54 protein-coding genes (2 of these 54 cut by a window edge) are annotated in these 55,555 nt (G+C 70.6%); 35 read left to right on the top strand and 19 right to left on the bottom strand.

Translation table 11 applies throughout. The features are described from left to right. Positions 1–204 carry the end of a YcnI family copper-binding membrane protein gene (locus tag IG98_RS0110620; RefSeq protein WP_030909218.1) on the top strand. Its footprint begins 540 nt before the window's first position, so 204 of the gene's 744 nt are visible here — the last part of the coding sequence; the start codon falls outside the window, past its left edge; it ends in the stop codon at positions 202–204. 183 nt (positions 205–387) lie between these two features. On the opposite strand, the gene IG98_RS0110615 is transcribed toward IG98_RS0110620, so the two are convergent. The 3 genes from IG98_RS0110615 to IG98_RS0110605 are packed head-to-tail and all read right to left on the bottom strand — an operon-like array spanning position 388 to position 3,513. Continuing rightward, a complete protein-coding gene (locus IG98_RS0110615; protein WP_084195251.1) occupies positions 388–1,365 on the bottom strand; it encodes an ABC transporter permease in 978 nt (325 codons plus the stop codon). Beyond that, positions 1,352–2,380 carry an ABC transporter ATP-binding protein gene (locus IG98_RS0110610; protein WP_084195250.1) on the bottom strand — a complete coding sequence of 343 codons (1,029 nt, stop codon included), beginning with the start codon at positions 2,378–2,380 and terminating at the stop codon, positions 1,352–1,354. The genes IG98_RS0110615 and IG98_RS0110610 overlap by 14 nt, the downstream gene beginning before the upstream one ends. Further along, the gene (locus tag IG98_RS0110605) at positions 2,377–3,513 is read right to left on the bottom strand and encodes a LolA family protein (RefSeq protein WP_169750100.1); all 1,137 of its coding nucleotides are present in this window, start codon (positions 3,511–3,513) and stop codon (positions 2,377–2,379) included. Before IG98_RS0110605 ends, IG98_RS0110610 begins: the two co-directional genes overlap by 4 nt. 193 nt (positions 3,514–3,706) lie before the next feature. Between IG98_RS0110605 and IG98_RS0110600 the strand changes: the two genes are divergently transcribed. From IG98_RS0110600 to IG98_RS0110585, 4 genes are all read left to right on the top strand, one after another. Next, positions 3,707–4,381 carry a response regulator transcription factor gene (locus IG98_RS0110600; RefSeq protein WP_030909203.1) on the top strand — a complete coding sequence of 225 codons (675 nt, stop codon included), beginning with the start codon at positions 3,707–3,709 and terminating at the stop codon, positions 4,379–4,381. Next, the gene (locus IG98_RS0110595; RefSeq protein ID WP_245651486.1) at positions 4,371–5,831 is read left to right on the top strand and encodes a sensor histidine kinase; all 1,461 of its coding nucleotides are present in this window, start codon (positions 4,371–4,373) and stop codon (positions 5,829–5,831) included. Before IG98_RS0110600 ends, IG98_RS0110595 begins: the two co-directional genes overlap by 11 nt. 59 nt (positions 5,832–5,890) lie before the next feature. Beyond that, a complete protein-coding gene (locus tag IG98_RS0110590) occupies positions 5,891–6,529 on the top strand; it encodes a TetR/AcrR family transcriptional regulator (RefSeq protein ID WP_030909197.1) in 639 nt (212 codons plus the stop codon). A gap of 133 nt (positions 6,530–6,662) precedes the next feature. After that, positions 6,663–8,081, top strand: coding sequence for a pyridoxal phosphate-dependent decarboxylase family protein (locus IG98_RS0110585; RefSeq protein ID WP_030909194.1), 1,419 nt, complete (start codon positions 6,663–6,665; stop codon positions 8,079–8,081). Between the two features lie 10 nt (positions 8,082–8,091). Here the strand turns inward: IG98_RS0110585 and folP are convergent, their stop codons facing one another. Together folP and IG98_RS0110575 are read right to left on the bottom strand one after the other, a co-directional pair. Further along, positions 8,092–8,925 (bottom strand): dihydropteroate synthase, encoded by an 834-nt coding sequence (folP, locus tag IG98_RS0110580; protein ID WP_030909192.1) that lies wholly within the window; start codon positions 8,923–8,925, stop codon positions 8,092–8,094. Positions 8,926–9,012: 87 nt separating this feature from the next. Next, the gene (locus IG98_RS0110575) at positions 9,013–9,882 is read right to left on the bottom strand and encodes a LysR family transcriptional regulator (protein ID WP_030909189.1); all 870 of its coding nucleotides are present in this window, start codon (positions 9,880–9,882) and stop codon (positions 9,013–9,015) included. Between the two features lie 726 nt (positions 9,883–10,608). Here IG98_RS0110575 and IG98_RS0110570 point away from each other — a divergent pair. Continuing rightward, positions 10,609–12,294, top strand: a complete 1,686-nt coding sequence (locus tag IG98_RS0110570) for an LCP family protein (protein WP_245651485.1) — start codon at positions 10,609–10,611, stop codon at positions 12,292–12,294. 103 nt (positions 12,295–12,397) lie between these two features. On the opposite strand, the gene IG98_RS0110565 is transcribed toward IG98_RS0110570, so the two are convergent. After that, positions 12,398–14,452, bottom strand: a complete 2,055-nt coding sequence (locus IG98_RS0110565) for a spermine/spermidine synthase domain-containing protein (RefSeq protein WP_030909182.1) — start codon at positions 14,450–14,452, stop codon at positions 12,398–12,400. Between the two features lie 170 nt (positions 14,453–14,622). Between IG98_RS0110565 and IG98_RS0110560 the strand changes: the two genes are divergently transcribed. After that, positions 14,623–15,981, top strand: a complete 1,359-nt coding sequence (locus tag IG98_RS0110560; protein WP_030909179.1) for a S8 family peptidase — start codon at positions 14,623–14,625, stop codon at positions 15,979–15,981. A 228-nt stretch (positions 15,982–16,209) separates the two neighbouring features. Continuing rightward, on the top strand, positions 16,210–16,701 hold the full coding sequence (locus IG98_RS0110555) for a nitroreductase family deazaflavin-dependent oxidoreductase (RefSeq protein WP_211263930.1): 492 nt from the start codon (positions 16,210–16,212) through the stop codon (positions 16,699–16,701). 49 nt (positions 16,702–16,750) lie between these two features. Here the strand turns inward: IG98_RS0110555 and IG98_RS54240 are convergent, their stop codons facing one another. Next, positions 16,751–17,206, bottom strand: coding sequence for an SDR family oxidoreductase (locus IG98_RS54240; RefSeq protein WP_281178458.1), 456 nt, complete (start codon positions 17,204–17,206; stop codon positions 16,751–16,753). A gap of 274 nt (positions 17,207–17,480) precedes the next feature. Here IG98_RS54240 and IG98_RS0110545 point away from each other — a divergent pair, with 274 nt between their 5' ends. The 3 genes from IG98_RS0110545 to IG98_RS0110535 all read left to right on the top strand — a co-directional run bounded on the left by IG98_RS0110545 (position 17,481) and on the right by IG98_RS0110535 (position 20,801). Next, a complete protein-coding gene (locus IG98_RS0110545) occupies positions 17,481–17,762 on the top strand; it encodes a hypothetical protein (protein WP_211263929.1) in 282 nt (93 codons plus the stop codon). A 202-nt stretch (positions 17,763–17,964) separates the two neighbouring features. Further along, entirely contained in the window at positions 17,965–20,463 is a 2,499-nt protein-coding gene (locus IG98_RS0110540; protein WP_051751953.1) for an excinuclease ABC subunit UvrA, read from the top strand. A 104-nt stretch (positions 20,464–20,567) separates the two neighbouring features. Then, on the top strand, positions 20,568–20,801 hold the full coding sequence (locus tag IG98_RS0110535; protein ID WP_030909164.1) for a hypothetical protein: 234 nt from the start codon (positions 20,568–20,570) through the stop codon (positions 20,799–20,801). A gap of 31 nt (positions 20,802–20,832) precedes the next feature. Here IG98_RS0110535 and IG98_RS44715 read toward each other — a convergent pair whose 3' ends face one another. After that, positions 20,833–21,366, bottom strand: a complete 534-nt coding sequence (locus tag IG98_RS44715; RefSeq protein ID WP_051751952.1) for an MFS transporter — start codon at positions 21,364–21,366, stop codon at positions 20,833–20,835. Here IG98_RS44715 and IG98_RS0110525 point away from each other — a divergent pair. After that, positions 21,365–21,670, top strand: coding sequence for a MarR family transcriptional regulator (locus IG98_RS0110525; RefSeq protein WP_051751951.1), 306 nt, complete (start codon positions 21,365–21,367; stop codon positions 21,668–21,670). The two genes, IG98_RS44715 and IG98_RS0110525, sit on opposite strands and share 2 nt — an antisense overlap. 57 nt (positions 21,671–21,727) lie before the next feature. Here the strand turns inward: IG98_RS0110525 and IG98_RS0110520 are convergent, their stop codons facing one another. Both IG98_RS0110520 and IG98_RS0110515 read right to left on the bottom strand, forming a co-directional pair. Continuing rightward, the gene (locus tag IG98_RS0110520) at positions 21,728–22,471 is read right to left on the bottom strand and encodes an ABC transporter permease (protein WP_245651484.1); all 744 of its coding nucleotides are present in this window, start codon (positions 22,469–22,471) and stop codon (positions 21,728–21,730) included. Then, positions 22,468–23,349, bottom strand: a complete 882-nt coding sequence (locus IG98_RS0110515; protein WP_084195248.1) for an ABC transporter ATP-binding protein — start codon at positions 23,347–23,349, stop codon at positions 22,468–22,470. Before IG98_RS0110515 ends, IG98_RS0110520 begins: the two co-directional genes overlap by 4 nt. 76 nt (positions 23,350–23,425) lie before the next feature. Here IG98_RS0110515 and IG98_RS0110510 point away from each other — a divergent pair, with 76 nt between their 5' ends. After that, complete coding sequence (locus IG98_RS0110510) at positions 23,426–24,076, top strand: TetR/AcrR family transcriptional regulator (protein ID WP_037969796.1); 651 nt, start codon at positions 23,426–23,428, stop codon at positions 24,074–24,076. A gap of 89 nt (positions 24,077–24,165) precedes the next feature. Further along, complete coding sequence (locus IG98_RS0110505; RefSeq protein WP_342666803.1) at positions 24,166–25,137, top strand: ion transporter; 972 nt, start codon at positions 24,166–24,168, stop codon at positions 25,135–25,137. An 11-nt stretch (positions 25,138–25,148) separates the two neighbouring features. On the opposite strand, the gene rpsD is transcribed toward IG98_RS0110505, so the two are convergent. Beyond that, a complete protein-coding gene (gene rpsD, locus IG98_RS0110500) occupies positions 25,149–25,763 on the bottom strand; it encodes a 30S ribosomal protein S4 (protein WP_030909143.1) in 615 nt (204 codons plus the stop codon). A gap of 88 nt (positions 25,764–25,851) precedes the next feature. Here rpsD and IG98_RS0110495 point away from each other — a divergent pair, with 88 nt between their 5' ends. Next, a complete protein-coding gene (locus IG98_RS0110495) occupies positions 25,852–26,577 on the top strand; it encodes a DUF2470 domain-containing protein (protein WP_030909140.1) in 726 nt (241 codons plus the stop codon). Between the two features lie 213 nt (positions 26,578–26,790). Here the strand turns inward: IG98_RS0110495 and IG98_RS0110490 are convergent, their stop codons facing one another. Continuing rightward, positions 26,791–27,369, bottom strand: a complete 579-nt coding sequence (locus tag IG98_RS0110490) for a ClpP family protease (protein WP_030909137.1) — start codon at positions 27,367–27,369, stop codon at positions 26,791–26,793. Between the two features lie 426 nt (positions 27,370–27,795). On the opposite strand from IG98_RS0110490, the gene IG98_RS0110485 reads away from it, so the two are divergent. After that, positions 27,796–27,990: a CsbD family protein gene (locus IG98_RS0110485; protein WP_030909134.1), complete on the top strand. Its 195-nt coding sequence runs from the start codon at positions 27,796–27,798 to the stop codon at positions 27,988–27,990. Positions 27,991–28,077: 87 nt separating this feature from the next. On the opposite strand, the gene IG98_RS0110480 is transcribed toward IG98_RS0110485, so the two are convergent. Beyond that, on the bottom strand, positions 28,078–28,383 hold the full coding sequence (locus tag IG98_RS0110480; protein WP_030909131.1) for a hypothetical protein: 306 nt from the start codon (positions 28,381–28,383) through the stop codon (positions 28,078–28,080). A gap of 97 nt (positions 28,384–28,480) precedes the next feature. Between IG98_RS0110480 and IG98_RS0110475 the strand changes: the two genes are divergently transcribed. The 11 genes from IG98_RS0110475 to egtD all read left to right on the top strand — a co-directional run bounded on the left by IG98_RS0110475 (position 28,481) and on the right by egtD (position 41,246). Beyond that, the gene (locus IG98_RS0110475) at positions 28,481–28,846 is read left to right on the top strand and encodes a hypothetical protein (RefSeq protein WP_030909128.1); all 366 of its coding nucleotides are present in this window, start codon (positions 28,481–28,483) and stop codon (positions 28,844–28,846) included. Positions 28,847–29,202: 356 nt separating this feature from the next. Then, positions 29,203–29,469, top strand: coding sequence for a hypothetical protein (locus IG98_RS0110470; protein ID WP_030909126.1), 267 nt, complete (start codon positions 29,203–29,205; stop codon positions 29,467–29,469). A gap of 287 nt (positions 29,470–29,756) precedes the next feature. Continuing rightward, positions 29,757–31,289 carry a S1 family peptidase gene (locus IG98_RS0110465; protein WP_030909123.1) on the top strand — a complete coding sequence of 511 codons (1,533 nt, stop codon included), beginning with the start codon at positions 29,757–29,759 and terminating at the stop codon, positions 31,287–31,289. Positions 31,290–31,469: 180 nt separating this feature from the next. Then, on the top strand, positions 31,470–32,687 hold the full coding sequence (locus IG98_RS0110460) for an ABC transporter substrate-binding protein (protein ID WP_084195247.1): 1,218 nt from the start codon (positions 31,470–31,472) through the stop codon (positions 32,685–32,687). A gap of 18 nt (positions 32,688–32,705) precedes the next feature. Further along, complete coding sequence (locus tag IG98_RS0110455; RefSeq protein ID WP_084195246.1) at positions 32,706–33,671, top strand: carbohydrate ABC transporter permease; 966 nt, start codon at positions 32,706–32,708, stop codon at positions 33,669–33,671. Beyond that, positions 33,668–34,516, top strand: a complete 849-nt coding sequence (locus tag IG98_RS0110450; protein WP_030909114.1) for a carbohydrate ABC transporter permease — start codon at positions 33,668–33,670, stop codon at positions 34,514–34,516. Before IG98_RS0110455 ends, IG98_RS0110450 begins: the two co-directional genes overlap by 4 nt. A 156-nt stretch (positions 34,517–34,672) precedes the next feature. Beyond that, positions 34,673–36,466, top strand: a complete 1,794-nt coding sequence (locus IG98_RS0110445) for a DUF2264 domain-containing protein (protein ID WP_030909110.1) — start codon at positions 34,673–34,675, stop codon at positions 36,464–36,466. A 293-nt stretch (positions 36,467–36,759) separates the two neighbouring features. Then, positions 36,760–38,019 (top strand): ergothioneine biosynthesis glutamate--cysteine ligase EgtA, encoded by a 1,260-nt coding sequence (gene egtA, locus IG98_RS0110440; RefSeq protein WP_030909108.1) that lies wholly within the window; start codon positions 36,760–36,762, stop codon positions 38,017–38,019. 70 nt (positions 38,020–38,089) lie between these two features. Next, the gene (gene egtB / locus IG98_RS0110435) at positions 38,090–39,427 is read left to right on the top strand and encodes an ergothioneine biosynthesis protein EgtB (protein WP_051751949.1); all 1,338 of its coding nucleotides are present in this window, start codon (positions 38,090–38,092) and stop codon (positions 39,425–39,427) included. Beyond that, a complete protein-coding gene (gene egtC / locus IG98_RS0110430) occupies positions 39,428–40,144 on the top strand; it encodes an ergothioneine biosynthesis protein EgtC (protein WP_030909102.1) in 717 nt (238 codons plus the stop codon). A gap of 121 nt (positions 40,145–40,265) precedes the next feature. After that, a complete protein-coding gene (gene egtD / locus IG98_RS0110425; protein WP_030909099.1) occupies positions 40,266–41,246 on the top strand; it encodes an L-histidine N(alpha)-methyltransferase in 981 nt (326 codons plus the stop codon). A 39-nt stretch (positions 41,247–41,285) separates the two neighbouring features. Here egtD and IG98_RS0110420 read toward each other — a convergent pair whose 3' ends face one another. Beyond that, complete coding sequence (locus IG98_RS0110420; protein WP_030909096.1) at positions 41,286–42,488, bottom strand: ROK family transcriptional regulator; 1,203 nt, start codon at positions 42,486–42,488, stop codon at positions 41,286–41,288. Positions 42,489–42,634: 146 nt separating this feature from the next. Here IG98_RS0110420 and zwf point away from each other — a divergent pair, with 146 nt between their 5' ends. From zwf to IG98_RS0110385, 7 genes are all read left to right on the top strand, one after another. Beyond that, positions 42,635–44,110 carry a glucose-6-phosphate dehydrogenase gene (gene zwf / locus IG98_RS0110415; protein ID WP_030909093.1) on the top strand — a complete coding sequence of 492 codons (1,476 nt, stop codon included), beginning with the start codon at positions 42,635–42,637 and terminating at the stop codon, positions 44,108–44,110. A gap of 50 nt (positions 44,111–44,160) precedes the next feature. Beyond that, the gene (gene edd / locus IG98_RS0110410; protein WP_030909091.1) at positions 44,161–46,029 is read left to right on the top strand and encodes a phosphogluconate dehydratase; all 1,869 of its coding nucleotides are present in this window, start codon (positions 44,161–44,163) and stop codon (positions 46,027–46,029) included. 40 nt (positions 46,030–46,069) lie between these two features. After that, a complete protein-coding gene (glk, locus tag IG98_RS0110405; RefSeq protein ID WP_030909088.1) occupies positions 46,070–47,026 on the top strand; it encodes a glucokinase in 957 nt (318 codons plus the stop codon). Beyond that, positions 47,023–47,640: a bifunctional 4-hydroxy-2-oxoglutarate aldolase/2-dehydro-3-deoxy-phosphogluconate aldolase gene (eda, locus tag IG98_RS0110400; RefSeq protein ID WP_030909085.1), complete on the top strand. Its 618-nt coding sequence runs from the start codon at positions 47,023–47,025 to the stop codon at positions 47,638–47,640. The genes glk and eda overlap by 4 nt, the downstream gene beginning before the upstream one ends. A 245-nt stretch (positions 47,641–47,885) precedes the next feature. Beyond that, on the top strand, positions 47,886–48,278 hold the full coding sequence (locus IG98_RS0110395; protein ID WP_030909081.1) for a hypothetical protein: 393 nt from the start codon (positions 47,886–47,888) through the stop codon (positions 48,276–48,278). A gap of 291 nt (positions 48,279–48,569) precedes the next feature. Then, entirely contained in the window at positions 48,570–49,259 is a 690-nt protein-coding gene (locus IG98_RS0110390) for an ATP-binding protein (RefSeq protein WP_211263928.1), read from the top strand. Beyond that, positions 49,256–49,582: a cupin domain-containing protein gene (locus tag IG98_RS0110385; RefSeq protein WP_030909075.1), complete on the top strand. Its 327-nt coding sequence runs from the start codon at positions 49,256–49,258 to the stop codon at positions 49,580–49,582. The genes IG98_RS0110390 and IG98_RS0110385 overlap by 4 nt, the downstream gene beginning before the upstream one ends. Before the next feature lie 186 nt (positions 49,583–49,768). On the opposite strand, the gene IG98_RS0110380 is transcribed toward IG98_RS0110385, so the two are convergent. Both IG98_RS0110380 and IG98_RS0110375 read right to left on the bottom strand, forming a co-directional pair. After that, a complete protein-coding gene (locus tag IG98_RS0110380) occupies positions 49,769–50,692 on the bottom strand; it encodes a carbohydrate kinase family protein (protein ID WP_037969792.1) in 924 nt (307 codons plus the stop codon). Positions 50,693–50,718: 26 nt separating this feature from the next. Continuing rightward, positions 50,719–51,477 carry a LacI family DNA-binding transcriptional regulator gene (locus IG98_RS0110375; RefSeq protein ID WP_051751948.1) on the bottom strand — a complete coding sequence of 253 codons (759 nt, stop codon included), beginning with the start codon at positions 51,475–51,477 and terminating at the stop codon, positions 50,719–50,721. A 295-nt stretch (positions 51,478–51,772) separates the two neighbouring features. On the opposite strand from IG98_RS0110375, the gene IG98_RS0110370 reads away from it, so the two are divergent. Further along, positions 51,773–53,065, top strand: coding sequence for an ABC transporter ATP-binding protein (locus tag IG98_RS0110370; RefSeq protein WP_030909067.1), 1,293 nt, complete (start codon positions 51,773–51,775; stop codon positions 53,063–53,065). A gap of 73 nt (positions 53,066–53,138) precedes the next feature. On the opposite strand, the gene IG98_RS54235 is transcribed toward IG98_RS0110370, so the two are convergent. From IG98_RS54235 to IG98_RS0110355, 3 genes are all read right to left on the bottom strand, one after another. Further along, on the bottom strand, positions 53,139–53,882 hold the full coding sequence (locus IG98_RS54235; RefSeq protein ID WP_030909064.1) for a hypothetical protein: 744 nt from the start codon (positions 53,880–53,882) through the stop codon (positions 53,139–53,141). A gap of 225 nt (positions 53,883–54,107) precedes the next feature. Then, positions 54,108–54,752, bottom strand: coding sequence for an ACT domain-containing protein (locus IG98_RS0110360; RefSeq protein ID WP_030909061.1), 645 nt, complete (start codon positions 54,750–54,752; stop codon positions 54,108–54,110). Between the two features lie 95 nt (positions 54,753–54,847). Beyond that, positions 54,848–55,555, bottom strand: the 3' portion of a protein-coding gene (locus tag IG98_RS0110355) for a right-handed parallel beta-helix repeat-containing protein (protein ID WP_030909058.1). 561 nt of this gene lie beyond the right edge of the window; only the last 708 of its 1,269 coding nucleotides appear in the window; its start codon lies off the right edge, out of view — the gene reads right to left on this strand; the stop codon is at positions 54,848–54,850.

The following is a 55,555-nucleotide window of genomic DNA, read 5'->3' as shown; positions in this document are numbered from 1 at the left end:
GAGGGTGACGGTCACGGCGCCGCCGCCTCCACGACGCCGTCGGCCGCGACCGCGCCGGCCGCGCCGTCGGTGGCCCCCGCCGCCTCCGCGGCCGAGGGCTCGGACGGAACCGCCCGCCTGCTCGGCGGGGCCGGCCTGCTGCTCGGGCTCGTCGGAACCGTGGTCGGCGCCCTCGGCCTGCGCCGGGGCGGCCGCGCCTCCTGATTCCGCGAGACGGCCCCGGAAAGGACCTTTCCGGGGCCGTCTCGCGTTCGGGCGCCGGAGCAGGCCCGAGGCGGAGCCGGCCTTCCCCGCCGGCTGACGCGCGGTGTGGCCGGCGGCGAGCCGGGCCCGGGGCGGTGACCGCGAGGCCGCCGCCCCTTCGAGCGCGCCCGCCGGAACCGGAGTTCAGGCGGTGATGTCCTTGCCGGTGAAGCGGGCCCAGGCGATGGAGCAGAAGACCGCGGCGTAGGCGGCGAAGACCAGCAGGCCCTGCCCCATGTCGCCGATGGCCACCGGGTCCCTTAGCACACCGTCGAAGCCGCTCCACCACTCGGTGAGCAGGTACGGCTGGAGCACGGACAGCTGCGGAACGGCTCGCAGGACCTGGGCCGCGATGACGATGACCACGGTCGAGGCGATGGCTCCGACGGACACCTCGGTCAGGGTCGACAGGGCCAGCGCGACGGCGCCCAGGGCCGCCATGCCGGCGGTGACGTACAACACGACGACGCCGATCCGCAGCACCCCGTCAAGGAAGGGGATCGTCCCTCCCGACAGCAGCGTGATCGGGCCCGCCGGGAACAGCAGCAGGCCGACCAGGAGCGCGGACAGCGCCACCGCGGTGACGGCGGCCAGGCAGAAGACGACCACGCATGCGTACTTGACCGCCAGCAGGCGGGTCCGGCCCGCCGGGGCCGCGAGCAGGTAGCGCAACGTGCCGATGCCCGCCTCCCCCGCGATCGAGTCCCCGGCGACGACCGCGACGCAGACCGGCAGCATCAACTGCACCAGTAGCGAAAGCGCGGCGAAGGTGAGGAACAGCCCGTTCCCGGTGATCCGCTCGAAGATCATCGGAGCGCCGGTCCCGTCCCCACCGGTCCCGGCGAACATCCGCAGCGCGATGCCGATCAGCACCGGGATCACGGTGAGCACCCCGAGCATGGCGAGGTTTCTGGGCCGCCGGAACGTCAGGCCGACCTCCGAGCCGAGCAGCCGCAGCCACGCCCTGGGGGCGCTCACCGCCCTCGGCGGGGGAATCGGGCGCCCACCGGCGGCCTGACCCGCCGTCATGGCCTGGTCCCTGCCCCGGGCCGGGTCGTGGTCAGGGACGGCACGTGTGGCCTTCTCGGTGGACACGGCTTCCTTTCCGCTAACCGTCGACATCGAATCCCTCCCCGGTCAGGCCCACGAACACGTCCTCAAGAGTGGGTCGCTGGACGGCCAGGCCGCGGACGGCGACGCCACCGGTGACCAGGGCGGCGCATACCCGCTCCGGCAGGCCGGCTCCCAGCGCCGCGCTGACGTCGCCGTCACCGAGACGGATCTCCGGCAGGCCGAGCCCGGCGAGCACCGCCGCCGCCTCCTCGACGTCGGGGGTCTCCACCCGGATCCTGACCGTCTCCGATGCCCGCAGGTCGGCGATGGGACCCTGCGCGACCAGCCGTCCGGTCCGCATGACCGCGACATGGGAGCACATCTGCTCCACCTCGGCCAGCAGGTGGGAGGAGACGAAGACGGTGGTCCCCTCGGCGGCGATCTCCTTGACCAGGCCGCGCACCTCGCGGGTGCCCTGCGGGTCCAGCCCGTTGGTCGGCTCGTCGAGGATCAGCAGTTCCCTGGGGCCGAGCAGGGTGGCGGCGATGGCCAGCCGCTGGCGCATACCGAGCGAGTAGGCCCGGTAGCGCTTGCCCGCCGCGGCGGCCAGGCCGACCCGTTCCAGCGCGAGCCCGATCCTGGTCGAGACGGTGCGCGGGTCGGCCGACGGGTCGGCGGCGTCGTAGCGACGCAGGTTCGCCTCGCCCGACAGGTAGGGGTAGAAGGCCGGCCCCTCGACCAGCGCTCCCACCCTCGACAGCACGCCGCCCACCCCGCCGGGCATCGGCGTGCCGAGCAGCCGCCACTCGCCCGCCGTCGGCGCCACCAGGCCGAGCAGCATGCGGATGGTGGTGGTCTTGCCCGAGCCGTTGGGGCCCAGGAAGCCGAACACCGACCCGCTGGGCACGGCGAGGTCGAGGGCGTCCACGGCCACCTGCCCGCTCCCGAACCGCTTGGTCAGCCCGCTGGTGACGATGGAGAGCTCCGCGCCGGGCACCTCTCGCCGGGAACCGCCCCCCGGACCCCCGACGCGGGATCCGGGGACGTCCGCCGCGAGCCCGGCGTCTGTCGGCGTCCGACTCATTTCCGACCGGCCGCCTCGGACAGTTTCTCCGGGGTGACGGCACCGACCAGCAGGCGGCCGTCGTCGGTCAGCAGCGCGGAGACCAGCTTGGTCTGGATGACCTTGCCGCTGCCCCAGGTCCCACTGATCGGCTTGGCCGACTTCAGCAGGGCGTCGCCGATCGCGCCGATGCCCGCTCCCGAGGATCCCTCGCCCTGTCCCTGGCCGGTGAGTTCCTGCTCGGAGACGGGGATCACCGCGACCGTGGTCCAGCCCTCGCCGACGGTGCCGACCTCGCTCTTGAGCTTCTCCGCGTCTTCGAAGCCCTCGCCCCGCTCCGGTCGCCGCTCCTTGAGGAGCTCGGCGAGCGACGTCTCCTCGACCTTGGCGCCCGTGGGCGGGGTGAAGGTGAAGTTCTCCGCGGCGGGCGGGGAGAAGGTGACCGAGGTGAAGCCGACCTCGAAGGCGGGCTCGGCCGCGCTCCGGGCGTAGACCTGGACCCGCAGGGGGACCAGGGTCTCCCCGTCCAGCGCCAGCTTGACCTCCTTGACCAGGGAGGAGGGGTCCTTGGGCGCGAACGCGAGCTGGTAGGCCGCGCGGTCGGCGACCTTCTCGGTGTTGCTCACGCTGACCACTGTGTCGGCACCGACCCGCCGCAGCAACTGCTGGGCGAGCTGCTGCGGCGTGGTCGCCGTGGGCAGCGCCTCGTGGGCGCGGGCCGCCTCCTCGCCCCGCTCCCCGCTCCCGGCCTTGACCCGGGTGGCCCTGTTCTCGTCGCTCTGCCACAGCCAGACCTGGTCGCCGTTGGTGATCAGGTCGGTCTCGCTCATCCGGCCGGGGAGGGCGAAGCGCACCTTGTCCGCCCCTCCGTACCAGACCTTGAGCTCGTGCGAGCCCGAGAGCAGGGCGACGGGCGAGGATCCGCCCATGCCCGGCACCTCCGGCAGTCCCGGCAGCCCGAGTGAGGCGGTCTGCATGACGGTGCCCGACATGGGTTTCAACCCGGCCCGGCCGGCCTGGGCCGCGCTCGCGAGCAGTTGCTCGGCGGTACGCTCGGGCAGGGCGGGGTCTCCCTGGACGGCGGCGATGACCGGCCCGGCTCCGATGGCTCCGGCGATCACCGCGATCGCGGCGGCCGGCACGGCCCACCTCACCGTGCGTCCACGTCTCGCTCGTATCGACATCTCATTCCTCCACGCTATGCCGTCGGTGCCTGTTGACAGCAGCCTGCGGGACGACTCCTGTGCCGAGGCTGAGACAGACTGAGAGGGCTCACAGGATTCTCAGCCGCCTCTCAGGCCGGGTGGTCGAGGATGGGGGCGTCCAAGGTGAGAGAAGGGGTGGATCATGCGGGTTCTCGTCGTGGAGGACGAGCGGCGGATGGCCGCGGCCCTGCGGCGGGGGTTGCAGGCCGAGGGGTTCGTGGTCGACCTCGCGCACGACGGGGAGGACGGCCTCCACCAGGCCAGGCACGGCGAGTACGACGTGGTGGTGCTGGACATCATGTTGCCCAGGATCTCCGGCTACAACGTCTGCAAGCAGCTGCGGGCGGAGGAGAACTGGGTGCCGATCCTGATGCTGTCGGCCAAGGACGGCGAGTACGACATGGCCGACGGGCTCGACCTCGGCGCCGACGACTACCTGACCAAGCCGTTCTCGTACGTGGTGCTGGTGGCCAGGCTGAGGGCGCTGCTACGGCGTGGCGCGCACCGGCGCCCGTCCGTGCTGAGGGCCGGGGACCTGGCACTGGATCCGGCGCGGCGGCGCGTCACCAGGGGCGAGACGCCGGTGGAGCTGACGCCCAGGGAGTTCGCGCTGCTGGAGTTCCTGATCCGTCACCACGACGAGGTGGTCTCCAAGACGGAGATCCTGGAGCACGTCTGGGACACCTTCGACACCGACCCCAACGTGGTCGAGGTCTACGTCGGCTACCTACGGCGCAAGATCGACGTGCCGTTCTCCAGGAACGCGCTGCAGACGGTGCGGGGAGCGGGATACCGGCTGGCCGGCGATGGCGGCTGACGTGACGGCCGACATGGCGGCTGATCCCGCGCCCCGGCCCCGCCAGGCTCCCCCGGCCGAACCGCCTCCGGCGACCGGCGCGACACCGGGGGGAAGGCGTCGCGCGGTCGGCCTGTGGCGGCGTCGGAGCCTGCGCTTCCGGCTGACCGCGGTCGCCTCGGCCGTGCTGGCGGTGGCACTCGTGGTCTCGGCGTACGTGATGATCGGCGTGCTCCGCAACGCGCTACTGGGCACCATCGACGACTCGATCTACCAGCGGGCCAGGGAGACGGTCTCGCTGGCCGACGCCGAGCGGCTGCCCAACGAGATGACCTCGCCGGACGGCACGCTCCTGCAGGTGATCGACGGCGCGGGGCGGATCACCCACACCACCGCCGGCACCGACAGGCTGGTGCCGCTGCTGAACGCCGCCGGCCGGGCCGAGGCGATCGGCGCGGCCGAGGCGCGTTTCCTGGACGGGAAGCCGTACGGCATCCCGCACGTGCTGCGAGTGCGGGTGCTCAGCGCCGACCGGGGAAGGACGGTGATCGCGGCGCGCCCCTTCAGCGAGGTGCAGACCAGCATCTCCACGGCCGGGCACGTACTGCTCGTCGGCACACCGCTGCTGCTGGTCCTGCTCGCCGGGGTCAGCTGGGTGATCATCGGCGGGACCCTGCGGCCGATCACGGCACTGCGCCGGGGCGCGGAGGAGATCACCGACACCGCTCGCTCCCATCGCCTGCCGGTGCCCGAGGCGCGCGACGAGGTGCACAGCCTCGCCACCACGCTGAACGCGATGCTGGCCCGGCTGGAAAAGGCGGACATCCGGCAGCGGGCCCTGGTCTCGGACGCGGCCCACGAGCTGCGCAGCCCGCTGGCGAGCATCCGGCTCCAGCTGGAGGTGGCACTCGGCCATCCCGGAGGGCAGGACTGGCAGGAGACGGCCGAGGGCGTGCTGGAGGACACCATGCGCCTGTCCCGGCTGGCCGAGGACCTGCTCGCGCTGGCCCGCCTGGACGAGCGCGGCGGCACACCGGCGCGCAGGGAGCCGGTGGAGCTGGACCAGCTGGTCCAGCAGACCGTCGAGCGGTACGGCCAGGCCGTCACCGTGCGGATCGGCGACGGCCCGACGGTGACGACGGGGGACGCGCTGGATCTGGGACGGGTGCTGGTCAACCTGGTCGACAACGCGCTGCGGCACACCCGCACCGTTGTGCTGGTCGAGTTGCGGGACGAGGGAGCCGACGCCGTGCTGACCGTCACCGACGACGGGCCCGGCATTCCCGAGTTCGACCGGGAGCGGGTGTTCGACCGGTTCACCCGGCTGGACAGCGCGCGCAGCCGCGACGAGGGCGGGGCCGGTCTCGGCCTGGCGATCGTGCGCGAGACGGTGCACGCCCACGGCGGCGCGGTCCACCTGGAGGACGCCTCACCGGGTCTGCGGGCGGTCGTACGACTTCCGCTATCTTGACCAAGGATTGTCAATCACCTCCTTGGTCAGGTGATCGATCAGGATCTAACGTCGCATTCATGACTTCCGGTGGCGGCAGCGGGCGAGAGCCGATCCTGCGGGTCGCGACCAGCCTGTTCGCCGCCCTGGGATACGACAGCACGACCACCAGCCAGATCGCCGAGGCCGCCGGGCTGAGCGTCGAGGCCCTCACCGAGGAGTTCGGCGGCAAGCGGGAGCTCTATCTGGAGATCATGGAGCGCACGTACCAGGCCGAGCGGGCGTCGCTGGAGAAGGCGCTGACCGGCGCCCCCACCACGACCCCCGAGCAGACGGCACTGCTGGTCCACCGGATCGTCGACCACTACCTCGACTTCTGCCTGGCCCATCCGGAGTTCCCCTCCCTGTGGATACACAGGGCGCTGTCGGACGCCAGCGACCTCACCGAGCTGGAACGGAGATACATCCGGCCACAGATCTCCTACGTCCACAGCGTGATCACCCCCAGCGTCGAGGCGAGGCACCTCGGCCCCGACGTCGACCTGGAGTACGTCTTCTGGTCGATGGTCTGGTCCGTGCACGGCTTCTGCCAGGGCGGGGTGCTCGACGAGAACGGCGACCGTCGGGGCCCCGAGGACCCCGCCGCGCTGCGGCGGTTCCGTATCCACCTGCACCGGATGATCCACCGTGCCGCCGCCCTGCCCGGCCCACCTCCCTGACGCCTTTTGGCCCGCCCAGGGGGCGGGAGCGCGGGGCCAGGATCCGTATGATCCTGGGATATCCCCTGCGGCCTCTGCGGGCCGCGTCCCTTCCGGCACGCGAGCCGTGCGAGCCGTCCCCCCGAGGAGACCGATGAGCCTGCCTGACAAGGGCCGCAGCACCGAGGAACTGCTCGCCGAGATCACCCGCCTCAAGCGGGACGACCTGCCGGTGCGCGGCGGCAAGGTGACCGCCTACGTCTACGACACCGGGCGCCCCGAGGTGCACGAGGCCGCCGCCAGGGCCTACTTCGAGATGCTCGAGGTCAACACCCTCGATCCGACGGCGTTCCCCAGCGTCGTGGAGATGGAGAAGCAGGTCGTCGGCGCGGTCGCCGAGCTGCTCGGCGGGGGTTGCGGCATCTTCACCAGCGGCGGCACCGAATCGATCATGCTGGCGGTGAAGGCGGCCCGGGACTCCGCGAAGACCGAGGGCCGCCCCCGGATGGCGGTCCCGGTGACCGCGCACCCGGCCTTCCACAAGGCCGCGCACTACCTGGGGCTCGTGCTGGACGCGGTGCCGGTGGACCCGGTGACCTTCCGGGCCTCCCCCGCGGCCGTCGAGGCCGCGATCAGCGAGGACACCGTCCTGGTGGTCGCCTCGGCTCCGTCCTACCCCCAGGGGGTGATCGACCCGATCTCCGAGATAGCCGCGATCGCCGCCGCGCGCGGCGTGCCGTGTCACGTGGACGCCTGCGTGGGCGGGTGGCTGCTGCCCTGGCTGCGCGAGGCCGGGGCGAGTGTTCCGCCCTTCGACCTGTCGGTCCCCGGGGTCACGTCGCTCTCGTGCGACCTGCACAAGTTCGGCTACTCCCCCAAGGGCGCGTCGGTCGTGCTGTTCGCCGATCCGGCGCTGCGGCGCCGGGCGTACTTCGCCTCGGCGTCGTGGCCCGGCTACACAGTGATCAACGCCACGGTGCAGAGCTCGAAGTCCGCCGGCCCGCTGGGCGGCGCGTGGGCCACCTTCCAGGCCCTGGGTAGGGAGGGCTACCTGGAACTCGGCCGCACCACCCTGGCGGCGGCCCGCACGCTCCGCGAGGGCATCGCGAAGATCCCGGGGCTGCGGGTGCTCGGCGACCCCGAGTCCGCACTGATCGCCTTCGGCTCGGACGAGGTGGACGTGTTCGTGCTGTCCGACGAGGCCAGGAAGCGGGGGTGGTTCCTGCAGCCGCAGCTGTCGTACGCGGGTATCCCGGCCAACATCCACATCACGGTGACCGGGGTGACCCTGCGGGGTGTCGAGGCGATGCTGGAGGTGATCGCGGAGGCGGCGGAGGCGGCCCGCGGGCGCGGCCCCGCGCGGTTGCCCGAGGGGCTGGTGGAACTGATCGCGGAACTGGACCTGGACACACTGGACGACGAGACCTTCGGCGAGCTGGCGGCCTCGGTCGGGGTGGATCTGGGCGGCTCCGGCCAGCCGGAGATGGCCGTGGTCAACGCCGTCCTGGACGCCCTTCCCGCCGACCGCCGGGAGGCGGTCCTGATCCGCTTCCTGTCGGTCATCTACTCCTAGCGCGGCGGCGTCATCGCCGGAGCCTGGCGACGGTCGCCAGGGCGGCGCGGGCGGACGCGGCGTCGTGGACCCGGAACACCCGGGCGCCCTGCCAGGCGGAGACCGCCAGCGTGGCCATGGTTCCCGCGTGGCGCTCGTCCACCGGGAGCCCGCCGAGGGTCTCACCGACGAAGTCCTTGTTGGAGACCGCGACGAGCACCGGCCAGCCGGTGGCGACCATCTCGTCCAGGCGGCGGCTGATCTCCAGGGAGTGCCAGGTGTTCTTGCCGAAGTCGTGCGCCGGGTCGATGAGGATCGACTCCCTGGACACTCCCGCGGCGACGGCGCGTTCGGCGAGGTCGACGGTGTAGCCGATGACGTCGGCGACCACGTCGGCGTAGGCGACGCGGTGCGGGCGGGTGCGGGGGGCGACCCGTCCCGCGTGCGCGCAGACCAGGCCGATGCCGTGCCTGGCCGCGACGGAGGCCAGGTTGGGGTCGACCCCGCCCCAGGTGTCGTTGAGCAGGTCGGCGCCCGCCTCCGCGACGACCTCGCCGACCTCCGCACGCCAGGTGTCGACGCTGATGACGAGCCGGGGGTGGCGCCGCCTGACCTCGGCGACCAGATCGGCCACCCTGCGGATCTCCTCCGCGGGGTCGACCTCGTCACCGGGACCCGCCTTGACGCCGCCGATGTCGACGATGTCCGCGCCGCCGGCGACGGCACCGTCCACCGCCTCCAGGGCCGCCGCGAAACCGTAGGTCCTTCCCCGGTCGAAGAAGGAGTCGGGGGTGCGGTTGACCACCGCCATGATCGCGAACTCACCGGGCCGGAACTCACGGCCTCGCAGGTGCAGAGTAGTCATCGAGACCGAGCCTATAGCCCGGTGTCGGAGAGGACGGCGCTCCCACCTGCGCCGCCTCTGGGGGAAACTGACGAGCCTCAGGGCTCCTTACGCGGCCGACCCACTTTCGGCCACGGACAGGAACTCCTGGGCGATGGCGGGCAGCCGCCGTCGCGCGTGAACGATGGCGATCACCCGGCGGACCGAGGGATCGAGGGTGCGGACCACGAGTCCGGCGCGGGCGGCCTGCTCGGCCATCCCCCGGTACCAGAGCATCGAGGCCGTACCCGAACGGACGGTGCTCAGCCAGTTGCCGCGCTCGTCGAGCTGCGTCGCCACCACGGGGGCCACACCGTGTTTGGCGAAGAGCGCGTCGAACTCCCTGCGCCGGGAGCTGCCGGGAACCGGCAGCACCAGACGCATGCCGTTGAGTCTCCTCACCGGCACCGGGTCGGGCAGGTCCACGCCGGGCGGGGAGATCAGCACGATCTCCTGGCGCTCCAGCGGGTGGCTGACCAGATCGGTGGGGACGGGCAGGTCCGTCAGGCCGAGGTCGGCCCGCTGGTCCCTGATGGCGCTCACCACGCCGTCCCGCCCGTCACAGCGGACAATCTGAATGCGTACCCCGGGATGTTCCGCGGTGTACGCGGGGAGAAGGCGTCCGGCCAGCCCCGGTTCGAGACTGGGTATCGAGGCGATGCGGAGCTCCGCCTCGGAGGTGTGGCCGTGCGTGGACAGTGCCTCGATCTCGCGAACGGCATCGAGTGCCTCCCTGGCCAGCTTGACCACCCGGCGCCCCTGTGCCGTGACGACCACGCCACGTCCGGAACGCGCGAACAATGTCATACCGAGCTCTCGTTCCAGATCCCTGATCGCACGGGAGAGCGCGGGTTGTGCGATGTACAGCGATCTGGCCGCGTCGGTCATGGTGCGATGCTCCGCCGTCGCGACCACATAGCGGAGCTGCTGCAGATTCATGCCTCGAAGCTAGGTCACGAGCCCCGGATCGGTCCGGCACATCGCGGAGATCACCTCGGCTGATTTCGGAATGTAATCGAACGCAGCGACATCCGTGACGGATGATAAATCAGTATGCTTACGCCCCAAATTCGGCAAAGGTCCCGGCGTGTAGCGCACACCGGGAGCCTGGGTTCGCGGGGAGACAGCTTGACAGCCGGTGGACGACACCCTCCGCCACGGGGACGAGCGACCCGCGAGGGCTGCTCAGGGCCGCCCTCGGCCTGCACCGCACCGGCCCGGGGAGCCCCCCGCCCCACCTCCCGACACCCCCGTGACCACGGCTTTCCGGCGGGCGACGCCCGGTGTCCGCATCGGTCAAGAGAAGGGCGGGGCATGGCGGTGCGATATCCGGCCGGTACCGACCCCGTACTGGCGTCATAGGTTAAGAGGCCATTTACCGTAGATTGGTCATCTGTCTGTCATGTCCAGGTATGGGGACTAGAATCCTGGCAAATTCCGTTCAATCGGGGAGCCTTGGCTGTTTTGCCAGGTGGACCGGGGCAAAACGTAGTAGGAAGCGGTGTGACGATGCGCCTTGGGCAAGACTCGGGGGATCTCGCCGGCGAAAGCGGGAAACGGCGCACCCGGCGCCGCGGCGGGGGTTCCGGTGCGAACCACGGCGGCGCGCAGGGTCCGGCCGAAACGCAGCCTCCCTCTCCCCCTCCCACGCCCCAGGTCCACAACGTGTCCGACGGTGCCCAGAGCGCCCCCGATGGGGGGGGAACGCCTCCCCCGCAGGCTCAGCCTGGCACTCAACCCGGCACGCAGGGCCTCTCCGACGGGCAGGAGACGCTTCCTCCACAGGGCGCGCACGACGGGCAGGGGAGGCCCCTCTCGCACACCGGGACGGGTCCGGGGCCCGCCGGACCGTCCCGCCCGGCCGGGGGACAGCCCCGCTTCGCCAGGCCGCTGACGGTCGGCGCGCTCATCGGCTGGACCGCGCTGTCGGTGATCCTCCCCGGTGCGGCGCACCTGCGGTCGGGACGCCGCCGCGCCGGATACATTCTGCTAACGATCTTCGGTGCGTTGCTGCTCGCCCTCCTGGTCGGCGCGCTCATCCTCGGCGGCGAAGGAAACGCGGGCTTCCTCGCCCGGGACAACACGCTGATGACCGGGGCGGTCCTGGCCATCGCCGGGGCGATCGCCTGGTTCCTGCTGGTGCTCTTCTCCTACATCTCCCTGGGACCGCAAAGACTCAGCGGCCGGGGACAGATCGTGTCGGGCATCGCGGTGGGCGTGCTGTGCGTGTCGGTGATGGCGCCGTTCGCGCTGACCGCGAGCACCGTGCTGACCCTCAAGGAGGCGGCCAACACCATCTTCGAGAGCAACGCGGGCAATCCCACCGCCGCCCCCGTCAAGCACGAGGACCCGTGGGGCGGGCGCGATCGGGTGAACTTCCTGCTCATCGGCGGCGACGGGGCCGGGAACCGGGAAGGTGTGCGGACCGACAGCATGAACGTGGCCAGCGTGCACGTCGCGACCGGCAACACCGCCATGTTCAGCCTTCCCCGTAACCTCCAGCACGTCCGCTTCACACCGGGCACCCCGCTCGCCAAGCAGTTCCCCAACGGCTTCATGCGCGAGTTGCCGAACGGCGGCCTGCTCAACGAGGTCTGGCAGTACGCCGAGGACCACCCCGAGGTCGTGCCCGGCAAGAAGACGGGACAGCGAGGCCCCGCGGCGCTCATGGACGCCATCGGCTACACGCTCAACCTGAAGATCGACTACTACGCCCTGGTGAACATGTACGGCTTCGCCCACCTGGTCGACGCCATCGGCGGCCTGAAGATCAAGGTGGAGCGCGACGTCCCGTGGGGCGGCCTCTACGGCACCGCAGGGACCATCAAGGCCGGATACCAGAAACTCTCCGGCGAGGAGGCGCTCTGGTACGGGCGCTCCCGCGTCGGCAGTGACGACTTCTCCCGGATGGCCCGCCAGCGCTGCGTCATCGGCGCCTTCGCCCAGCAGGCCACCCCCTCGGTGGTGCTCACCAACTTCGCCAAGATCGCAGGTGTGGCCAAGAAGTCCGCCAAGACCGACATTCCTCGCGAGTTGCTTGAGCACATCACCGAACTGGGGCTGAAGGTCAAGGACGCCAGGATCGTCAGCCTCCAGTTCGTGCCGCCGGAGTTCTACACCGGCTCGCCGGACTGGCAGAAGATCCGCGCCGCGACCGCCAGGACACTGCGCCAGTCGGTGCGGCCCGCCCGCCGCCCCCAGGCCGCGGGGGTGACCGCCTCCCCCGGCGCGAGCGGCGCGACGCCCACCGCCACGCCCAAGCCCTCCAGGAGCACGACGGTCCAGCCGAGCCAGACCCCCACCCAGAACGGTAAGTCCGCCCAGTCGCTGGACGAGGCCTGCGGGTTCTGACCGGTCCAGCGACCACCCCGCGCGACCGGCCCGTCCTCCTCCGAGAGGAGGACGGGCCACACTTCTTTCTCGAATCCGTGCCCGCCGAGGCCGTGTCCCCGGTTCAACCGGCCCCGACGGTCCTGGCGGTCCTGGGCAGCAGGGCGAAGGCGCCGAGATAGATCAGGCCCGCCACGATCAGCAGTGCCTGGTAGCCGATGACCAGCGCCAGATACTCCAGGCAGCCACCGACCATCGCGCCCAGCAGGTTGGCGCCGAAGGACACGGTGGCATCGGCGGAGTCGGCGAAGCGCTTGGCGAACACCACGTTGGCCGCGAAGATCGGCAGGAACGCCACGACCACGGCGACCACCGCGCGCAGCGGCAGCGGCAGGCCCAGCAGCCAGGAGTTGGGCACCAGCCAGGCCAGGACCAGCCCGGCGAGCAGCACACCGTACATCACCGGCAGGGACGGCACCCTGAAGCGGCGGGTCACCTCCACCGCGGCGAGCACGGCGATCAGCACCCCGCCGAACACGATCGCGTTCACCACCCAGGTGGTGCCGAACAGCAGCGCGAACCCGGTGACGCTCTTGGTCTCCAGCAGCAGGAACGCCACGCCGAGCAGGAAGAGGTCGGCGTACGGGCGCATCCGGCGGTACGGACCGGCGACGGCGCGGACGGCGAGCAGGCTGACGAGGAGGATCAATCCGAGGGTGATGAGGTAGATCTGCGGGATCGTCCGGTCCTTCAGGTAGAGGAAAGGCCGGTCGTCACCGCTCGGTGGCGGGGTGTCGGCGGTCGCTCCCGCCCATTCGGTGCCGCACGCCTGCGCCTCGGTGGTGAGGCCCGCGGTGATCACCGCCTGCTGGCCGGTCTCGCTGACGATGTCGACGCAGGGCTTGTGGCCGAAGGCGGCCTGCATGGTCGCGCCGAGACGGTCGACCAGCCAGGTCTCGCGGTAGTAGTTGTACATCGAGAAGGCCCCGCCCGGCTTGAGATGGTCCCTGGCCGCCTCCATCGCCTGCTGGGTGAACAGGTAGCTCTCCAGCCGCAGCGAACTCGCCCCGGAGACCAGGGTGAGCGAGTCGGGCAGCGCGAAGAGGATCAGGTCGTACTTGCCGGAGGTCCTCTCCAGGAAGGCGCGGCCGTCGGTGACGTGGGTGGTGACCCGGGGATCGTCGTAGGGCCTGTCCGGGTGGTGGGAACGGCCGAGTTCCAACAGCTTGGGGTCGATCTCCACGGCGTCCACGCGCTTGGCGCCCTTGGACAGCGCGATCGACACGTCGGTGCCGCTGCCCGCGCCCACGATCAGCACGTCGTCCAGCCTGCCGGAGGCGGCCCGCTCGTACGGCAGGGCGTACTGGCGCTCCCACTCCAGGCGGCTTTTCGCCGGGGTGGCCTGCTGGTGCGGGATGCCGTTGACCTTGATGTCCATCAGCGGCACGTCGTTCCAGTAACCGCGCACGTAGGTCACCTTGTAGTAGGGCGACCACAGCGCCCCCGCCGTCAGCGTCTCCGTCGCGAGGGCACCGACGATGACCAGCGACGGGACCAGCAGCGCCACGCGGGCCCAGACCCTGCGGGGCCAGAGCAGCACCGCGTAGGCGATCGCGGCGATCGTCCCCCACACCACCGGAGGCGCGCTGAGGAACGACAGCGCGGTGAACAGCCCGATGCCGCTGAGGCTGCCGATCAGGTCGTAGCGGTAGGCCTCCAGCCGTTCGAGTTCGGGGAAGCACCGTCCGACCAGCTCGGCCGGGCCCATCAGCACGATCGCCGCCGCGGCGAAGATCACTGGCAGGATCAGCCAGGGCGGCGGGCCGCTGGCGCTCAGGCTCGTCCAGTACAGGACACCCTCGGTCTGGCGGTCCACGGTCACCGGGAAGAGCAGCACGACCAGGACCAGGACCGCCAGCACGATCGGCGAGTAGTAGGGCTGCCGGGTGCTGCGCCCCACACGCAGGAAGCCAAGCCCGATACCGAGGAAGGACCCCAGCAGGACAAAGTTGGTGAAGTAACTCAGATGAACGATGTTCGACCCGGTCCACCGGATCAGGGCCAGTTCCAGGAAGAGCATGAAACCACTGGCCACGATCAGCCTGGGACGGGTACCCAGCCAGTGCGTGTGCCGGACATCGGAATGGGAGGTTGGCGTCGTCTCCGCCGCTGCGGTCATGCCGTCCAACGCTAGTGACCGGCACCCGCTCAGGGAAGGAAATCCACCCTCGCCATTTGCGCCGGTTAGGTGGTGTGGAGCCTGATAGAGGGTGGTTTCAGCGGCTGGACGTGCTCAAGGTGGATGCAGGAATGTGGTGGGATCCGATCCCCCGAGTCCCGGTGGTGCACATGCGAGTCCTGCTCCAGCTCCGCCCCTCCCCCGACGTCGTCGCGGCCGTGGCCGACCCCTCGGTGAGCACGGCGGCGGCCGACGTCGCCGACCCGCTGCCGGGGGTCGTCGTGGACCCCTCCTTCTCACCCGTCGTCGTCCCCCGCCCGGTGCCCGGCGCCGGAGGCGACCCTCTCTCGCTCAACCAGCCGCTGACGTTCTCCTTCGCCGCCGACGAGGCCTCCGTCCTGGTCCGCGGGGAGATCTCCGACGACGAGACATCCACCCGGATCACTCTGCTGCCCACGCTCCGCCCCGACGTCGTGGGCGTCTTCGCCGACCCGATGATCGAGCGGGGCCTCACCTGCGGCGGCACGCCCCCGGTGGGCGACTGGCGTGACGTGGAGCGGCTGCTCCGCGTCGCCGAGCTGTCCGGTGACGGCCTCGACGGCTCGGGCGTCGCGCTCGCGGTGCTCGACACCGGGATCAACTCCGCGCACGTCGCCCGGCACCTCGGCCGCGATGTCACCGTCGACGAGCGACGCAGCTGGAAACCGTCGGGGGTGCAGGGCAGGGCGGGTGAGTTCCCTGTCGACCACGGCACGATGTGCGCCTTCGACGCGCTCATCGCCGCCCCGAGGGCGTCACTGATCGACGTGCCCGTGCTGCTCTCCCGGCGCCCCGGTGGCTCGGCCCTGGACGGCCTGCTGTCGGACGCGGTGGCGGCCTTCGCCCACCTGCGCACCGTCCTGGAGGCCCAGCCCGCCGCTTCGCGGTCCCTGGTCGTCAGCAACAGCTGGGGCTCCTTCTCTCCCAGCTGGGACTTCCCCGTCGGCCATCCCGGCAACTACTCCGACAACCCGGCCCACCCGTTCAACCTGATCGTCTCCAGCCTGGAGCGGGCGGGCGCCGACGTGCTGTTCGCCGCGGGGAACTGCGGGCGCGACTGCCCCGACGGCCGGTGCGCGTATCCGGACCGGCCGATCACCGGCGCCAACTCCCACCCACGCGTCCTGTCGATCGGCGGCGTCGACACCCGTGGCGAGCGGGTCGGCTACTCCTCTCAGGGGCCGGGCCGCCTCGTCGCCCGCAAGCCGGACCTGTGCGCCTACACCCACTTCTCCGGCTCCCGGGCCTTCGGCGACGACGAGGCGGACTCGGGCACCTCGGCCGCGTGCCCCGTCACCGCCGGCCTGGTCGCGGCAGTGCGCACCCGGTGGCCCTCCTCCCGCCTGTCCCCCGCCCAGCTGCGCACCCTGCTCCGGCGCACCGCCGACGACCGGAGCGACATCGGCTTCGACCACGACCACGGCTACGGCGTCGTCGACGCCGCCGGAATCCTCGCCTCGCTGCGACGCCGCGCCGAACGCGCGCTGTGAGGCCATGCTCCTGATCACCGTACGGCTCCCGCCCGACGCGACGCTCGCGCGGGCCGGATCGAGCCGTACGGTCCCCCGGCCGGCACCACGCGCGAGGAGGGCCTGGTCCATGAAGATGTCGTGGACGCCTCCCGCTGCCGAACGTCCGAGCCCGAGCATTGACCTAGCGCTTGCTACGTCTTACGGTGGGACGCACGCCGGATCGGGGCGAGAGATTGCGAGACCGCTGTGGGCCGACGCCTCATCGGGATGCTCAGGCCGTTCGTCCAGTGGCTGTCGGCGACCGACGCCTTCGCCAGGATCGCGCCCGGGATCGTGCCCGGAATGGACCAGGCCGCGCACCGCCTGACCCGGGGCAGGGTCGTGCTGAGCGACCAGATGCTGCCCACCCTCATCCTCACCACGACCGGCAGCAAAAGCGGCGAGCCGCGCGTCGCGCCGGTCTCCTGCCTGCCCGAGGAGGACGGCGGCTTCCTGCTGGTCGGCTCCAACTTCGGCCGCCCGAACCACCCCGCCTGGAGTGGCAACCTCATCGCGACCCCGGAGGCCACGGTGAGCTTCCGGGGCCGGGTGTCACCGGTCACCGGCCGCCTGCTGACGGGTGACGAACGGGCCGACGCCTGGGCGCGGCTGGTCGGGGCCTGGCCGGTCTACGAGCGCTACACCGAGCGGGCGGGCGACCGCGAACTGCGCGTCTTCCGCCTCTCTCCTCGCCGCTGACCGGCCACGCCTGCGGCGCCGTCGACACTCCCGGGCGGGATCTGATGTTTCATGCAGGTGTAGATGCCTTTGAAGCTTCGGTGAGCTCGGTGAGCGGTTTGACAGGCTGTTCGACGCCGGCGTCGTCGAAGGCGATGTCGATGCGCCCGAACTGGCCGATCACGGTGTCCAGAACCACCCGCACGTCGTCGTCGCCGGTGGCGTCGCAGGTCACCGCCGGCGCCCGGCCGCCCTGTGCAACGATCATGCGGATGGTGTCCTCGTTGTCGCCGGCGGTGACGTCGGCGACCACGACGGCGGCGCCTTCGCGTGCGAACGCCAGGCCCGGTGAGGTGGCCGGTACCCACCAAAGGCGCTGATGAAAGGTGTACTGGCAGGGTGCCCCTCCGCCGCGGGATGCCGCTTGACCTGGCAGATGTGGACCATGCCGCTGAGATCGCGAGTTCCCGGCCTCACGCCGCGCCAAGATCGGCCCGCAGGAAACGAGGCTGCCCTCCTCCGGCACCCGCCGGGCGCCTACCGCGCTCCTCGCGCAGGCGATGGTGTTCCGTAAGGGGATCTCCTACCGGAACACCCACGAACGGCCGCCACCCCGGCCGCGAGACCGGGGGCGTCATCGAGACCACGTGACCGACCGCTCGCCGATCTGGGCGGCTACCGACAAGTCCAACGGATGAAAAAACATGACACAAGACGTCGGGTTTTAGATCGATCATGGGTTCACCGGTCGGCGCCGATGGGGGCGTGGACCGGAGCCCCACGGATAGACAAGGACCGCGATGCGCGAAACACCAGAAGATCTCAAAGAGCTTCGAGCTCCCCTCGACGCCTCGCTCTCCCGCTCCACCTCGCACCTCCGCTCGATCATCAACAGCGAGCGCACCCTGACCGCGGAGCAGCTCACCGGGGTCCTCACCGGCATGTGCCCCCTCGCCCTGTCCACCGTGACGGCGAAGGGCGAGCCGCGGATCAGCGGTGTGGACGGGCACTTCCCGCGCGGAAAGTGGCACTTCGGCACGGCGCGCAACATCGACAAGCTCACCGCGGTGTCCCGGTCCTGATCCGCAGCACGGGCCGCATCGAGACCGGCCACGTGCTGAGAGACCTGGTGAAGCGGCCGCTCAGCACCATTGTGACGAGCGGCCACCGCGTAGTGGCGTGATCGGTTTGTTCGGCATGGGTGGGGTGCCTGTCCGCCCATGTTCTGCTGTGTTACGAGAGGATGGACGAAGGTTGACTGCGTTCGTACGGGACGTTGCGAGTATGGGGTACGAGGCCATCGAGGTGGTGGGGGCTCGTACCAACAATCTGCGGGACGTGTCGGTGAGCATCCCCAAGGGGCGGCTCATCGCCTTCACCGGAGTGAGCGGCAGCGGCAAGACCTCACTGGCCATCGACACCCTGCACAACGAGGCCCAGCTGCGGTATCTGGAGGGGCTTTCGCCGTTCGTGCGGCAGTACATCACCCAGCGCAATCGGCCGAAGGTCGACCGCATCCTGGGACTCGGCGCGACGCTCGCGGTCGATCAGCGCCGTCTGAACCGCAACCCCCGGTCCACGGTCGCGACGATCACCGGTATCGACGGACATCTGGGGCTGTTGTACTCGCGCCTTCCGGGGATCGGCGCGGACCCGGCGGCGGAAAGTGGGGACGGGCATCTGACGACCGCTCATTTTAACCGCAATACGCCGGAAGGGAGCTGTGCGGACTGCCACGGAGTGGGCGGGCGCTGGCAGGCGCAGGAGGACCTGGTCATCACCGATCCGGAGCTTCCACTCTTCGCGGGGGCCTCGCCCTGGTACGCGAAGTGGCGGTCGGGGGAGCACGCGTTCGTACCGGCGCTTGCTGAGAAGCGGGGTGTGGACCTCGGTCGGCCATGGCAGTCGCTGCCTGAGGAGTTCCGCCGCTGTGTGCTGTACGGCACGGGTGAGGAGAAGGTCGAAGCGACCGTCGACATGTCGAACAAGAAGGAGACGGTCTCGGTGACCTACACCTCGAGCCAGCCGCTGCGGGGCGCGCTCGCCGAGGTGGAGCGGGTGTTCGTGAACGCCCAGACCTCCAGCGCCAAGCAGCGCTACCTGCCGTACATGCGCAAGCAGCCGTGCGGCACCTGCGGCGGCAGCGGGTACGACCAGGTGGCCCGGTCCGTGCGGCTCGGCGGGCTGACCTATCCCGACCTGCTCGAGGTGGATGTACGGGAAGTGCGCAGCTGGGCGGAGCTCGTGGCCGGCGGCCTGGACGCCCGGCAGCGCGAGGTGGGTGAGCCGCTGCTGCAGGACCTGGGCCGCAGGCTCGGGATCCTCGACCGGCTCGGCCTGGCCCATCTCCTGCTGTCCCGGAGCGCGGCGACGCTGTCCGGGGGTGAGTTGCAGCGAACCCGGCTCGCCGCGCAGCTCAGCACCGAGCTGAGCGGCATCATCTTCGTCCTGGACGAGCCCGGGACCGGACTGCATCCGGCGGACAAGGCGCACCTGCTCGATATCGCCCTGGAGCTACGCAAGGCCGGCAACACGGTGCTCCTGGTCGAGCACGACCCTGAACTGATCGCCCGGGCCGACTGGGTGATCGATATGGGGCCCGGCGCGGGCCGCCTCGGCGGTGAGATCCTGGTGTCGGGGCCTCCCGCCGACGCGGCCGCCCACCCGGAGTCGCTGACCGGGCGCTATCTGGCCGGTAAGGGGCCGCGGCTGCGCCGGACCCGGCGTCCGGCCGGGGATGACACCGGCTGGGTGGAGCTGCACGGCCTGCGTGCGCACAACGTGACCGCGGACCTGGTGCGTTTCCCCGCCGGTCGGCTCACCTGCCTGACCGGGGTGAGCGGCAGCGGCAAGAGCAGCCTGCTCGGCGCGCTCGCGGCGAGCGTGGAGGCCGCCCTGAACGGGACGGCGACCGACACGGTGCGACAGGTGACCGGTCTGGAGGGGTTCGACTGGGTCGCGGTCGTCGATCAGGAACCGCTCGGGCGGACGCCGCGGTCGAACCCGGCCACCTACAGCAAGGCGTTCGACATTGTCCGCAAGCTGTTCGCCGAAACCGACGTGGCGTGCGGACGCGGGGTCAATGCCTCCTGGTTCAGCTTCAACACCGCGGGTGGCGGCCGCTGCGAAACCTGCACCGGTTATGGCCGCAAGCTGGTCGACATGCACTTCCTGCCGGATGTGTGGGTGGTCTGCGACGCGTGCGAGGGTCGGCGCTACAAGCCGGAGGCTTTGGAGATCAGGTATCAGGGGCTGGCCATCGATCAGGTGCTGGAGCTGACCGTCGCCGAGGCTGTGGAGCGGTTCTCCGAACCCCGGCAACTCGCGGAAACCCTGGGAGCCTTGAACCAGGTCGGGCTTGGCTATCTCCAGCTCGGCCAGAGCGCCACAGAGCTGTCCGGCGGTGAGGCGCAGCGGCTGAAGCTGGCGTCCGCGATCCAGCGCGGTGCAGCGGGCCGCAAGGCCGGCCTTGTCGTTCTCGACGAACCCGTCTCGGGCCTGCACCCGTCTGACATCCAGCGTGTGGTGGATGCGCTCGATGTGTTGCTCGACTCGGGCAACACCGTCGTCGTGGCCGAACATGACATCCCCGTCGCCGCGTCCGCGGACTGGGTGATCGATCTGGGGCCGGGAGCCGGTCCGGAAGGGGGTGCGGTGGTCGCGGAGGGCACCCCGGACGCCGTCGCGACCGCGGACACCCCGACCGCCGGTTTCTTCCGGCGGTACGCGGCGGGCCTGCCGCTCCTGGAAGTGGAGGAAGCTGTCCTCAGCCCCAGTGCCTGACGCTCAAGTCGTTGGTCCCGCGATCAAGCTCGTTTGGGGCTCATGACACATTTCTTACCGGCACCCCTCGTTGCGGCGCCGCGCCGAACGCGTACCGTGAGGTCATGCTCCTGATCACCGTACGGCTCCCGCCCGACGCGACGCTCGCGCAGGCCATGCGGCACCTGAGGCTGCCGGAGGAGGAGGTCGACACCGGCTACGGCCTGGTGCTCATCGACCCCGATCAGGGCCTGTACGGGCTGCGGGTGACCGAGGCCGCGGCCCGCCGCGTCGATCCCGCGGCGGGCGAGGGCCCCTACGCCGATCCGAGGATCGAGCCGTACGGCCCTCCGGCCTGAGCCTCCCGGAGGCCCCGGAGGTCGTCGTGTGTCAGAGCCGACCGGGGGCGCGGCGCGTGCCGCCGGACCGGCCCGGCCACCTTGAGGTCGGCCCGCGGGACGGGATCGCCGGATCTCCTTGCTCCGGCTCCGGGCGGAACATCAGGCCCGCTCCCTGGCGACCATCGGCCAGCAGCCCGCCGACCACCAGACCCGTCCCTCCTCCGGCTCCGACGATGCCGGAGACCAGGCCCATCGCGAACGGAAGCCGTTCACGGGGCAGCGCCTCGCGCAGGATCGCCATCGACAGCAGCACCACCGCCAGTGCCGCCCCCTGGACGACGCGGGCGGCGATGAGCTGGCCGATGTTCTGGGCGAGCGCCGCTCCGGCCATCCCGACCGCGTAGGCGACGAGCACGGCGGTCATCACTCTCCGCCTGCCGTACGGGTCTCCCATCCGGCCGAGGAGCGGGGTCAGCACGGCGCTGGAGAGCAGGAAGGCACTGAGGATCCAGGCCGACCAGGTGGGGGTGGTGCCCAGCTCGCGCTCCAGCAGCCGCAGGGCGGGAACCACCACGGTCGGCATGACCGATCTCAGCCGGTTCCTGCACCTGGAGAGGTCCAGCCTCACCGGGCTCGTGGATCGGGTGGAGCGTCGCGGTCTGGTCGCCCGGGCCCGTGACGCCCGCGACCGGCGCGCCTGCCAGGTCGCGTTGACCGACGAGGGCACGCGGCTCGCCGTCGAGGCGCACCGCGACGTGACCGTGCGCCTGGACGCCCTGGCGGGTGAACTGCCGGACGCCGACAGGGATCGGCTGACGTCGGTCATCACGCGGCTTCTCAGCCGGCACGGTGCGCTGCTGGGACACCCCCGCGACCTGGCCCGCTGAACGCGTACCGCCAGGCCGGGTTCGTGGCGGAGGAGCGGTATCCGGCGATCTCGACGGTCAGGCGTTCTCTCGGTTGAAGACGCGGGTGCCCACCAGGACACAGAGCACGGAGAGGACCGCGGTCACGGCGATGCCCGCGACCACGGTCGTCGTCGCGTAGTGGCCGACGAACAGCTCTCGTATGGCCTCCAGCACGTAGCGGAACGGCGTGAGGCGTGACAGCGTGTCCAGCCAGCCGGGCGCCATCGACATCGGCAGGAACGCGCCGGACAGCAGGACCAGCGGGACCACCGCCGTACTCATGACCGGCGCGAACGCGTCGGGATCCATGACGAGCGCGATCGCGTTGGAGAGCGCGGCCAGGCTGACCCCGAGCAGCGTCATCAGGGCGAGCGCGAGCAGCACGCCGGGGAGCGCCGCACGCAGGCCGAAGGCGTAACCCACCGCGATCAGCATGATCGACTGGATCAGCAGGGTGAGCGAGCCGGCCAGCACCCGGCCGAGCAGCAGCGAGACACGGTGTGCCGGGGTGACCCGCAGCCGGTCCAGCACACCCGCCCGGGCGTCGAACACGATGCCGAAGCCGGACAGACCTGCACTGAACAGCCCGACCTGGATCAGCAGGCCGGGGATCAGCGTCTCCCAGGTGCCGATCGTGGCGAACAGCGGGCCGAACAGCACCAGGTAGAGCAGGGGTTGCAGGACCCCGAAGACGATCCCCGCCTTTTGCCGCAGGGAGATCCGGACGTTGTGCCGGAAGATCAGCCAGGTGTCGCGGACGATGCCCGTCGAGCCTTTCACCGCTCCTCACCCGCCGCGCAGACCCCTCGCCGCTCGCCTGCCGTTCCAGCGGTGAGCGCCGAGCCCTCGGTCGTTCGGTCGGCGGCACAGGCTTCGAAAGCCGTTACGCCTGCCCGGCTGGGACCGCCGGGCGGCTCACCGCCCGGCGGATCGTCTCTCAGCGAGCGGCCGGTGATGGACAGGAAGACATCGTCGAGGGTGCCGGTGCCCCCCTTGAGCTCGACCGGGGTGCCCTGGGCGACGATCACCCCGTGGTCGATGACGAACAGACGGTCGGCGAGCATGTCCGCCTCTTCGAGATAGTGCGTGGTCAGGAAGACCGTGAGGCCGGCATCGTCGCGCAGGTCTCTGATCCGGTCCCAGAGGACGGCCCGGCTCTGGGGGTCCAGGCCCGTGGTGGGCTCGTCAAGGAAGAGCAGTGGCGGGTTGTGAACCAGCCCGAACGCGAGGTCGAACCGGCGGCGCTGGCCACCGGAGAGAGCCCCGCCCGGCCGCTCCCGCAGTGCGGTCAGTTCGAGTCGGCCGAGCACCTCGGCGACCCGGTCCCGCGCCTCGGCCGGGCGCATGCCGTAGAGCATCGCGTGGAGTTCCAACTCCTCCCCCACCGGGTTCGCCGGGGCGATCCCGCCCCCCTGGGACACGTAGCCGATGCTCCGCCGCACGCCCCTCGGGTCGGTGATCAGGTCGTGCCCGGCAACCGTGGCACTGCCCCCGGTGGGACGGAGCAGTGTGGTCAGCATGTGCATCGTGGTCGTCTTTCCCGCGCCGTTGGGACCGAGGAACCCGACGATCTCCCCGGCCTCCACCGTCAGGTCGACGCCCCGGACGGCCTCGACACCGCCGGGGAAGGTCTTGCTCAGAGCTGATGTCTTGATCATTTGATCGCCTCCATTGGTAAAGTAACACCAAATTTGGTGTCACTGCAAAATTTATCCGACCCCATAGAATGACCTCATGAGCGAGGGCCTGCGTGAGCGCAAGAAACGGGAGACCAGGCAGCGCATCTCCGACATCGCCATGTGGCTGTTCGTGACGAACGGCTTCGACAACGTGACGGTGGCCGAGGTGGCCAGAGCCGCCGACGTGTCGGTCAACACGGTCTTCAACTACTTCAGCACCAAGGAGGACCTGCTCTTCGACCGGCAGGGGGAGGTGGAGGACCTGCCAAGCAGGGTCGTCCGGGAGCGGAGGCCGCGGGAGAGCGCTCTACAGGCGCTGCGCCGCGACTTCTTGGACGCACTCGACAGCCGGCACCACCGTTACGGCTTCCACGAGGGGAGTGACGCCTTCACCCGCATGGTCGCCGAGAGCCCGTCCCTCAACGCCCGGATCAGGGAGATGAACGCGGCGCGCGAGCAGGCCCTGGCCAGGACACTCGCCGACGAGACCAACGCCGACCCGGACGACCTCACCCCCGCGTTCGCCGCCGCCCAGATCTGCGCGGTACTGCACAGGCTGATGACCCATGCCGTCCAGCGCATGCTCGCGGGCGAAGACCTCAATGCCATCGCCCCCGACCTGCGACGGCAGGCCGAGCGTGGCTTCGAACTCCTGGAGTCCGGCATCGGCGACTACTGCGCCGGGCCGCGGAGCGCCCCGGAGTGACCTGACCCGCCTTCCCGGCGGAGCCGGACCGTCGACAAGGCGTTACGATCTTGCCTTGTCCTTGGCCCTCCGACCCCCTGGAGCCCTCCGTGTCGACGCGCGAGCGTCTCCGCACCCTGCTGGAAACCTCCCGTTTCCAGCAGGTCATCACCGCCATCATCGTGATCAACGCGGCCACACTCGGGTTGGAGACCTCGGCCACGGCCGTCGAGCGGTACGGCACGGCGCTCACCGTGATCGACCATCTGGCGCTCTACATCTTCGTCGCCGAACTGGCCGTCAAGCTCTACGCCCAGGGCTGGCGATTCTTCCGCAACCCGTGGAACCTGTTCGACGCCGCGATCGTGGCGGTCTCGCTGCTGCCCACCGCGGGTGGACTCTCGGTGCTGCGGGCGCTGCGGATCCTGCGGGCGCTACGGCTGATCTCCGTGGTGCCGAGCCTGCGCAGGGTGGTGACCGCGCTGCTCACCGCGATGCCGGGGATGAGCTCGATCGTGCTGCTGCTGGGACTTGTGCTCTACGTCGCGGCGGTGATGGGCACGAAGCTCTACCACACCACCGCTCCTGAGTATTTCGGCGACCTGCCCACCTCGCTGTTCACCCTGTTCCAGATGATGACCGGGGACGCCTGGTCCGACATCACCCGCGAGGTGATGGTCGAGCACCCGGAGGCGTGGGTGTTCTTCGTGGTGTTCATGCTGGTGTGCACGTTCGTGGTGCTGAACCTGTTCATCGCGGTGGTGGTCAGCGCGATGGAGGAGGAGCACACCGAGGAGTCCGTGCAGGCGACCACGGAGTTGGGGAGAACGGTGCTCGCCGAGTTGGCCGCGCTCCGGGCCGAGGTGCGGGAACTGCGGGACCAGGTCCCCGCGACGCGCGGCAGCGATCCGGGTACGGCCGCGAACGGCAGGCCGGGAGACAACGGCGCGGGGAGCAACGGCGCGAGAAACAACGGTACGGGAAGCAATGGTGCGGGAGGCAACGGCGCGGGGAACAACGGCGCGGAAGGCAACGGCGTGAGAAAGCCCGCCACCCGGAAGGTGGCGGGCCGGCGCCGCTGACCGGCGTCGGGTCAGCGCGAGTAGAACTCCACCACGAGCTGTTCGTCCACCGGGACCACGACCTGCTCGCGCAGTGGGCGGCCCAGCAGGGTGAACCGAAGCTCGGCGTGGTCGACGCCGAGATAGGCGGCGCCCCTGTCGTCCGCGTACACCCCCTCGGAGGCGGCGACGAAGGGTTGCATCCGGCGCGACTTCTCGCGCACCGCGACGACCTGGCCCGGCCTGACCAGATAGCTGGGAATGTCGACCTTGCGGCCGTCCACGGTGATGTGACCGTGGGCGACGTACTGCCGGGCCGCGTAGATGGACGGGGCGAGGCCGGACCGTAGCACCAGGGAGGCCAGACGCGTCTCCAGCAGCACCACCAGCTCGGCGCCCGCACGGCCACCGCCGCGCAGCGCCAGGTCCCAGTAACGACGCATCTGGCGCTCGGAGACGTCGTAGTACCAGCGCAGCTTCTGCTTCTCCATCAACCGCAGCCCGTAGTCACCGGTCTGCCGCCGGTTGGTCTTGCGACCGTGCTCACCCGGCGGGTAGGGGCGCTCCTCGAAGTATCGGACGGCCTTGCGGGTCAGCGGCACGCCCGCCCGGCGGGACAGACGCACCTTCGGTCCGGTGTAGCGCATGCTCGCTCCTCTATGGTTAGGTTTACCTTAGTTAGGCAAGGCTAATCTTATACAGCAGTTTCTCCCCGACCTCAAGGAGAGCCGGTCCATGCCGCCAGTCATCGCCCCGCCGATCCCCGAGCGGGTCCGCACCCTCGCCGCCGGCGCCGCTCCCACCCACGTGTCCATCGCCGGAGACACCAGCCCCGCGCTGCCCGCCAGAGGGGGCGTGGACACCGCCGGCCGGCCGGTGCTGCTCGTCCTACCGGGCGATCCGCTCTATGACGCCCGAGATGAGCCCGTGGTGACCGTGGACCTGACGTCGAACCGCTCACTGGGGAAGCACGAGCTCTCGCGCGGCCTGCTCAAGGTGCAGGGATGGGCACAGGCCGTGCCCGTGGCCGAGGTACGGCGGACCGCTGTGGCGATCGCCGAGCGCTGCCCCGACGAGGCGCTGTTCGAGGTGCTGGAGGGGACGGACGGCCCCAGGCTGCTACGTGTCGACGTCAGCAGGGTGATCTATCTGACCGGCCCCGAGTCAGGTGTGCTGGACGCCGAGGAGTATCTCGGCGCCACCCCCGACCCGCTGATGGGCGAGGCCGAGCGTATGGTCCAGCACGTCAACGGCGCCCATCGCAGGCAGTTGGAAACCGCACTGGGCTCCCTGCTCGCCGAGCCGGTGCCGGGGGCCTGGCTCTGGGAGCTCGACCGCTTCGGCGCGACGGTCCGCTGCGGCGTCGAGGACCCGACTCTGATCCGGCTCCCCTGGCCCTCGCCCATGACCGACGCCGAGTCTCTCGAGCACGCCGTACGCTGCCTACTCTGCCACCGTTGACGGAGCGGCCGAGTACGCCGGTCAGCGGCCGGAAAAGGCCGGCCGAACAGCCGGGGAAGCGCGGAGGAAGCGTTCGAGAACGACCGACGGCGCTTTACCCCGTGGCCTCATTTCCGGCAGCGGCCGGAAATGAGGCCACGCTATTCCACGCGGAGCGCGGGCTCGCTCTCCGTGAAAACCATCCCAGGTGAAAATCGCCTCGGGAACGGAATATCACTTCTCGGACACCACCTCGCTGGTGTTCCTGATGACCTGGTCGACGAAACCGTAGTCCCTGGCCTCGGTGGCGGTGAACCAGCGGTCGCGGTCCCAGTCCTCCTCGATCCGCTCCAGCGGCTGGCCGGTGTGGAAGGCGATCCGCTCGCGCATCATCTGCTTGGTGTAGAGCATCTGCTCGGCCTGGATGGCGATGTCGGCAGCCGTACCGCCCAGCCCCCCGGAGGGCTGATGCATGATCACTCTGGCGTGCGGCAGCACGTAACGCTTGCCGGGCGCACCCGAACAGAGCAGGAACTGCCCCATCGACCCGGCGATGCCCATGGCCACGGTGGCGACGTCGTTGGGGATGTACTGCATCACGTCGTAGATGGCCATGCCCGCCGACACCGAACCGCCGGGTGAGTTGATGTAGAGCCAGATGTCGCGCTGTTCGTCGTCGGCGGAGAGCAGGAGCAACTCCCCGCAGATCCGGTTGGCGACCTCGTCGTTCACCTCGCTGCCGAGCACGACGATCCGCTTGCGCAGCAGCCGCTGGTACAGCTGGTCTTCGGGGACGATCTGGGGACCGCTCATGTTCTCCACCTACTCCGAACCCGAGGTTTGCGAATAACGAACACCCGTGACCATAGCCCCGCCCGGAAGCATGATTTCCGTTCGTTCGCTGTGAGCGCTTTCCGCTGAAAGCAGAGAACCGATCATTTCGTTTTTACGCCGGAGACGGCGGTCTCACTCGCGAGGCATGGATGTCCCCCCCCTCATCGCGCGACGTCCGAGGGCGATCTCGCCACACATGACGCTCACCACACCGTCTCCGCCCCTTACGCCGGCGCGGTGCGCCCCGGACCGGATTCCAATGGCCCGCCCGTGCCGCGGAGGCGTTGTCACCGGCCGATCGGCGCCGAGTCCGGCCGGGTCCGGGCATCGGACATGTTTACTTCCTCCCACAGCGGAGAAAGGGATTGCGTGGACCAAACTCCACATAACGGGAGGAATTACATCATGGGTGCCGACGACAAGCTTTCCAACAAGGCGCAAGAGGCCAAGGGCAAGATCAAGGAAGGCGTGGGCCGCGCCACCGGCGACGAGCGCCTTGAGGCCAGCGGCAAGGACGACCAGGCCGGAAGCCGCTTCAAGCAGGCCGGCGAGAAGGCGAAGGACAGCGCGAAGAAGGTCAAGGACGCCTTCAAGAGCTGACCCACGACCACCCCGTGGCGGGGGTCCCGGCCTTCCGGGGCCCCCGCCGCCATGTCCGGTCCCGCCTCGAAGGGACGGACGGGGCCTTTAGGAGGCGGGGCCGACCTCCGGCTCGGGGGACCCGGACCTCTCCCTGTCCTCCGCCTCGTCCTTCGCGTCCTCGACGCCCCGCTCGGCCTGGCTCACCCCCTCTGCACCCTCCTCTCCCGGAGTGCGGCGCACGTCGTCCGGATCCGCCAGGAGCGGCCGCTCGGGGAAGGTGGTGTCCGCTCCCGACCGCTCCGCCACGATCCTGGTCTCGCCGTCGGCGCCTCGTGGACCGGCGGGAGGCAGGGCCTGTTCCGAGACGTCGCGCTCCGCCGTGTTCTCGTTCACCTCAGGGTTGTCGGTCATGCCAAGCCTCTCCCCTGGCAGGGGCCGAATATGTCGCCGGACAGGACATCGAGCCGGTGAGCGGGGTAGTGGGAATCTCGACGAAGGGAGCAGGGGCATGACAGTCACCCGATTTCATGATCTGCCGCTGGCCGATCACGACAGGGAGTGGGACAGCGAAGCGGCCGACCGGCGCGTTCGCGCGTGGGCCGGCGCGGAGGAGGAGCCCAATGCCCGCTACCGGGAGGCCCACCTCTGGTACGACGGTGACGAGCCGGAGAACTTCGGAAGCTACAAGCTGCCCGTCGCCGACGTGATCGACGGCGAACTCAGGGCGGTTCCGCGTGCCGTGCACGCCGCGGCGGCGATCATGAATGGGGCGCGGGGCGGGATCAAGGTGCCGGCGGAGGACGTCGGCAGGATCAAGTCCCACCTGGCCAAGTACTACGCGAAGATGGGCGAGCCCCCTCCCTGGGAGCACTGACCCGATCGCGCGTCTCGCGTTCGGTTTCGCCCCGGCCCGACGGACACCGCCGCCGCTCTGAGCCGGCTCCGGCAGAGCCCTCGCCGACGTAACCGGGGGCGGGTTCGCGGCCCGCTTCGGCCCATGGTCACCGCGGCACGCCCCTGCCCGACGTCGCCGGTACCCCCGTGACGGCCCGTACGCGCCGTGGCAGGGCATCGGACCGCGAAGACCAGACCGGGAGTGCCCCTGTCCGGTTCCGCGCACCGGTGCGCGGAACCGGACAGGGGCACTCCACTCGTCGCGTGAAATGCGAGCCCGGACGCTTGACGAGGCGACATCCGGGTACAGGGGGCGTTCGCGACCAAGGAGAGAGTGTGACTTCCGAAGAACAGCTGCCCGAAGAGACCTCGGCGACCGGGAAGCCCATGGTCGGTGCGACCCCGCGCGATGTGGCCCACATTCGCCTGGGCTCGTTCGCCCTGGTAGCGGTGATCGCCCTGGGGGTGCTCGGCCTCGTGGCCGGTATCACCTGGCTCACCGTCGTGATGGCCGTACTGGCCGTGATGGTGATCGTGGACATCGCCCTCGCGGTGCGCCGCCAGTCGCACGCCGCCCCGAACACGACGGCGGAAGCGGGCTGAGCCGCCGCGCACGATCCCGCGAGGCCGCCCTGCCCCATGAGCGGTGCCGGCATCGGCCGCGTCCCGGTGACGGCGGACGGCCGTCACCTCGGCGCAGCCGACGAGCAGCCGGATGACCGGGCCACGAGCGGACCTCAGCTGAAATCACCCTCCGCGTGGCGCGCGGCGTTGAGGCCTTGACCGGCAACGGCTGGATTAGCATGGCGTCGCCCACATCGCATGATCAACCTGCGATACGTGGTGTTCTCCCCCCTCACGCCCGGAAAGCCGAGGTCGAGGAGAGACCCATGTCCCGCAGACACGCCATCACCACGGGATGCGTCCTAGTGATCACCGCGCTCACGCCGACGCCCGTCCCGGCCATCGCCCAGGTCCTGGCCGCGAACGCTCCCGCCGTCCCGGGCGCCTGGAAACCCCCGGCGGGCATGATCGAGGCACTCCAGCGCGACCTGCACCTCACCAAGGAGCAGGCCCAGACCCGCCTGGTCAACGAGACCCGCCTGGCGACGGTCGAGGCGGACCTGCGCGGAAAGCTCGGTGCGCGCTTCGCCGGTTCCTGGTTCGTCGGAACCGTCGCGCAGCGACTCGTGGTCGCCACCACCTCCGAGGCCGACATCCCCCAGATCGTCGCCACCGGCGCCCGAGCCGAGATCGTCACCCGCTCCCTGTCGGACCTGATCGCCATCAAGAACCAGGTGGACAGCACTCCGGCCGCCCACAAGGACACCGGAGCCGTGCGCTACATCGACGTGCGGACCAACAAGGTGGTCGTCCTCTCCAAGGATGTCGCGGTAGCCTCGAACGCCCTGGAGGCCTCCGGCGCGGACCCGGTCGCGGTGAAGGTGGAACCCTCCGACGAGACCCCTCGCCTGCTCGACGACCTCGTGGGCGGTAACGCCTACTACATCGGCACCACGGAGCGCTGCTCGATCGGCTTCTCGGTGACCCGTAGCCCCCAGAACGGTTTCGTCAGCGCCGGTCACTGCGGCAAGCAGGGCGACACCACGAGCGGCTCCAACTGGAGCGCCCAGGGCGTCTTCCAGGGGTCGGTCTTCCCCGACAGCGACTACGCCTGGGTCTCGGTGAACGCCAACTGGACCCCCAAACCCGCGGTCAACAACGGCTCCGGCGGCACCGTGCCCGTCGCCGGCGCCAGGCCGGCCATCGAGGGCGCCTCGGTCTGCCGGTCCGGCTCCACCACCGGCTGGCACTGCGGCACCATCCAGCAGCGCGACACCAGCGTCACCTACCCCCAGGGCACCGTCTACCAGTTGGCCCGTACCAGTGTCTGTGCCGAGCCGGGCGACTCGGGCGGCTCGTTCATCTCGGTGGACCAGGCCCAGGGGGTCACCTCCGGCGGCTCCGGTGACTGCACCTCGGGGGGCGTCACCTACTTCCAGCCGGTCGCCGAGATCCTCTCCGCCTACGGCCTGACCCTGACGACCGTGGGTGCGAGCACCCCCCCTCCTGGCACCACCCCTCCTGGCACCACCCCGCCGAGCGCATCCCCCTGCACCGGCTACCCGAAGAGCGCCACCGGCAAGCTGAACGACGGCCAGTCCGCCTACCAGCCGAACAACAGGTACTACCAGACGGCGGCCCCCGGCCAGCAGTCCGCCTGCCTGGACAGCGATGACAACGTCGACTTCGACCTCTTCCTCCAAAAATGGAGCGGCACCAACTGGGTCACCGTCGCCACCTCCGACAGCCCCGGACCCGACGAGCGGATCAACTACACCGGCACACGCGGCTACTACCGCTACCGCGTGACCTCCGCGAGCGGCTCCGGCTCCTACACCCTGAGGTACAAGACGCCCTAGGGTCCCGTGCCGTGGACGCCCCGTCGCGACGGGGCGTCCACGCCCCGCTCCCCGGGGAGCACACCTCACGAATGACCCACACCTCTCTCTCCTCCGTGTTACCAAAGCGTTTCTCAAGGGGACTGAACTTTTTTCACACCTTACATTATCCTCCGTTGCACCCCCCAACAGGAGGAAGAAATGATCAGGAGAGTCACAGGGGCCGCGGCGGGCATGGCGCTGCTGGCCGGGCTTGTCGCATGCGGCGGCGACAACGGGACGGCCTCGGAGGCCACCACACTGACCTACTGGATGTTTCAGGACCGCACCCCGCAGGCGGGGGAGGTCGTCGAGAAGCTGCGCACCGACTTCGAGAAGGCCAACAACGTCACCGTCAAGATCGTCAAGATCCCCAAGGACGACTACAACACCAAGCTGGGCAGCGCCGTCGCCGCCGGCACCGTCCCCGACGTCGGCATCCTGGACCAGCCGCTGGTGGCCAGGTACGCACTCGACGGCACCGTCAGCGAGATGCCCGCCGGCACCGTCGACGAGAAGACGTACTACGCGGGTGCCCTGAACACCAACAAGGTGAACGACAAGATCTACGGCCTGCCGCTGGACCACACCGCGGTGGCGCTCTTCCACAACAAGAAACTGGTGCCGACGCCGCCCAAGACCTGGGACGAGCTCAAGCAGACGGCCGCGAAGGTCCACCAGGACGATCCAAAGATCGCGGGCATGGTGGTGCCCAAGGGTGACGGCTACGGCGGCTGGATGTGGCCCGGCTTCCTCGCGGGCGCCGGCGGCTCCCTCGTCGACGAGAAGGACAAGAAGATCCTGTTTGACCAGCAGCCCGGCGTCGACGCGCTCCAGCTCTGGGTGGATCTGCTGCCGTCCTCCCCCAGGGCGATCACCGACTCGGACAAGGCCTTCGAGAACGGCCTGGCCGGCATGATGATCTCCGGCCCGTGGGACGTGGCCAACATCAAGGAGCAGTTCCCCGACCTGGAGTTCGGCACCGCCCCGCTGCCGTACAAGACCGAGCCCGCCGGCAACATCGGCGGCGAGAACGCGGTGGTCTTCAGTAAGGGCAAGAACCCCGAGCTGGCGTGGAAGTGGCTCACCTTCCTGACCAACGCCGACAACAACACCGCGCTGGCGCAGGCGCTGGGGGGCTTCCCGACCAATGTGGCGGCGGCGGAGAGGGACGCGGCCACCTTCGGGCCCGACCAGGCGGCCTTCCTGGAGCAGCTCAAGGTCGCCCATGCCAGGCCGGCCCTGCCGGAGTGGATCCAGATCAACGACGAGATCATCGCTCCCGCGATCGAGTCCGCGCTGAGCGGCAAGGTCACCTCCCAGCAGGCGCTGACCGAGGCGGCGACCAAGACCCGCGCGCTGCTCGGCTGGAACGGCTAACGCGAAAGCGAGGCAAACGTGGCATCTCCGGTGCTGGCTGACAAGCCCGCCGTGACGCCCCTCCCCGGGCGGCGGCGCCGCCCGGGTTCCGGGCGGCGCGACCACGTCATCGGGTGGCTCCTGATCGCCCCCGCGGTGATTTATTTCGTGATCTTCCTGCTCTACCCCGCGCTGGCCGCGCTGTACTACAGCTTCACCGACTGGAACCTGCGGTCGGCGCCCAACTGGGTGGGGCCGGCCAACTACTTCGACCTGCTCTTCGACGACGTACGGTATCCGCACTTCTGGAAGTCGATCCGGGTCACCCTGCAGTACACGCTGATCGCCGTGCCGCTGACCCTGGTCACCGCGCTCGCCCAGGCACTGCTGATCAACACGATCCGCCGTGGTTCCAACCTCTTCCGGCTGCTGCTGTTCCTGCCGGTGGTGACCGCCGAGGCCGCGGTGGGCGCCATCTGGCGCTGGCTGTACGACCCGCAGTACGGGCTGGTCAACAGCTTTCTCGGCCTGTTCGGCATCCCCGGGCAGAACTGGCTCAACACCCCCGAGCTGGTCATCCCGGCCCTGTCGTTCATCGCCGCCTGGCAGTGCGGCATCTCAATGATCATCTACCTCGCCGGGCTCAAGGGCATCCCCGACTCGATCCGCGAGGCCGCGATCATCGACGGTGCGGGCCCCGTCCAGCGGTTCCGGAGGATCGTCGTGCCGATGCTGCGTCCCACCACCTTCTACCTGCTGGTCACCGGCGTGATCGCGGCGTTGCAGGTCTTCGGCCTGGTGTATGTGATCTTCTCGGGCGGCGGCGGCAGGAGCGTCACCGGCGGCCCCGAGCAGTCGGGCCTGACCTACGTCCTGCACCTGTACCTGTTCGCGTTCCGCTACGACGCGATGGGCGCGGCCTGCGCGATGTCATTCATCCTGTTCCTCTTCATCATGATCATCACTGCGCTGCAGTTCAGGTTCGTCAAGCAGGAGGCGTCGTGAGGACGGCCGGTAAAGCACGGCTCGCGCCCGTCTACATCGCGCTGGTACTGCTGGCGGCCATATCGGTGATCCCGTTCCTGTGGATGCTGGCGACCTCTTTCAAACACGGCTCGGACGTCTACACCAAGGTGCCCAGCCTGCTTCCGCTGGATCGCAAGACCGGTGAGTGGTCGCCCACGCTGGAGAACTACGAGCACGTCCTGCAGGTCGGCGGGCTGGGCCAGGCGTTCCTCAACAGCGTCTGGGTCTGCCTGATACTGGTTCCGGGCAAGCTCCTGGTGGACGCGCTGGCCGCCTACGCCTTTGCCAGGATCCCCTTTCCCGGCAGGGACAAGCTGTTCGTCGTGCTGCTCGCGGGCATGATGGTCCCCACGATCACGCTGCTGGTGCCACGCATCCACGTCACCCAGGCGCTCGGCATGTTCGACTCCGGATGGGGCCTGATCCTGCCCAACGTCGCCTCGGTCCTGGACATCTTCCTGCTGCGCCAGTTCTTCATGTCGCTGCCCGGCGAGCTGGAGGAGGCGGCGCGCATCGACGGCGCGGGACGGATGCAGATCTTCTGGCGCATCATCATCCCGCTGTCGAAGCCGGTGCTCGCGGTCGTGACGATCACCAGCTTCATCTTCCACTGGAACGACCTGGTCTGGCCCCTGGTGGTGCTCAACGACCCCGAGCTCTACACGCTGCCGCTGGCCCTGCAACAGCTGGCCAGCAGCGAGTCCGGGCGGGCGTACTACATCATGGCGGGTGCCGCCCTGGCGGTCATCCCGGTCATCGTGGTCCTGTTGATCTTCCAGCGCCGCATCATGCAGGGGATCGCGTTCACCGGGCTCAAGAGCTGACCGCGCTTTCGGCGCGGGTCCGGCCCGGACGGCAGGGCCTCCGGCGGCCACGGTCGCCGATCACCGGAGGAGGAATCCTCGACAGTGGAACGATCAGCCACGTCATCGGCGTCACCGGGGACGGACGGGGGCGGGACACCGCGTGACCGCGAGGACATGCGCCGGCTCGTGACCGAACTCGTCCTGCCGCTGGTCCCCCACCTCGGTCCGGGGCGGGCGCGACTTCGGCTCGGCGGCAACACGGCCCACTACGACGACGCGGCCGCCGAGCTGGAGGCGTTCGCCCGCCCGCTGTGGGGACTGGCGCCGCTGGCGGCTGGAGGGGGGGCCTTCGAGCACTGGGAGCTCTGGCGCCGGGGACTCGCCGCCGGGACGGATCCCGGGCACGAGGAGTTCTGGGGGGCGGTGACCGACGTCGACCAGCGGCTGGTGGAGGCCGCCGCGATCGGCCTGGCGCTGGCCCTCGCGCCCGAGGTCGTGTGGGACCCGCTCAGCGACCGGGAACGCGACGGTCTCGCGTCCTGGCTGCTCCGCTCGATGACCGTCGAGGCCGTCGACAACAACTGGCAGTTCTTCCCCGTCATGGTGGGGCTCGGCCTGGACCGCGTCGGGGTGCGCTTCGACCCCGGGCCCAACCTCGCCCGGCTGGAGCGGCTGGAGTCCTTCGCGCTGGGCGGCGGCTGGTACAGCGACGGCCCCACCGCCCAGCGCGACTACTACGTCCCCTTCGCGATGCACTACTACGGCCTGGTCTACGCCACCCTGGCCGCCGACCGTGATTCCGTCCGCGCCGGGCGCCTGCGTGAGCGGGCGGCGGCCTTCGCGCTGGACTTCCAGCACTGGTTCACCTCCGGCGGAGCCGCCGTGCCCTTCGGCCGGAGCCTGACCTACCGCTTCGCACAGGGAGCCTTCTGGGGCGCCCTCGCCTTCGCCGGAGTCGAGGCCCTGCCGTGGGGGGAGGTGAAGGGGCATCTGATGCGGCATCTGCGCTGGTGGTTCGGGCGGCCGATCCGCGACCGCGCCGGCCTGCTCACCCTGGGATACGGCTACGCCCAGCCCGCTCTCACCGAGCAGTACAACGCCCCCGGCTCCCCGTACTGGGCGCTGAAGGCGTTCCTGCCGCTGGCACTCGCCCCCGGGCATCCCTTCTGGACCGCCGAGGAGAAGGCGGCGCGGGAACTCGCCGCGACCAGCGTCCAGCCGGAGGCGGGAGTCGCGCTGATGCGGTGCGAGCGGGGGCGGCAGGTCGTCATGCTGAGCGCGGGGCAGCACCACACGTGGGTGCGGCACGGCGCGGCGAAGTACGCCAAGTTCGCCTACTCGACGTCCTTCGGGTTCAGCGTGCCGGGCGGCTCGTGGGGGCTGGAGCAGGGTGCCTTCGACAGCACCCTGGCGATGAGCGACGACGGGACGCACTGGCGGCCCTGCGAGGTACCCGAGGACCTCTCCTCAGACGACGGCCTGCTCCACGCCCGCTGGACGCCGTGGCCGGACGTGGAGGTCGACACCTGGCTGCTCCCGCGCCCTCCATGGCACATACGGGTGCACCGGCTGCGGTCGGGGCGCGGGCTGCTGTCAGCCGAGGGGGCGTTCGCCGTCGACCGAGACCCCGCCGCACACCGCGCCACCGAGGGCCCCGGCCACGCCCGCCTCGACTCCCCCGCCGGGCTGTGCGTGATCGAGGACCTCCGCGGGGCCCGGAGCGGGGAGCTGGTCCTCCCCCTGCCGGGTACCAACGTCATCGTCCCGCGTACGGTCATTCCCACGCTGCGCGGCGAGCACGAGCCTGGCGAGCACTGGCTGGCCTGCGCGGTCCTCGGCCTCTCCGGCCCGTGGTCTTCCGGCCCCGCCCCCTCCGGCACCGGACCGGCCCCGGGCTGGCCGGAGCCGCCCGGCCCGGAGGAGATCTCCGCGTTTCTCCCCGGCGGCCACCCCTTTGGGGACCGCTGACGACACCGAGTGGCACAGCGGCACGGCCGGCGGCCCCCGGTCTCCGGCCCGGTCACAGGACGCCGTAGGCGGGTGACCGGTCAGCCGGACGGAGAAATGTGTCGAAATCGCCCGTAATGGGAACTTTTCCCCTAGGCACATCGTCGCTTCCCTGAGCGTCTCACCGGACATGGCACCGTGATGCCCGGGAGTCGGAACAGAGCGCCACACCATCGTGACTTACCGATACCACCCACCCCCTGAACATCACACAAGTCTGTAGATCCACAGATAAATGTTGAAAGGGGACGGGGATGACCGGTCTGGCGACCGAGAACACGCTGATCCGGAACGCCTCGGACGTGGAGGCCTTCGCACGACAGTGCTTTCTCGCCTCCCCCGGCGAGCAGGTGGGAGTCGAGCTGGAGTTCCTGGTCTTCGACCGCACGGCTCCCGCCCGCCAGGTTCCGTGGACCAGGATCGCCGAAGTCCTGCCGCCGCTACCCGGCGGGAGTGTGGTGACCTTCGAGCCGGGCGGCCAACTGGAGCTCTCCGGGCCACCGGGCTCGCTGCCCGACGCGATCACCCGCCTCACCGCCGATGTGGACGCCGCGCGCGGAGCGCTGCGGGACGCCGGCCTGGTGCCCGCCGGGGTGGGACTCGACCCGCTGCGTCCGGCGTGGCGGCAGCTGCGCCTGCCCCGGTACGAGGCGATGGCGGAGTTCCTCGGCAGGCCGTACGGGGCGCTGATGATGTGCTCGACGGCCTCGATCCAGGTCAACCTGGACCTGGGCACCAGACCCGCGACCCGGTGGGACCGCGCCCACCTGCTGGGTCCCGTCCTGGTGGCGGCCTTCGCCAACTCGCCGCTCAGTGGGAGCCGACCGTGCGGGTGGATGTCGGGCCGCCAGGCGGTGTGGGATCGGCTCGACCGCACCCGGACGGCCGCCGTCCCCGCCGGCGGCGACCCCGCCGCCGACTGGGCCGAGTACCTGCTCGACGCCCGCCTCATGGCCGTGCGCGAGGCCCCGGAGGACCCGGAGGATCCGGAGAGTCACGGGGACGCGCGGTATCGCCCGGTCCGTGATGGCTCGACCTTCCGCGACCGGCTGACCGCGTCCGCGCGTCCGCCGACCCTGGCGGACCTGACCTACCACGCCACGACGCTCTTCCCGCCCGTACGGCCACGCGGCTGGCTGGAGATCCGCTATCTCGACGCCCAGCACCCGGCGAGCTGGCCGGTGTGCGCGGCGGTGACCTACGCCCTGGTGACGGACGACCGCGCGGCCGACGCGGCGCTGGCCGCGGCCGAGCCGTGTGCGGGGATGTGGCTGCGGGCGGCGCGGCGCGGCCTGGCCGACCCCCTGCTGCGAAGGGCCGCCGACGCCTGTTTCCGCGCCGCCCTCGCGGCGCTGCCGAGGCTGGGAGCGACACCGGCCCTGGTCTGCGAGGTCGCCGCGTTCGCCAACCGCCATGTGAGCCCCGGCCGCTCCCCGGCCGCCGACCTGCTGTACCTGGCCGGCGGGCCGGAACGGCGCCTGCCCGACTGGCTGGCCCAGGAAGGACGGATCTGACGCCCTCACCGAGGCCGGCTCGGGACCTGCCCGGGACCGGGGAGCGGAGTCTCCAGCACGGAGGTATCTGATGAGCGACCTCAAGGAAAGGATCGCCGCCGGGCTGACCGCCGCGCGGAGCCGGTCCACCGCCTACACCGACGCCGAGGACGACCTGCTGGTCAGGCAGCACTCGCCACTGATGTCGCCACTGGTGTGGGATCTGGCGCACGTCGGCAACTACGAGGAGCTGTGGGTGCTGCGGCAGGCCTGCGGGATCACCCCGCTCCGCCCGGAGATCGACGACCTGTACGACGCGTTCCGGCATCCGCGTGCGAACCGCACGGCCCTGCCCATCCTGGGACCGTTGGAGGCGCGCCGCTACATCGAGGGCGTGCGCGGCCGGGTGCTGGACGCCCTGGCCGCGATCGACCCGCACGGTCCCGACCCCCTGCACCGGGACGGTTTCGTCTTCGGCCTGGTGATCCAGCACGAGCACCAGCACGACGAGACGATGCTGGCCACCCTGCAGCTGTCCGGTGCACCCGGCCTGGTCCGCGACGGCGAACTGCCATCCGGCCGCCCCTCGGGTGCCGACGAGGTGTTCGTTCCCGCGGGTCCCTTCACGATGGGCACCGACACCCTGCCGTGGGCCTACGACAACGAACGCCCCGCCCACCGGCTCGACCTGCCCGGCTACTGGATCGACAGGCTCCCCGTCGGCAACCGCGCCTATGCGGACTTCATCGCCGACGGCGGCTACGACGACCCGCGCTGGTGGTCTCCGCAGGGCCGGCTCTGGCTGCAGCGGAGCCGCGCCTTCGCCCCGCTTTTCTGGAACTCCGATGGCGGCACCTGGTGGCGCACCCGCTTCGGCCGGACCGAGCCCGTCCCCATGGACGAGCCCGTCCAGCACGTGTGCTGGTACGAGGCCGACGCCTACGCCCGGTGGGCCGGCAGGCGACTGCCCACCGAGGCCGAGTGGGAGAAGGCCTGCGGCTGGGACCCCGAGGCCGGGCGGGCGCGGAGATATCCGTGGGGGGACGACGATCCCGGGCCCGCCACGGCGAACCTCGGGCACCGGGCGGCACGGCCCGCACCGCTCGGTGCCTTGCCCGCGGGGGCGGGCGCCTACGGCGCCGAGCAGATGATCGGGGACGTGTGGGAGTGGACCGGCTCGTGGTTCCTGCCCCACCCCGGCTTCCGCAGCTTCCCCTACCCCGAGTACAGCGAGGTGTTCTTCGACTCTCGATACCGGGTGCTGCGCGGCGGGTCCTGGGCGTCCGACCCGGCCGTGGTCCGCACCACGTTCCGGAACTGGGACCGTCCCGCCCGCAGGCAGATCTTCTCCGGCTTCCGGTGTGCCCGCTCGGCCTCACCAGGGGAATCCCCGGAGCACTTCTCCGGGCGCTCGCCGGGGCAGCGGTAGATGTGCCGCCACGCGGCCTGGCTGGGCGCCCCCCGTCCGCTGACCTCGCTGATCCACGAGCCCGGCCACGGCCTGCTCCGTCAGGCCCACGCCCCGCGCCTGCAGCGCTACGGCACCGTCAACGCCGACGGCTTCGGCATGGGCTGGTACGACGTCTCCCGCGCCGAACCGCTCCGCTACCGCCGTACGATCCCCATCTGGGCGGACGCCAACCTGACGGACCTCGCACGGGTCGCCCGCTCCGGCTGCCTGCTGGCCGCCGTACGGTCGGCCACCGCCGGGATGCCGATCGAGGAGAGCGCGACCGCGCCCTTCGCCGACGGGCCCTGGCTGCTCAGCCACAACGGCCGGGTGGCGCGGGAGGCGGTCAGGGAACTCGCCGAGGACGCGGAGAGCTCCTGCGACTCGGCGTGGCTCGCCGCCGCGGTGTTCGCCCGGCGGCGGGTGGGCGACCCGCTCGGCGAGGCCCTGGTGGAGGTCCTCACCCACGCCGGGGGGAAGGATCCCGACGCCCGGCTGAACCTGCTCGCCTGCGACGGCCGGTCGATCGCCGCGACCGCCTGGGGCGACACGCTCTTCCTCCACCTCGGGGACCATCCGCGCGACGGCGTGCTCGTGGCGAGCGAACCGCTGGACGACCGGCCCGGCTGGCAGGCCGTACCGGATCGGACCCTGGTCCTCGCCGCCGCGGACGGCGTGCGCGTCCAGCCGCTGTGACCGGGCCGCGGGCAGCACCACGACAGCACCGTGACGGAGAGGAGCCGGACCACAGGAAAACACAGCACCCCGGTCACGGACCGGCGAGCGGCACCCGTGACCCACAGCCCCAGGAGGCCCCGTGTCAGTCAGCCAGTCAGCCGTACACCTGGTGGACCATCTCGGCCGCGACCACCTTCACCAGGCACTCCAACACGACGTCCGCACCGGGCTGACGTCGACGCCCAAGTGGCTGCCGCCCAAGTGGTTCTACGACGAGGCCGGCAGCGAGCTGTTCTCCCGGATCACCCGGTTGCCCGAGTACTACCCCACCCGCCGCGAGCTGGCCATCCTGCGTCGGTACGCCCTCGACATCGCCACGCGCTCCGGCGCCGACACCCTGGTCGAGCTCGGCTCGGGGACCAGCGAGAAGACCGTGCTGCTGCTCGACGCCCTCTCCGCGACGGGGACGCTGCGCGTCTACACCCCGGTGGACGTCGACGCGGCGACCCTGGGCGACGCCGCGCGGTGGCTCGCCTGGCGCTATCGCGGCCTGACCGTCCGCGCGATCTGCGCCGACTTCGAGGCGCACCTGGCGCTGCTGCCCCGTACCGGACGGCGGTTGGTGGCCTTCCTCGGCGGCACCGTCGGCAACCTCGCCCCGGTGGCACGCGAGGTCTTCCTGAAGGAGCTGCGCGCCACGCTACGCCCCGGCGACACCTTCCTGCTCGGCGCGGACCTGGTCAAGGACACCGACCGGCTGGTCGCGGCCTACGACGACGGGAGCGGGGTGACCGCCGCCTTCAACCGGAACGTCCTGCAAGTGATCAACAGGGAGCTGGGCGCCGACTTCGACCCGGACGCCTTCGAGCACGTCGCGCTGTACGACGCGCGGCACGAGTGGATCGAGATGCGGCTGCGCGCGAGCCGCGCCATGCGCGTGCGGATTCCCGATCTCGGCCTGCGGGTCTCCTTCGTGGCCGGGGAGGAGATGCGCACCGAGATCAGCGCCAAGTTCCGCCCTGAGGGCCTGCGGCAAGAGCTGGTCAACGCCGGATTCGGGATGATCAGCCAGTACACCGACCCGACCGGTGACTTCAGCCTCGCCCTGGCCGGGACCTGACCGCCGGACGGCGGAGCCGGCGGGGGCGGCCGAGGACCGTCAGGCCAGGGAGCGGACGGGGCGGACCGCCTGCCAGACGGCGGAGTCGACGGCCTCGGGGGAGAGGATGTGATCCAGGACCATGTGGGCGCAGCCGACGATCCCGGCGCCCGGGCCGAGGCGGCTGCGCTCGATGCGCAGGTTACGGGTCGCCAGGGCCGTCGAGCGGCGGTGGATCACCTCGCGAACCCCCGAGACCATCGGCTGGAAGGTCTCCGCCACGTCGCCGCCGAGCACGACCACGGCGGGGTTGAGCAGGTTGACCGCGCTGGCGACGACCTCGCCGAGCATCCGGGCGGCGTTGCGGACCACGGTCATGGTCTCCGCGTCGCCGGCCCGGACCAGGCTCACCACATCGGCCATGGTCTTGACCTCGTGCCCCCGGGCACGGAGCTCGCGCAGGATCGCGGTGCCGCTGGCGACCGAGTCGACGCAGTCAATGTTGCCGCAGCGGCAGAGCACTCCCCCGCCGTCGCGAACCGGGATGTGCCCGATCTCCCCGGCGGCGCCCAGGGCCCCCCGCAGGATCTCGCCGCCGGCGATGACGCCGGAGCCGATCCGGGTGGAGACCTTGATGAACAGCAGGTCGTCGGCCTCACCCGCGTAGATCGCGCGGTGCTCGCCGATGGCGATGACGTTCACGTCGTTGTCGAGGAGGACGGGAACGGGAAAGCGCTCGGCGATGATCGGCGGGATGGCCACCCCTGTCCAGCTGGCCATGATCCGGGCGCTCTCGGTACGCCCGGCCGCGAACTCGACGGTGGCCGGGACACCCAGGCCGACGCCGCGGACCAGGGAGGTGGGGCGGTCGCCGAGCAGTTCACTCCAGGTCTGCATGACCAGCGGGAGGACGACGTCAGGGCCCTCCTCCACGTCCACGGACAGTTCCGCGCGGGCCACCACCTTGCCCGCCAGGTCGCAGACGGCGACCTGCGCGCGGCTCGCACCCAGCGAGCCGACCAGGACGAGGCCACCCGAGGCGTTCAGGACCAGTCGGGTGGGCGGACGGCCTCCGGTGGAGGGGCCCTCGCTGTCCTCCACGACGAGACCCTGCTCCAGCAGCTCGGTGACGCGCAGGGAAACGGCCGGCCTGGACAGGCCGGTGACTCGCCCTATGTCGGCGCGCGTGACCGCCTCACCGGAGCGGATGAGGCGTAGCACCTCACCGCTGGTGGCCAGCGCGGCAGCGGGACGTCGAGGCATCGGCTAAGTGAACCACACCTACTTAGGAAATGAAAACGTCGCACTTTCTCATCTCAAATGACAAAACTCGGCTTGTGTGGAGCGCAAGATATGGCTACTGTCCGATCTATCCCCAATTTCGGTAGATCATCACGGAGCGCTCCCCCATGTCCGAGACCCCGCAACCCGCCGACCTCATCGTCTTCGGTGGCACAGGTGACCTCTCCATGCGGAAACTCCTCCCGGCGCTCTACCACTCCGATCGCGCCGGCCTCCTCGCCCCCGCCACCCGCGTCATCGCGATGTCCCGCGGCGGGCTCGACGACGCCGACTTCCGCGGCAAGGTGGACGCGGAGGTGCGCGGCTCGGTGCCGGTGGACGATCCGGGCACCTGGCAGCGCTTCCTCGGCCGCCTGCACCACGTCAGCGTCGACATCGGCGGCCAGGACCCGACCGGGTGGGCGAGGCTCACCGGGCTGCTCGCCGGGTACGAGCACCGCGCCCGGGTCTTCTACCTGGCCAGCCCGCCCATGACGTTCGGCCCGTTCTGCCGGGAGGCACACCACGCGGGTCTGGTCACCCCCGCCTCACGAGTGGTGCTGGAGAAACCCCTCGGGCGCGACCTGGCCAGCGCACTGCGCATCAACGACGAGGTCGGCGCCATCTTCGACGAGCGGCAGGTCTACCGCATCGACCACTACCTGGGTAAGGAGACGGTCCAGAACCTCCTCGTGCTCCGGTTCGCCAACGCGTTCCTGGAGCCGATCTGGAACTCCCTCTGGATCGACCACGTCCAGATCACCGTCGCCGAGACCGTGGGCACCCCTGGCCGGCGCGGCTACTACGACCACGCGGGCGCGCTCCGCGACATGGTGCAGAACCACCTGCTCCAGCTGCTCTGCCTGGTCGCGATGGAGCCGCCCTCGCGCAACGACCGCGAGTCGATCCGCGACGAGAAGGTCAAGGTCCTCCAGTCGCTGCGGGCCGTCACCGGCGGCGAGGTCGACCGTTTCACCGTACGCGGCCAGTACACGGCGGGTGAGTCCGGCGGTGCCCGGGTCCCCGGCTATCTCGACGAGCCCGACCGCACCGCCCCCACCGAGGCCTCCCGGCGGGTGGAGACCTTCGCCGCGATCCGCGCCGAGGTGAAGAACTGGCGCTGGGCGGGGGTGCCGTTCTATCTGCGCACCGGCAAGCGGATGCCGTACCGCTGCTCGGAGATCGTCGTGCAGTTCAAGGACGTGCCCCACTCGATCTTCCCGGGCAGCACGCCCAACCGGCTGGTGCTGCGGCTGCAGCCGAGCGAGGGCATCCAGCTGAACATCATGGCCAAGGAGCCCGGCGCGGGCGAGGTGGCGCTCAAGCCGGTCCCGCTCGGCCTCAGCTTCGCCGAGACCTTCACCGGCCGGGTGCCCGACGCCTACGAGCGACTCCTCATGGACGTCCTGGCGGGCAACCCGACCCTGTTCATGCGACGTGACGAGGTCGAGGCCGCCTGGCGGTGGATCGATCCGATCATCAGCGAGTGGGAGTCGCGGGGCACGGCCCCCGAGCCGTACCCGGCGGGCAGCGCGGGCCCCGCCTCGGCCCACGAACTCGTCGGCCGCAGCGGCCGCACCTGGCACGGGGAGGGACTGGCGTGAGCGGCCGGGAACAGCACACAGACCGAACCGACCGTGACGCAGGAGGCCGGATGCATCCCGTGATCCAAGAAGTGACAGATCGCCTGGTCGAGCGGAGCCGCCCCAGCCGTACCGCCTACCTGGCCCGGCTGCGCTCCGAGGCCGAGGCGGCCCGCCGACGCGGTCCCGCCAGGGCGAGCCTGGGCTGCGCCAACCTGGCCCACGGCTTCGCCGGCGTGGGAGAAGGCGACAAGCGCGACCTGCGGGCGGGTGTCAAGCCCGATGTGGCGATCGTGTCGAGCTACAACGACATGCTCTCGGCGCACCAGCCCTACGAGACCTACCCGGCGATCCTCAAGGCGGCCGTCAGGAAGGCCGGCGGTGTCGCGCAGTTCGCCGGCGGCGTGCCCGCGATGTGCGACGGCATCACCCAGGGCCGGGCGGGCATGGAGCTGTCGCTCTACAGCCGCGAGGTCATCGCGATGGCCACCGCGATCGCGCTCTCGCACGACATGTTCGACGCCTCCCTCATGCTCGGCGTCTGCGACAAGATCGTTCCCGGCCTGCTGATCGGGGCGCTGCACTTCGGCCACCTGCCCGCGGTGTTCGTCCCCGCCGGGCCGATGACCTCCGGCCTGCCCAACAAGGTCAAGGCCCGCACCCGGCAGCTGTTCGCCGAGGGCAAGGTCGGCAGGGACGAGCTGCTCGACGCCGAGGCGAAGTCCTACCACTCCCCCGGCACCTGCACCTTCTACGGCACCGCCAACTCCAACCAGGTCATGATCGAGGTCATGGGCCTGCACCTGCCGGGGTCGACCTTCGTCAACCCGCACACCGAGCTGCGCGAGGCCCTGACGAAGGCGGCGGGCAGGCGGGCGGTGGAGCTGACCGCGCACGGCGACGAGTACACCCCGGTGGGCGAGGTCGTCGACGAGAAGGCGGTAGTCAACGCCTGCGTGGCGCTGCTGGCGACCGGCGGCTCGACCAACCACACGATGCACATCGTCGCCATCGCCGCGGCGGCGGGCATCGAACTCCTCTGGGACGACCTGGCCGCGCTGTCGAAGATCGTGCCGCTGCTGACCCGCATGTACCCCAACGGCCAGGCGGACGTGAACCACTTCCAGGCCGCGGGCGGCATGCAGGTGCTCATCGGCGACCTGCTGGACGCCGGGCTGCTCCACGGCGACGTGCTGACCGTCGCCGGGCGTGGCCTGGACCACTATCGCTCGGCCGTCGAGCTCAAGGACGGCGAGCTGGTCTGGGCGGAGCGCACCGAGGGCAGCACCGATCTGGACGTACTGCGCCCGGTCTCCGCCGCGTTCTCCGCCGACGGCGGCATCCACATGCTCAACGGCAATCTGGGGCGCGCGGTCAGCAAGGTCTCCGCGGTCAAGGACGAGCACCTGGTCATCGAGGCCCCCGCCAAGGTCTTCGACGACCAGTTGGAGCTGCTGCGCGCCTTCGACGCGGGCGAGCTCGACGGGCAGGACTTCGTCGCGGTCATCCGGTATCAGGGACCGAGCGCGAACGGCATGCCCGAGCTGCACAAGCTCACCCCGCCGATGGCGGTGCTGCTCGACCGGGGACAGCGGGTGGCGATCGTCACCGACGGCCGCATGTCCGGCGCGTCGGGCAAGGTCCCCGCCGCCATCCACCTGTCGCCGGAGGCCGCCGACGGCGGCCCCATCGCGCTGGTGCTGGACGGCGACCCGATCCGCCTCGACGCCGCCGCCGGCACCCTGGAACTGCTGGTCCCCGCCGACGAGCTGGCCGCCCGGTCCCCGCACGGCGCGCCGCTCACCGACGCCCAGTGGGTGGGCACCGGCCGCGAGCTGTTCGGCGCCTTCCGACGCGCGGCGGGCCCGGCCGAGCGCGGCGCGGGCATCTTCGCCCTGAACGGCCACGCCGAAGCCGTCGCGAACGGCGGCCGGGCATGATCGCGCACACCGTCTCCCCGGTTCGGCCGAAGGAGATCAGGTGAGCCTTCCCTGGCTCGTCGCGGACGTCGGCGGCACCAACGCCCGGTTCGGACTGGTCACCGAGGCCGGTGGTCAGCCCGACACGGTGGCCGTGCTCGCGGGCGCGGAACACGACGGCCTTCCCGAAGCCGTAGCCGCTTATCTCGCAGACCATGCGGGCGGAGTTCGGCCGGGAGCCGCATGCATCGCGATCGCAGGACCCGTGGACGGCGACCGCTACCGGCTCACCAACGCCGGGTGGACGGGGTCGGTGAGCGAGCTGGGCATCCCGAACGCCTGGCTGCTCAACGACTTCGAGGCCCTGGCCGCGTCCCTGCCGTACCTGCGAGGCGAGGACCTGGTCTGTCTGGGCGGCCCGGAGCCCTCGCGCGGCGTCAAGGCCGTGCTCGGGCCCGGAACCGGCCTCGGCGTGGGCGGCCTGGTGCCCGCCGCCGAGGGCTGGGTGCCGATCCCCGGGGAGGGCGGCCACGTGACCATGCCGCTCCTCGACGAGCGCGACCACGAGATCGTCCGGGCGCTGCGCGCGGACGGCATGGAGCACGTGGTGGCCGAGCACCTGCTCTCCGGACCGGGTTTGTCGCGCCTGCACCGGGGGCTCGCCCTCGTCCGCGGGGTGGACGCGCCGAGGCTGTCGGCCTCCGACATCGTGGCCCGGATGGACGACTCGCTGTGCGCGCAGACCATCGAGGTCTTCTGCGCCATGCTCGGCACCTTCGCCGGCAACGTCGCCCTGACCCTCGGTGCCCGGGGCGGGGTCTACCTGGGCGGCGGCGTGCTGCCACGTATCGTGGACCGGGTCCGCTCCAGCGACTTCCGCCGCCGCTTCGAAGCCACCCCCACCCTGAACGACTACCTTTCCGGCATCGCCACCACGCTGATCGTGGCCCCACAGCCCGCCCTGGTCGGCGCGGCGGCGTGGCTGAACCAACACCTGTCCAACCTGGAGTACGTGTGAGTAGCCTGCTCGACATCGCCCCCGTCATCCCGGTGGTCGTGATCGACGACCCGGAGACCGCGGTCCCCCTGGCCCGCGCCCTGGTAGCGGGCGGCCTGCCGGCCATCGAGGTCACCCTCCGCACCGCCGCCGCCCTGGACGCCATCGCGCGCATCGCCGCCGAGGTCCCCGAGGCGGTGGTCGGCGCGGGCACCGTCCGCACCCCGGCCGACGTGGCCGCCTCGGTGGCGGCCGGTTCCGCCTTCCTGGTCAGCCCGGGAACCACCCCGAAACTTCTCGACGCCCTTGAGGTCGGCGGGGTGCCGTTCCTGCCCGGCGCGGCGACCGCGTCCGAGGTCATGGCGCTGGCCGAGCGCGGGGTGACCGAGATGAAGTTCTTCCCGGCCGAGGCCGCCGGCGGCCTGCCGTATCTGAAGGCGCTCGGCGGCCCGCTGCCGCAGATCAGGTTCTGCCCGACGGGCGGCATCAGGCTCGCGACCGCCCCCGACTACCTGGCACTGCCGAATGTGGGCTGCGTGGGCGGTACCTGGCTGACCCCCGCCGACGCGCTCGCCACCGGTGACTACCCGCGGATCGAGAAGCTGGCCGCCGAGGCGGCCGCCCTGCGCCGCTAGCTCGCCGGCAGGACTCCGCGGGCGGGACCATCCTCCCTTGGCCCGCCCGCGGTCACGAGCCGGCCGTGACCCGGTGTGGCACTCGTGAGATCCGGCCCATGGCCGCCCTACCCGGCGGCCATGGGCCCTCCCTTTTCGCCCGGCCGGCTCCTCGCCGGTCCCGGCCACCGGGAAACGGGCTGAACCGGGTACGGACCTCGCGCCTATCTCGCGGCGAAAGGCACTCCCGCACAGAGGAGCCACGAATGCGAGTACGCATCGTCACGATCTGCGCCACGGTTCTGGTCATGGGCGTCGCCGGTACGGCGTCCGGCGGAACCGGGCAGGCACAGAACGGCGCAAAACAGGCCCGAACCGGAACCGGTCCGGCGAAATCCTGGACCGGCCACGCGCAGGCCGGAACGCAACGCACGCAGGGCCGTTTCTCGGTCGCCAACCTGGTCTCGGACGTCAGCGGACGGGCGGCGGTCACCGACCCCACGCTGATCAACCCGTGGGGACTGGCCATGGGCAGCGGCCTGGCCACGGTCTACTCCGGCGGCGCCGGCACCCCACCGCCACAAGGTGCCGGCGCCGCGCGTTTACCGGAGAGTCTCCTTCCGGTGACCGCGCCACCGCTCGGATTCCCCTACCCTTGAACGAACGAGGGGAGTACTTCCCAAGAGCCGCCCCGGTCAGTACGGACGCCCTGTGGCGTCCCCGGACGGCTGCCCGCGAAGTGCGGGTGAAGGAGACCTCGAATGACCGAGCGCATTCGAGGAGCGAGCATGCCCACCGACGGTCTCCCACAGGTACCACCTTCCCGGCGTTCCTCCGTTCGGGCGCAGTCCCCTCCGGCGCCCTCCGGATCGGCGGCGAACCCGATCCCACCGCGGCAGTGCCCCGGGACGCATGATGGGAGGAGTCCCCTTTCCTGCGAGGTGCACGCGATGGCCACCACATCGGCCGGCCAGTCCTCCGTCGAGGAGCTGCGCTATCCGGCCGGGACGCTGGTGCTCCTCGCGGGGCTCCCCGGCGCGGGCAAGAGCACCCTGCTCGACCGGCTGTACGGGCTGCGCGGCGACGAGAGGGAACCGGTCCGCGCCGGCGAGGTCCGCGTCATCGACTCCCGCCAGTCCCGCAACTGGTGGGCCCGCTATCTCGGCCCGATCCCCCCGCGAGCCCGCACCCCGATCGTGCACGCCACCCATGTGGCGCGGATCGCCCGCGCCCTGCTGCGGGGGCACGGCGTCGTCGCGCACACCCGGGGCACCTGGCCGCACATCCTGTACGGCTTCGCCTGGCTGGCGCGCGGGGTCGGCAGCGAGATCCATCTGATCCTGCTCGACGTGGAGCCGGGCGCGGCCCGTGAGGGACAGCTCTCGCGCGGCCGGGTCGTCACGGGCGCCACCTTCGCCCGGCACTGCCGCCGCTGGCGGGTGCTCGTCGAACACGCCCGCGGCGGCGTGCTCCCCCCGGCCACGGGCGTCACGATCCTCGACCGTCCCGCCGCGGACCTGCTCCGGGCCATCAGTTTCGACGAACGCCCCCCGCGCGGGCCGGATGACTTTACCTCCGCCTGGCGCTGCGCATTCCTCACCCAGGGCAGGTTCAGAACGACCGGGAGGAAACCTCAATGATCGACGTACTGGCCCTCGCCGAGGAACATCTCGCCCTCGCCAGCGAGAGCGCGCACGGCCGTAGCGCCCACACCTACCTCAACGAGGGCACGCTACGCCAGGCGGTCATCGCGCTGATCGCCGGAACCGTCCTCGGTGACCACGACGCCCCGCCGGCCGCGAGCCTGCACGTCCTGTCCGGGCGGGTACGGATCGTCGAGGAGGGGCGGAGCGTCGAGGTCGGCGCGGGGCAGGCCACCCCGATCCCGCAGCGACGTCACTCGGTGGAGGCCGACGAGGATTCGGCGGTCATCCTCACCAGCGTCGTCAACATCTCCGTATGAGGCCTGCCCGGGGCACGCCCGGCGGATGACCACCGTCCTCCTCCGTCCGATCCTGACGGTTCCCGTTCCCCGGACGCGGCCGCCCCGCCCGGGGGGCGTCCGCCGGCCCCCTCCGTCAGACGAGGGACGAGCAGAGGCGGGGGACCGTGACGCCGATGGGGGTGATAACTGCATTGTCCTGCCCCGTCATCGGCGGACATCCGATGACGGGAGACAGGCGAGCCGCTCGGCGCGGCCGAGGAGGTCCTGCTCTCCGATGGGGTTCTCGTGGGTGCCCTCCGACGTGCAGGCGTGGGCCCCGGCGAGAGCCCCGAGACCGATGGAGTCGTCGAGGGAGCGCCCGGAGAGCAGGCCGTACAGTACGCCGGAGACGAACGCGTCCCCGGCTCCGTTGCTGTCGACCACCGGCCCCGGCAGCGGTGCCGCGGGGAAGCCTCGCAGGCCGTTCTCGTCGAGGACGTGGCAGCCCTCCGCGCCCTTGGTGCAGACCACGGCCCTGGCCCGGCCGCGCGCCAGGATGTCGCGCATGACCTCGTCGCGGCGCGGGCCGAGGGCGGTGGCCGACAGGAAGACCAGGTCGGAGGAGTAGGCGAAGTCTCTGTGGTGGTCGTTCTCGCCGTCCCAGTCGTGCAGGTCGGTGGAGACGGACCCGGAGCCCAGGTCGGGGTAGACGTGCCGGGAGAAGTCGGTGATCGACACGTGGACGTGCCGGGCCGCGCGGACCGCGTCCAGGTAGAGCTCCCTGGGCAGCCGCTCGCCCGCCGCGGCGCGCGGGTCGAACAGCGAGGTGCGCCGCCCGTCGGGGCCGACGAGCAGGATGCTGCGCCGGGTCCCCTGCGGGGCGAGCGCCCAGCCTGCCTCCACACCCCTGGCCTCGAAATGGGCCCGGATGAAGCGGCCCTGCGGATCGTCTCCGATCAGGTCGACCAGCCTGACCCTCAACCCGAGCGCGTGGCAGCCGAGGGCGACCCCGCTACCGGTGTTGCCGATCCGGTCCACCACCGGAGGGACCGCGTAGGTGTCGGCGTACGGCAGGGGCAGCGAGGGCACGTAGGCGGTGGTGTCGACCCCGGTTCCGCCGATGACGACGACGTCGTGACCACTGTTCATCTCGGACCTTTCACCGGTGAGCGGGGCTAGCGGTTGACCAGCGGGCCCGAACCGGTGGAGCGGCGCACGACGAGCTCGGGCTGGAACATCAGCTCGACGTGCTTGGCGCGGACTCCGTTGATCTCTTCCAGGAGGGTGGCCACCGCCGCCGAGGCCATGGCGCCGATGGGCTTGCGCACGGTGGTCAGCGGCGGGTCGGTGAACGCGATCAGCGGCGAGTCGTCGAACCCCACCACCGACACCTCCCCCGGCACCGAGAGCCCCCGGTCCCGGCAGGCCCGGATCGCGCCCAGCCCGTCCAGCAGGACGATCGGCAGCCCACGCTCGGTCAACCGGGTGTAACGGTCCATCTTGGCCGTGGTGTCGGCGTGCAGCCCGGAGACGAAGACGATGCCGCTGACCCCGCGGTCCATCAGCAGCTCGGTGAACTCGTCCTCGGGAGCACCGCCGGGCAGCTGGGTGCAGAGCACCGGGGTGTAACCGTGCTGGGTGAGCGCCTTCTCGATGGCCTGGGCGAACGCCGGGAAGATCGGGTTGTCCAGTTCCGGGGTGACCAGGCCGATCAGCCCGTTGCTGCGCTGGCGCAACCGCTGCGGGCGCTCGTACCCCATCAGGTCGAGCGCGGTCAGCACCGCCTGCCTGGTCGCCTGCGACACACTGGGCTTGCCGTTGAGCACCCGGCTGACCGTCGCCTCGCTGACCCCGGCCTGCGCGGCGATGTCGGCCAGCCGAATCGCCGTCCCGTCGGAGCGGGAGCGTGAGGTCTGCGCGAGTTCACCGTCCATCAATGAGCCACCCCACCATGCGGCCGAATCAGGCGCAAGCCGATCGGCATCCGACACCCGCTGTGAAATTCGTTTCTGCAACTTTTCGCAAACTGTAACATCTCAACCCCCACAGTGGCATTTCAGTAAAGCCCTCCGGTCACGACTGACCGTCACATCAGGGAACGTAGAAGTAACCATCAGATGAGCGATTTCTAACGACATCTATGGACACATGGGCAAGTGTCGCGATGTACTACCTCATCAATCACACGGCTGGGATCCGGGCGGGGGCGCCCGGGAGGAACGAGCGAGCATGAGTACCGTCGTCCTCGACAATGTGAGCAAGGTATACCCGGGTGGATACCTCGCGGTCGACCGCATGAGCCTGCGCGCGGAAAACGGAGAGTTGCTCGTTCTGCTGGGCCCCTCCGGTTGCGGCAAGTCCACGTTGCTACGGATGATCGCGGGCCTGGAGGAGGTCACCGAGGGGGACCTGTGGCTGGGCGGTACGCTCGCCAACGACCTCGCTCCCCGCGACCGCGACGTGGCGATGGTATTCCAGAACGGCGCGCTCTACCCGCACCGGACCGTGCGCGGCAACATCGCCTTCCCGCTGGAGATCGCCAAGGCCGACCCCGTGATGGTCAGGGAACGCGTGACGGAGCTGTCCAAGGCGCTGCACATCGACGAGACCCTGGAGCGGCGCCCCGGAACTCTCTCCGGCGGCCAGCGCCAGCGCGTCGCGATGGGCCGCGCCATCGTCCGCCAGCCCTCGCTCTTCCTGATGGACGAGCCGCTCTCCAACCTGGACGCGGGCATGCGCACCGAGCTCCGGATGGAGATCTCGTCGCTGGTCCGTTCCCTCGGGGTGACCACCATCTACGTGACGCACGACCAGGTCGAGGCGCTGACCCTGGCCGACCGGATCGCCATCATGAACCGCGGCGTCCTGCAGGACCTCGGCACCCCCGGCCAGGTGTACAACGACCCCGCGACCGCCTTCACCGCGGCCTTCCTCAGCTCCCAGCAGCTCAACCTGCTCGCGGCCACCGTCCGCACCCCGCAGAACCAGTTCATCCTGCTGGACTTCGGCCCGCACCAGATCATGATCCCCTGGACCGATCCCAGGGCGTATGTCATCTCCCAGCACGTCGGCCACCAGATCATCGTCGGCCTGCGCCCTGACTGCCTGGCCCCGGTTCCGGACACCTTCGAGGGTCCGACCTTCCTGGGCCGCGTCCGCGCCCTGGAGTACCACGGCCACGAGTGGCTCGCCTACGTCGAGAGCGGCCTGACCTCGGTGGCCGTGCCCGAGCCGCCTGACCCCCGCCGCGGGGCGAGCGGCCTGGGCGCCTCCCCCCTCGCCGTCGGCCGTGTCCGGTCGGTCCTGCGCCGACTGGTCCCCGGCAACCTCTTCGACGGGGACGCCGAGCCGCAGCAGGAGCAGGAGCAGGTCAGCGGCCACCACCGCCGCGCCGACCTCATCGTCCGCCTCGGCTCCCGCCCGGTCTGGCGGGCCGGCGAGTCCGCCAGAGTGGGGGTCGACGTCACCCGCCTGATGCTCTTCACCATGGACGGCGCCCGCATCGACCCTCCGCAGCGCTGATCCGGAGCGCCCCCGAAAGGGTGATCGTGGATCCGGCAACGCGGTGGCGGCCGCCGAGGATACGGGGCGGCCGTCAGACCGGCCGGATCGTCTGGCCTATCTTGTCGAACAGCTCCTGCTTGCCGTCGACGTCGGTGCTGAGCGTGACGATGCAGGTCTTGTCCTTGGTCGGCACGTAGTACTGAGTGCCCCTGACGTCGACGCCGTTGGTCGGGAAGGTGTAGACGATCCGTGCCGCCTCCCTGGAGCCGATCGTCACCTTCCCCGCCGCGACGACCTTGGCCTTGAGCTGCTCCAACTGGGATCTGGTCTCCTTGATCAGCTGTTCCGTCGAGATCTGCCGCCCGGCCTGGCAGAAGCCGTTGAGGTTGGTCGGGAACCCGTTCGGGGAGGTCTTGGCCGACCCGGGGTCGGCCGCCCAGATTCCCTTGTTGTCGACCAGGGTCTGCAGGCTCTTCTTGGCCTGCTCCAGGGTGGGGCCGGACAGCCCGCTGCTCTTCAGCCCCTTGTTGAGATCGTCCTTGGTCAGGTCGATCGCGACCCACTCCTTCGGGACCGCGACGCTGACGCCGTTGGCGGGGCCGCCGATCGTTTTGAAACCCTTGGGAACGGGTGCCGCACCGGTGCTCCCCCCGGGAGTGGGGCTCGCGGAACCGGGGCTCGCGGTGGAGGTGGCGCTCTGCCCGGGGCCGGGGTTTCGCGCGAGGTCGGCGGGAACCCCGGCCCCGGCGATCCACTCCCCGCTCCCGCAGGCGGTACTCGTTCCCAGGCAGAGCCCCAGCAGGCTCATGGCCACGGTGTGGTGGCGGTTAGGCATCAGGCTGCCCTCCTCGCGGACCCGCGAGGGCCCGGTACCGATATGACCTGCGCTGTCTATCGGGGGGAGAGCTGACGCCGACGTGCGACGGTGGTCACCCGCCTGCCAGGCCGTAGCCGGACGGCCCCGACGGAGCCGGTCGCGACGGGCGGCAAGGCACGGTCGCGGGAAGTGGCAGCACACCGCTTCTCGCTTTCTACCCAATAGCCGACATATCGGAAACACTCAGGCCCGGGAGGCCCGCCCCAGGATGGAGACGATCTCCAGGACGCGGATGGCACGGTCCAGCTCGACACGGTGGAAGGGCGGGCCTCCGGTGCGGGCGAGGACCAGGTGCAGGCTCATCTCCGGCACGGGAACGCTCATCAGCTGGTGATCGCCCGTCCCGAGGACGGCCGGTCGCAGCGGCGCGAGGTCCGTCCACTTGACGCCGGCGAGACCGCCCGTCCCGTCGAGGCCGGCCGGCGCCTGCCAGCTGCGGTGGACGAACTCCCCGCTCCCCGAGGACATGGTCACCGCCCACTCGGCGCTCACCAGGTCCGGCATGGCGTCCACGAGGGTGGCCAGCGCCCTGCCCGGATCGGCGGCGACGTGCTTGAGCAGGTCGTAGTCCGGAGCGGCACCGGGGATCTCACGGGTGGGCCAGACGCCCTCCACCCTCATTCCGGGGACGCCGGAGAGACGGTCCCTGACCGTCTCGGCGTCCACGCTGCCGGGCCAGGAGACCGTGAAGTCGTCCACCGCCCGGCCGACCTCACGTTCCAGGACCGTCACCTGGAGGATGTCCGCGCCCAGCGTGCCGAGCACCCGGGCCGCCTGGCCCAGGGCACCCGGCCTGTCAGGGAAGGAAACACGGAGCCGCAACATCATCACCGATCACCTCGCTCTGCGCACCAGACTGTCCTAGCCAGGTTTCACGAAGGTTCCGGAGAGATGTCCAGCTTAAGACCCAAAGCAGGTAAAAATCAGGATTGATATGCCCCGGCGGCGGGGACTACGGGCAGTGCGGCACCGGAAAGGTCCCTGGCCAGGCTCGCACCCCCGTACCAGGCGGGGTCGAGCTTGACACCGCGGCCGAGTGCCGGGGAGCCGGGGCTCAGGCGCAGGTCCTTCCGGCTTTTGAAGCGGGGATCGGCCACGATCGACCTGGGACCGAGCTTGAACCTGAGGGAACGGCCCTTGTAGACACCGGCGTCCTCATCGGCTCCCTTGCCGTCCTCGAAGCCCACCTGCCCGCCGACCACGATGATGTTGTTGCGCAGCTTCAGGATGTTCGGCGAGCAACCGTCGTGGCAGGCCCAGCCGAGGGTGCTGCGGGCGGGCAGGTAGACCGAGTTGTGCACCGCGATGGTGCCCTTCACCGGCCCGACCGCGTGGCGGGCGCCGCGCGTGATGAGGAAGGAGGTGCTCTTGCGCGAGGCGGTCACCACGTTGTGGGCGAAGACGTTGCCCTCGGCGGTCTTGCCCTTCTGCGCGCCCAGTTCGACGAAGGTCTTGTTCTCCCTGGCCACGTTGTGGGTGATCCGGTTGCGGTCGCCGTTGAACACCTCGACCGCGGCGCCGTCGGTGCCGTAGTCCTTGCTGCTCGCGTAGCTGCCGGTGATCAGGTTCCCGGTGACGAGGTTGTCGTCGCCGTTGAGCAGCACGCCGAAGGCTCCGGAGTCGTTGTCACC

The sequence above is a fragment of the Streptosporangium amethystogenes genome (genome assembly GCF_000721075.1).
Lineage (GTDB): Bacteria > Actinomycetota > Actinomycetes > Streptosporangiales > Streptosporangiaceae > Streptosporangium > Streptosporangium amethystogenes.
The sequence above is the reverse complement of the archived record's forward strand: the minus strand, read 5'-3'. Positions and strand labels throughout refer to the sequence as shown.

Excerpts from the sequence above, each read along its gene's own strand:
- rpsD (WP_030909143.1), bottom strand. The coding sequence starts at position 25,763 with ATGCGCTACACCGGACCGAAGGTGCGTCTGTCCCGCCGGGCGGGCGTG.
- IG98_RS0110370 (WP_030909067.1), top strand. The coding sequence starts at position 51,773 with ATGAGTACCGTCGTCCTCGACAATGTGAGCAAGGTATACCCGGGTGGA.
- IG98_RS0110525 (WP_051751951.1), top strand. The coding sequence starts at position 21,365 with ATGACCGATCTCAGCCGGTTCCTGCACCTGGAGAGGTCCAGCCTCACC.
- IG98_RS0110385 (WP_030909075.1), top strand. The coding sequence starts at position 49,256 with ATGATCGACGTACTGGCCCTCGCCGAGGAACATCTCGCCCTCGCCAGC.
- IG98_RS0110565 (WP_030909182.1), bottom strand. The coding sequence starts at position 14,452 with ATGACCGCAGCGGCGGAGACGACGCCAACCTCCCATTCCGATGTCCGG.
- IG98_RS0110600 (WP_030909203.1), top strand. The coding sequence starts at position 3,707 with ATGCGGGTTCTCGTCGTGGAGGACGAGCGGCGGATGGCCGCGGCCCTG.
- zwf (WP_030909093.1), top strand. The coding sequence starts at position 42,635 with ATGTCCGAGACCCCGCAACCCGCCGACCTCATCGTCTTCGGTGGCACA.
- IG98_RS0110510 (WP_037969796.1), top strand. The coding sequence starts at position 23,426 with ATGAGCGAGGGCCTGCGTGAGCGCAAGAAACGGGAGACCAGGCAGCGC.
- edd (WP_030909091.1), top strand. The coding sequence starts at position 44,161 with ATGCATCCCGTGATCCAAGAAGTGACAGATCGCCTGGTCGAGCGGAGC.
- IG98_RS0110485 (WP_030909134.1), top strand. The coding sequence starts at position 27,796 with ATGGGTGCCGACGACAAGCTTTCCAACAAGGCGCAAGAGGCCAAGGGC.
- IG98_RS0110545 (WP_211263929.1), top strand. The coding sequence starts at position 17,481 with ATGCGCGAAACACCAGAAGATCTCAAAGAGCTTCGAGCTCCCCTCGAC.
- IG98_RS0110420 (WP_030909096.1), bottom strand. The coding sequence starts at position 42,488 with ATGCCTCGACGTCCCGCTGCCGCGCTGGCCACCAGCGGTGAGGTGCTA.
- IG98_RS0110595 (WP_245651486.1), top strand. The coding sequence starts at position 4,371 with ATGGCGGCTGACGTGACGGCCGACATGGCGGCTGATCCCGCGCCCCGG.
- IG98_RS0110490 (WP_030909137.1), bottom strand. The coding sequence starts at position 27,369 with ATGAGCGGTCCCCAGATCGTCCCCGAAGACCAGCTGTACCAGCGGCTG.
- egtC (WP_030909102.1), top strand. The coding sequence starts at position 39,428 with ATGTGCCGCCACGCGGCCTGGCTGGGCGCCCCCCGTCCGCTGACCTCG.
- IG98_RS0110460 (WP_084195247.1), top strand. The coding sequence starts at position 31,470 with ATGATCAGGAGAGTCACAGGGGCCGCGGCGGGCATGGCGCTGCTGGCC.
- IG98_RS0110590 (WP_030909197.1), top strand. The coding sequence starts at position 5,891 with ATGACTTCCGGTGGCGGCAGCGGGCGAGAGCCGATCCTGCGGGTCGCG.
- IG98_RS0110515 (WP_084195248.1), bottom strand. The coding sequence starts at position 23,349 with ATGATCAAGACATCAGCTCTGAGCAAGACCTTCCCCGGCGGTGTCGAG.
- egtB (WP_051751949.1), top strand. The coding sequence starts at position 38,090 with ATGAGCGACCTCAAGGAAAGGATCGCCGCCGGGCTGACCGCCGCGCGG.
- IG98_RS0110585 (WP_030909194.1), top strand. The coding sequence starts at position 6,663 with ATGAGCCTGCCTGACAAGGGCCGCAGCACCGAGGAACTGCTCGCCGAG.
- IG98_RS0110540 (WP_051751953.1), top strand. The coding sequence starts at position 17,965 with ATGGGGTACGAGGCCATCGAGGTGGTGGGGGCTCGTACCAACAATCTG.
- IG98_RS0110395 (WP_030909081.1), top strand. The coding sequence starts at position 47,886 with ATGCGAGTACGCATCGTCACGATCTGCGCCACGGTTCTGGTCATGGGC.
- IG98_RS0110465 (WP_030909123.1), top strand. The coding sequence starts at position 29,757 with ATGTCCCGCAGACACGCCATCACCACGGGATGCGTCCTAGTGATCACC.
- IG98_RS0110615 (WP_084195251.1), bottom strand. The coding sequence starts at position 1,365 with ATGTCGACGGTTAGCGGAAAGGAAGCCGTGTCCACCGAGAAGGCCACA.
- IG98_RS0110535 (WP_030909164.1), top strand. The coding sequence starts at position 20,568 with ATGCTCCTGATCACCGTACGGCTCCCGCCCGACGCGACGCTCGCGCAG.
- IG98_RS0110445 (WP_030909110.1), top strand. The coding sequence starts at position 34,673 with ATGCGCCGGCTCGTGACCGAACTCGTCCTGCCGCTGGTCCCCCACCTC.
- IG98_RS0110375 (WP_051751948.1), bottom strand. The coding sequence starts at position 51,477 with ATGGACGGTGAACTCGCGCAGACCTCACGCTCCCGCTCCGACGGGACG.
- IG98_RS44715 (WP_051751952.1), bottom strand. The coding sequence starts at position 21,366 with ATGCCGACCGTGGTGGTTCCCGCCCTGCGGCTGCTGGAGCGCGAGCTG.
- IG98_RS0110380 (WP_037969792.1), bottom strand. The coding sequence starts at position 50,692 with ATGAACAGTGGTCACGACGTCGTCGTCATCGGCGGAACCGGGGTCGAC.
- IG98_RS0110575 (WP_030909189.1), bottom strand. The coding sequence starts at position 9,882 with ATGAATCTGCAGCAGCTCCGCTATGTGGTCGCGACGGCGGAGCATCGC.
- IG98_RS0110390 (WP_211263928.1), top strand. The coding sequence starts at position 48,570 with ATGGCCACCACATCGGCCGGCCAGTCCTCCGTCGAGGAGCTGCGCTAT.
- folP (WP_030909192.1), bottom strand. The coding sequence starts at position 8,925 with ATGACTACTCTGCACCTGCGAGGCCGTGAGTTCCGGCCCGGTGAGTTC.
- IG98_RS0110475 (WP_030909128.1), top strand. The coding sequence starts at position 28,481 with ATGACAGTCACCCGATTTCATGATCTGCCGCTGGCCGATCACGACAGG.
- IG98_RS0110480 (WP_030909131.1), bottom strand. The coding sequence starts at position 28,383 with ATGACCGACAACCCTGAGGTGAACGAGAACACGGCGGAGCGCGACGTC.
- IG98_RS0110360 (WP_030909061.1), bottom strand. The coding sequence starts at position 54,752 with ATGATGTTGCGGCTCCGTGTTTCCTTCCCTGACAGGCCGGGTGCCCTG.
- IG98_RS0110560 (WP_030909179.1), top strand. The coding sequence starts at position 14,623 with ATGCGAGTCCTGCTCCAGCTCCGCCCCTCCCCCGACGTCGTCGCGGCC.
- IG98_RS0110610 (WP_084195250.1), bottom strand. The coding sequence starts at position 2,380 with ATGAGTCGGACGCCGACAGACGCCGGGCTCGCGGCGGACGTCCCCGGA.
- egtA (WP_030909108.1), top strand. The coding sequence starts at position 36,760 with ATGACCGGTCTGGCGACCGAGAACACGCTGATCCGGAACGCCTCGGAC.
- IG98_RS0110495 (WP_030909140.1), top strand. The coding sequence starts at position 25,852 with ATGCCGCCAGTCATCGCCCCGCCGATCCCCGAGCGGGTCCGCACCCTC.
- IG98_RS54235 (WP_030909064.1), bottom strand. The coding sequence starts at position 53,882 with ATGCCTAACCGCCACCACACCGTGGCCATGAGCCTGCTGGGGCTCTGC.